Source organism: Cytobacillus oceanisediminis (assembly GCF_003182355.1).
Taxonomy (GTDB): Bacteria; Bacillota; Bacilli; order Bacillales; family Cytobacillaceae; genus Cytobacillus; species Cytobacillus oceanisediminis_A.
Window position 1 is genome coordinate 230,686 of record NZ_QGTW01000002.1, and the last position, 57,671, is coordinate 288,356.

Here is a 57,671-nt window from a genome sequence, read left to right on the forward strand (position 1 = left end):
ATTTTTAACAGTCGTTTCATATTTTTTTGAGATTCGGTAAAGATTGTCTCCTTTTTGCACAGTGTAGATCCCAGCTGCGGCTTTTGCGTCTTTCACATTAACTTGAAAACCACCTGCTGCAATTGCTGTTGCTAAGGTAACACCAGCAATTTTAGATCTTCTGGCTTTTGCTTGCCTTTTCTTACCTTCTAAAATTCTTTCTTTTCGTGACCGTGAAACATTTTTCTCCATATTCCCCACTCCATCATATGTAAAATAACTTGGATAAAAATGGTCATATAACCATATATATGAATGTTAATCCCAGAATCATGGTAAGGGATAACTAGGGCTATAACAATAGGTATGAAAGCTTATAAGACAATGGGTTAAGAATGATTGTTTACACCTATTTTATAAAAAGATGAATATTAAAATGATCCTGCTTATTCTCAGATTATTGAATTTATCTGTTAAAAAAGATGTGTTTTTGGAAGATATTGATTTAAAATTCCCAAAATCGATATTTGTCGAATCATCGGGAATTATACCCAGATGTGAGTATTGATCTGGGAATTTTGCAGGTAGCATCTCATTGGTCTTTAGGCGTTTGCTTTCTTTTATCTCAAAGATTTTTTAAAAAAACTTTCCTGTTTTTAGACTTCAGATGTCCTATTTTCAAAAAATTTACACAAAACCTTGTCCCTATTGAGCTTTTTGTGCATATTACATCAACCAAGCTAATAAACTGTTACAAACCTTACAAAGAGAATGTATGAGGTGAGGGATCGTTTTACTGAAACCAATGTATAAGTTGAGGACATGTTTAATTATCGCAAGCTGAGGGCTTTTGCTTTCAGCCGCATGTAAGCAGATCAAATCCTATCCAGTGTCTGCTTTAAGCAGGGACCATGCGGAATACAGTAAAGAACCAGGCAAAAAGCGAGTCTCATTTCACACTTCTCACATCCAAATCGGGGAGGGCGAGTGGTGTGCACGATTACATCAAAGAGAGAACTATCAAGATTGGAAAGTATATCGTGGAGACGAAAAAAACGGTTCGCGTAATCGCGAAGGAGTTTGGCGTATCCAAAAGTACAGTCCATAAAGACCTAACGGAAAGACTACCTGAAATCAATCCTGAACTGGCAAACGAAGTAAAGGAAATACTGGATTATCATAAATCAATCCGCCATCTGCGCGGTGGTGAAGCCACAAAAATGAAGTATAAAAAAGAAGAAATGGAAGAAGAGCCAGTTAAATGAGAAAAGCGTAAGGCGCCCGCTTAGGCGTCTCCGGCGAAAACTGTGTTTTAGCCGTGCTTTGCAAATGCTTTGGCAGCTTCCTTTAAAGCTGTGCAGTCCCGAACTTGAAGCTTTATGAATAACCTCACATGCGGCTCCTGGGGGCTTGAGATCATAAGTTGTTCTTTTGGCCGGAAATATGGCCTTCCCTTATGCTTTTAGCCCCTTCTTAAGTCGCCTTCATTTTACTTCTCCTTTTGCGACAAAATTCCTCAAAAAGTCACGCAGTTTTTTACAAAATGTTACTGTATTCACAAGGAATGTGTTAAAATATAAAATTAGGATAGAACCTGGTTCGTAAAGACTAGGACTACCAAAGAACGCCAGGCAAGAATCAATTCTTTTTAGAAAAAAGAACTGATTTTTTTGTGTGGCTTAAACTGCTGTTGCGAAAAATAACTACTTAAACATTTAACTAAAAATTAAAAAAAGCGAAGTTCGCTTTAAGAAAGCCGAAATAGAGAGAGCCTTCAAAGCTGCGGACATAAGCTGGCCATTTGTGCAAGGAGGAACGAAAAGAAATGTTTGCTAGGGATATAGGGATTGATTTAGGAACGGCGAACGTGCTGATCCACGTAAAAGGCCGAGGAATTGTGCTGAATGAACCGTCTGTTGTGGCAATTGATAAAAATACGAATAAAGTGTTGGCTGTGGGCGAAGAAGCACGCCGTATGGTCGGTCGTACGCCAGGAAATATCGTGGCCATCCGTCCTCTGAAAGACGGAGTTATTGCTGACTTTGATGTAACGGAAGCAATGCTGAAGCATTTTATCAACAAATTAAATGTAAAAGGATTTTTATCCAAGCCGCGCATTTTGATTTGCTGTCCGACAAATGTCACCGGTGTTGAACAAAAGGCGATTAGAGAAGCTGCTGAAAAAAGCGGCGGCAAAAAGATTTATCTTGAAGAAGAGCCAAAAGTTGCTGCGATTGGAGCAGGGATGGACATTTTCCAGCCCAGCGGAAATATGGTCGTGGATATTGGCGGCGGCACAACAGATGTTGCGGTTTTATCAATGGGCGACATTGTTACATCTTCATCCATAAAAATGGCCGGAGATAAGTTTGATAACGAAATTCTTCAATATATTAAAAAGGAGTACAAGCTCCTAATCGGGGAAAGAACGGCTGAAAATATTAAAATTACAATCGGTACTGTTTTCCCTGGGTCTAAAAGCGAAGAAATGGAAATCCGCGGCCGTGACATGGTTTCAGGTCTTCCAAGAACGATCACAGTTCGTTCAGAAGAAATCCAAGGAGCTTTAAGCGAGTCAGTAGAAGTGATCGTGCAAGCTGCGAGAAGTGTTCTTGAACGTACACCGCCAGAATTATCTGCTGACATCATTGACAGGGGCGTTATCTTAACAGGCGGCGGCGCACTGCTTCACGGCATTGATCAGCTGCTGGCAGAAGAGCTGAAAGTGCCAGTCCTGATTGCTGAAAATCCGATGGACTGTGTTGCAATTGGAACAGGTATGATGCTTGATAATATTGATAAGCTTCCTAAAAGAAAGCTAGGCTAAAAAGAATGAACCTGCCTTTATTGGCGGGTTTTTTCATTTTCAAGTAAAGTTTTAAACATTCCAGCCGATTTAAAAGAAAGGTACAACTTTTTTCAAGTTCTGACTTTTTTCTTCAAATTTTAATGTTTATTGTCGGAAATTTTCTTATAATAGAAGTATCGTGATTAAGTGTACGGATTTGTTTTAAAAATTGTTTTTTTCATTTAGAGGTGAACTCGATGTTTAGAGGTTTTTATACGGCGGCTTCCGGGATGCTTGCCCAGCAGCGCAGGACGGAAGTGCTGACAAATAATATGGCTAATGCCAATACCCCAGGGTTTAAGGCTGATCAAACGAGTATGAGGGCTTTTCCAGAAATGCTGCTGCAGCGTTTTGACCAGCAGTCTGTTCCCGCTGAAAAAGGATTGAATCTTCCTTTTAACAAAAGAATCGGCAGCCTTAACACGGGTGTTTATATGCAGGAGAGCCTTCCATCCTTTATGCAGGGAGATTTAAAGGATACTGGTTTAAATACGGATCTGGCTCTATTGGATATCAATATGCCGGTAAATCCGGAAAGCAGCCTAAGAGGTTCGGTGTTTTATACAGCATCAGGCCCTGATGGCCAGCCGCGCTATACAAGAAACGGAAACTTTACAATCGATGGCGGAGGCTTTTTAACTACCGCCAGCGGATTATATATTTTGGATGATGTGGGCGAGCGGATTCAGCTTTCTAGTGACAGGTTTACAGTGAATGAGGATGGAATGATAACGGGTGAAGCTGGTGAAGCAGCAAGACTGGGAATTGCTTTTGCTGAAAATCCTGAAAGTTTAAGGAAAGAAGGCGACGGACTGTTTGCAGCAACAGAGGATAGTGTTCTTGAAAATGCCTATAATGCAGATGGTGTACAATTCAAGCTGCAGCAGGGATACCTGGAGCGCTCCAATGTGGATGCATCCAGAACAATGACAGATATGCTGACTGCTTACCGCTCTTTTGAAGCCAATCAAAAGGTCCTTCAGGCTTATGACCGCAGTATGGATAAAGCCGCAAATGAAATCGGCCGTATCGGGTAAGGTCCTGCGGCAAACCCACTAAGGGGGAGAAACATGAACAGAACGATGATCACGGCGACCAATACGCTCGCCCAGCTGCAGAAGCAGATGGATATCGTCAGCCACAATATGGCAAACATCGATACAACTGGCTATAAGCGAAAAGAAGCCAATTTTACTGATTTGCTTTTCCAGCAATATAATAACCAAAAGAATCAGGATTTCGAAGCTGGAAGGTTAACACCAGCAGGCATCCGGCAGGGTGTTGGGGCAAAGCTTGCGCAATCCCAAATCGTCATGAAACAGGGAGCCCTAAAAGCAACAGAGCGTCCGCTTGATATCGCTTTTACAATGGAAGGCCAGTACTTCCGGGTTCTGGAGCAGACTGATGAGGGTACGGCTGTCCGTTTTACAAGAGACGGTGCTTTTTACTTAACACCGATTTCGGAAAATGAGACAATGCTTGTGACAGGGGACGGCTATCCTGTACTTGATGAAAATAACAATTCAATTATAATAAATGGACAAGCTAAAAATTATAAAGTAACGAATAATGGCCGCTTTATAGCGGAAGCTGCAAATGGTACAGTGCAGGAGTTTAATCTGAGTGTGGTTCAAGTAAACAAGCCACAATTCCTGGAGCAAAAAGGCGGGAATCTGCTTGGGCTTCCGGATGGCATCGAGGGAGAGGAGATTTTTACTGAGCTGAACGGAGCTCTCCGCAGCCAAATTGGAATGGCACAAGGCGCTCTTGAGCAATCCAACGTAGATATGTCCAAAGAGATGACAGATTTAATCAACCTGCAGCGTGCTTATCAATTTCAATCAAGATCCGTGTCAATGGCCGATCAAATGATGGGGCTGGTCAACGGAATACGTTAGGTAAAAGGGGAAAGTAGAATGTCTCTAAACAAGAGTAATCAAGAAGCAATCAAGACGCGCGAACAACTGAAGAATGAACGCAGCAAAGAAGAAGCACCGCGTAAAGGGCGGATTCGCGTTCGCCTTATTCCAATCTGGCTTCGGATTATCATTGTAGCACTTTTAATTTTCCTGAGCGTTATGGTCGGAGCCGCTGTCGGATACGGGGTATTGGGCAACGGAGAAGTGAAAGACATTTTCACAAAATCAACCTGGACACATATCGTGGAACTGGTTGAAAAGGAATAGTGTTGAAGATGGAGGGCCAGAGCCCTTCTTTTTTATTTATCCGTTTTAGTTGCCAGTAGGTTTTAGGTATGTCTCAAATCATAAGAAAATCTTGTGAACATGCTAGATAAATTTGCCGTTAATGCTGTACCAATTAAAAACCTATATACCCCAGCCCTTTGCCAAAGTCGCTTTTTTTAGTAAAATAGGTGTAAGCTATTATTAGTATCTGGTACTAATTATTACATACCTATAAGGGAGCGAAAGTCATTGAAATTAAATGTTGAAGAAATTAAAGAAATTATCCCTCACCGTTATCCTTTTTTGTTTGTGGATTCCATTGAAGAGCTGGAGCCTGGAAAGAGAGCGGTTGGGAAAAAGAATGTGAGTGCGAATGAGGAAGTGTTTAATGGACATTTTCCTAATTACAACGTATTTCCTGGATGTCTTACTTTGGAGGCGTGTGCCCAAACTGGTGCGGTAGCTCTGTTATCTCTTGATGAATACAAAGGAAAGCTGGCGTTTTTCGCAGGTGTTGAAAAATGCCGATGGAAGCGCCAGGTTCGCCCAGGAGATACACTCATCATGGAAGTCGAATTAATCTCTGTCCGCAGAGGCATCGGCAAAGGGAAAGCAGTAGCCAAGGTGGGCGATGAAGTGGCAATGGAAGCCGAGATTTTGTTTGCGATTGAAAGGTAATAACCATTGGAAATCCCGTACATATTGTGCGGGATTTTTTTATGAAAAAGCGGCTGAAAAGAAATGAAAAATCTATGCAAGTTGTTTCGGATTTTGGGAAATATAAAGGAAGACCAGTGCAGCAGGTCAACAAAATACAACTTAGGAAAGGAGCTTTTACGATGAATAAAAAGCTTTTAAAACTTATCGGAGGTTCTGTCCTTTCAGCAATGCTTTTAGCAGGCTGTGCCACAGATAACCAGGAGCCGCCGCCAGAGGACGATACGATCATGGAAGATCAAGGTGAAAATGGCGGAAATGGTGGAAATGGCGGAAATGGCGGCATGAATGGAACAGAAGATGAAAACCAGAATGGTGATCTATTAGAGGATGAAAATACTGAAAATGAAGAAATAATCGAAGAACAAGGCGATCTGCAAGACGAAAACAATAAAGACCAGTAATATAAGGTAAGGGACAGGGGATGGAACCTGTCCTTTTCTATTGCATTGGTTCGTATTCGGTTAAATTACCAAAAATTGTGAAAATATTTTAATTCCCTCTACATACTTGTGCAAAAGTATTTATGTTATATTAAAAATAAGAATTATATGGATATATAGATTAGATTTGACATTTAGGGGGTACTTTTACAAGAATGGCATTTAAAGATCTTTCTCAGGGGATAAAAATCAGCATTACTCGTTCGATAACCACTTCATTTGAATCTTATATGAACGGAATTAACTGGAATGAAGATAAATTTAATATGCAAAACTTTGTAGCCGAATGGCGCAAATACATAATCAACCACGCATCCTGGTATAGCCAGATCAGCGAGGCGACGAAAGCGGATCCTGTTTTTCATGAGGAGTTGGCTGTCAAAATCAATGAAGTCATCAATAAAATTTTATCCGAAAAGCCTTCTAATGCGCAGATAGATGAGATTGTTGAGCTTCAGGAACAGCTTGAAGAAGATTATGATTATTCCTGTAAAATGGAAGCCAAGTATGTTATTGAGGTAATGAAAGATAAGCTAAAAAAAAAGCAGATCAGCTAATGCCTGCTGGGGAAGAGGAGCTTAAGATTGCCTCCATTCTTTATTACCAGGCTTATCAGGAGGATCTTCCATTGCTTAATTACCGCAAGCAGGATGTTGAATATATTATAGAGCAGCTGCATGTGAAGCTTTCTAATGGAACGGACGTATTTGACAGTGTGTTAGTGCATTAATATATATAAATTGAAAACTCCCGTCTTTATTGGACGGGAGTTTCTTTATTTTCCTTCTTAGTAGCGGGAATACGCGGCTTGGTTTGCATCTTGGTTTTAAATTCATCAAGGAGATTATTCCCTTTAAAGCCTCTGCCGAGAAGATCTTGAAGCAGCAGTTCGGCGTAATCGTTTTTCGTTCTTTTTAAGGATCCTTCAAAAAGGATGCTAATGTGGTTTTCAAGTTCGTTGATAGAGGTAATTTTCGTCTGGAATGCGGCCGGGTCATTTTCTTTTTTCGTAATGACAACTTGGATGATCAGCTCGTCGTTGTTGTCAGCACGTTTTTTAAAATATTCAAGATACGACTTATCAATATAGGCTTCAAGCAGCCAGTTGCTCTTTTCGTCTTCTTTATTAATGATTAGTCCATCATCCAATTCAATATCAACTAGACCGTTTTCTTCCACTAACTGCAGAGAAACAAGTTTAAATGTTTTCATCTTTTACCTCCATCTCTTTTAATAAAATAATCCACAGACATTTCCGAATAATGTATATAAAAATTATAACACAGGGTTGGCTGAAAGCGAATTTGACGATTTGTCGAATTTTATTTCCTCAGGTGGTGAAAATCGAATTTTCGAAGGGTTTTTCTGAAAAAAGGGGGCTGAAAATTGAATTTTGGAGGGCATTTTTCCTAAAAATCCGCAAATAAAATCGAATTTTAGCATTTTTACACCGATGGGTCTCTGCGGTTATGATGGGATAGATCAAAGAGAGGAGTTGAAAACATGATAAATCAAGTCACACTGGTCGGCAGGCTGACGAGGGATCCGGAATTGAAACGGACACAGGAAGGAATACCTGTTACAAATGTTACCCTGGCAGTCAATCGCCATTACCGAAACCAGCAAGGTGAAATCGATGCCGATTTTGTGCAATGCACATTATGGAAAAAGACGGCGGAGAACACCTCCCAATATTGCCGCAAGGGTTCCCTGATCGGGATTACCGGCAGAATCCAAACGAGGCATTATGATAATCAGGAAAAAAAGCGGATATACGTAACAGAAGTGGTAGCGGAATCCGTCCGTTTCCTCGATCAGCGGAGGACGGAAGAAGTTCCCGTAACAAAGGAGGAGCTGCCCTTTTGAACAGAGCCTCAGACAGAGAAAAAACACTGGAATCCTTGCTTGAAAGCCTGATAAAAATGCTGGGCAGATCCAACCAAAGAGTGGATGACCTAAGCAAGCGCGTCATTCAGCTCGAATTCTTCATCCGGGAAACGGTCATGCAAAACGGCCATCCCCAGGAACATTCCCCATCACGGCGCTTCACTATCATGAATTAACTTATTCCCGCAAATAAAATGTCCACTATTTTTTCCTTCCTATAGAGAATCAATAAAGTCCCCGAACTTTCCCCGTATTTTCCCGGTGCATTTTGTGCCGGGAGTTTTTTTGGCTTTTTTAGGGTACCAGGTACCACCCGAATTTTGTCGAAAAAAAAAGTCGCCAATCCCCAGCTTTGATAAGGGGGATTGGCGACTGCGAGGTATACTTCATGGTATAGGGACTGAGTTGAGGATATATTTAAAAAGTTGATGATATTTTAACCAAAGGTGAAGATATAGCAATTTCCGGCTATAGTTTTTTGGATTTATGTTGTCTAATGGTAAGTTACTGTCTAAAAATGGTCGATTTCTTTCTATTTTGATCAAAATTCAAGTTGAGATATTGTTTTTTTTCGAAAAGTCTCATCCTCAAATAATTTATCGGCCACTATCCGGATATATCGGTCAGATTTTAAATATATCGGTCACTTTCCGGATATATCGGTCACTTTCCGTGATTTATCGGTCAGGTTTTAAATATATCGGTCACTTTTCCGTTTTTATCGGTCACTTCGCATAAGATCAAGGTTTTAAGCACCCTCAAGGTCCCTGCAGCCTTATGTGAGGTGAACAAGTTCCCGAAGCTCATCCGTAGAGAGCTCGGTAATCCAATTCTCGCTGGTAATAATTTGATCATTAAGCGACTGCTTTTTCTCAAGCATGGCGTCGATTTTTTCTTCCAGCGTGCCGGTAGCAATCATTTTATGAACGTGGACAAAGCGCTTTTGCCCAATTCGATATGCCCGGTCAGTCGCCTGGTTTTCAACAGCCGGGTTCCACCAGCGGTCATAGTGGATGACATGGTTGGCGGCTGTCAGATTCAGGCCGGTCCCGCCCGCTTTAAGAGACAGCAGGAATACGGGGAATTCGTGATTTTGGAATCGCGTAATCATTTGATCGCGTTCGTTTTTAGGCACGCTTCCATTTAAAAATGGCACATCAAAGCCAAACTGCTTTTTTATCAGGCGTGCGATCATATTGCCCATTTCAATATACTGGGTAAAAATCAGGCAGCTTTCGCCTTGTTCGTGAACAGCGCCAACAAGTTCGCTCAGTTTTTCAAGCTTAACAGAGCGCTCCAGCACATGCTTCGGCTTTTCCTCCTTTAAATAAAGGGCAGGGTGATTACACAGCTGTTTCAAGCGGCTCAATAATTGTAAAATTAAGCCCTTCCGTTCAAAGCCGGAAAGCTTTTCGATTTGCGCAAACGTATCCTGGACGAGCTGTTCATACAACGATGCCTGCTCCGCTGTGAGCGGGCAGTATTCCTTTTGCTCGAGCTTATCTGGCAGGTTCAGTGCCACTTCTTCGTCCTTTTTCGTGCGGCGCAGCAGGAAGGGGCGGATATAAGCTTGCAGCTGCTTCACTTTGTCTTTGTCGTCCTCTTTTTCAATCGGAAGGACAAAGCGTTTCTGGAACTGGCCAATGCTGCCGAGGTATCCATGGTTCGTAAAATCAAAAATGGACCAAAGCTCGGTGAGGCGGTTTTCCATTGGTGTACCGGTTAGAGCAATATGATGTTTGCCCTTTAACTTGCGGACTGCCCTTGATTGTTTCGTCTGGGCATTTTTAATATTCTGTGCTTCGTCAATGCTAATGGAGCTCCATTCAATCGTTTCAAAATCATCAAGGTCCATATGGGTCAGCCCGTAGGATGTCAGAACAATATCGGATTCCATAACTTTTTCAGAAAAGCTATCGCCTTTTAAACGATTAGAACCATAATGGAGATACACACTCAAATTAGGTGCAAATCGCTCAATTTCCTTCTGCCAGTTGCCGAGTACCGATGTCGGGCAAATAATAAGGGAAGGACCGCTGTCTTCCTCTTTTTTTACTTTTAAAAGATAGGAAATCAGCTGAATCGTTTTCCCAAGCCCCATATCGTCCGCAAGGATGGCACCAAAACCATACCGGCGCAAAAACAGGAGCCAGCTCATCCCAAGCTTCTGATAGGGGCGAAGATCGCCTTTGAAGCTGGCCGGGACGTCTTCAAGCGGAAGGTTTTTAATATCCCGCAGCTGCTTGACCATCTGCTTCCACTGGCGGTTGAGCTCAATTTGAATCCGGGCGAACGCTTTTGGATTGTCAAGTTCGTCTTCTTGCTGGGTTTCGTCTGCCATCAGCTCCTGCTCAATCAGGTCGCGGACATGCAGTCCTTCCTTTTCAGCTTTTTTCATTAAATCCTGGATATGCCGCACGAAATGGGGATCCAGCTTAATCCATCGGCCGCGAATATAGACGAGGCGCCTTTTTTCCTCCACCATGCCCCGGAATTCTTCCTCAGACAAATCCACGCCGTTCATGGAAAAACGCCAGTCATAATCTAGCATAGACTGGAGTCCGACAAAGGATGGGCGATGGCTTCCTGTTCCTTTGACTTTTGCCTTTACCTTCAGGCTTGCGTTTTTCATTGCCTGCCACCAGGAAGGAAGCAGGATTTCAACGCCCAGCGCCAGCAGGGTTTCACTCGCTTCAGTCAGGAATGTCCATGCTTCATCCTCGGTGAGTTGAGACGTAATGTGACCGCTTTTGCCTTCAAGCCATGGGAAAAGTTCCAGCCAGCGTTTTATCTCTTTTTCAATTGTGTTTTCGTAATCATGCCAGGCATGAGGGTAATTTGAATAATCTTTGTAATCCACAAACACATCCGGATCATTTTTCCCGCGGAGGAAAATGTTCAGATCCCAGCTGGTATCAATATCACCGGGCTCCTCGAGTTTAAGTCCAATCGAAAAAGGAGCTTCGTTTGATTTAACCCCAATCCATTCCTGCCAGCTTTCTTCATCAAAGTAGGCGGCAAGATCACGAGGGGATAGATGCTCACTCTGTAAGGCCTCAAGCTTTTCACCAAATTGAGCTTTTGTCTCACGATTTTGACTCATATAGCCGTCAAGGGAGTGATGAAATAAATCTCCGATGAAATCTCTGACAGGAGCGTCTTCGACGGTTTGCTCCCAAAAATTCGAGCCGAATTCAGTGATGACACTTTCCGGGAGTGCCCAGCGGAACTGGTCATTTTCCCAGGCAGCGAAGTCGGGCATCCATTCTTTTTCTAAAATGGAATCATGAAGAGCATGCGATGCCGCCAGTAAAATTTGGGCGGTATCATCCCAATCCCAGTCGATTAGCCGGTTGAACTGCTCAGCGGCAAAAAGAGTTACAAGCTGCCAGCCGCTGACCGAGATGCCATTGATTCCGTCTATATTTTCGATATCGAGCATTGTTCCGAAAAAGCTTTCCCTATGATGATTAAAAAGAAGCGGCTTCCACTCTTTTGGAGAAAGGAGGCGGCCTTCTTCATTTACAGCAAAAATCAGGTAGCGGTTATTGGTTATCGGTTTGACTTTCACATGGAGAAATCTCGTTTTAAGCATCGATTAGCTTACCCCTTTTGCATTCTTCCTGAAAAGCGCGGAGACGTTTCGTTTTTTCGAGCAGCATTTCAAGGAAAAGCAGCCAGTCTTCCTGGCGTTTCAGCTTGTTGTACAGGGTGCGAAGCTTTTTCATTTTCCGGACGGCCTCGCGGTAATGGTCCCTGTTTTTCAGATTAATATGGTCCTGGATGGCATGATGGTAGAGCGGAAGCAGGATTCCAGGCTCCTTTTTGCTTATTTCCTTAATCCGGTCCTTGCCAAGCGTATCAATATCAAAGCCGATGAACGCCTGCAAATCTGCCCATTTGTCGAACTCTCCTTTTTCAAACAGCAGATACTCATAATCACTATAGCTGTACGGCAGTGTTTCCATTAAGGCTTTTTCAAAAAGATCCAGCCTGTTTGTTTCAATACAGTAAGGAGAGATCGACTTAATCGCCAGCCGGGTGAAATCCATACAGGCATAATAGTCACCGGACATTTTTAAGTAATCCCGTAATTTATGGATGAAAGATTCCACATAAGCCCCCATCCGGTTCCATTCCTTCTGGGCTGAAAAATAGTCTAGCCAGTAGAGCATGTAAGGAGTTAACGTTTCGTTTGGGATGTTTAAAAAACTGAGTGCCTGCTCTTCATTGCGTTCAAGTATGTTAAGGTGGGTAAGGCCTACTGCAGAAGGCAGGCTTGGCGATTCATCCTCTTTGTAAAAGGAGCCCAGTTTCTTAATCTCTGCTTCCCGCCATTCTTTTTTCTTGAAAAAGTGCGTCCATAATAGACGGTATAAATGAGCCCGTTCGTATTCTAATTGAAAAGGACCGGTGATGAGACCGGTTGATTCGTCCTTGAGCTTTTCAATAAATTGATCGAAAGCGAAGGGGAGGGAGTGCACCGACAATTTGTTCATGATCTCAACCGAATCATCCATCAGCGACTGATAAAGATGGCGGTAATAACGGTCGATCATTTCCTCATGATGACCGTATTTCATGCTGAGAGCCATGAGCTTTTTAAAAGAAAAGACATAGCCGACGAGCAGGTAAAGCAGCTTCCATTCCTGCTCAACCGGTGCGCCAGCTTTCATGCGGCGCAGGTAAACATGAAAAAGCTCTGGAAGTACATATGGCCTCGGTTCGCCCTGCTTTTCCATCAGCTCTGTAAAGCTCTCCTCAAACGTGGAGATCCATCTATCATAATCAGCTTGCTGCTTGCCTGAGGATTTAAGAAGATCCTTCGCTCTTTGAAGGCCCCAGTTTTTGGCTGTTTGCTTTTCTTTAATCGGCTTCCGCCATTCTTCAATCCACATAGATACACTTCTGGCTTTGGAAAGAAGCTGCAGAAACACCGCGACCTGATGACGGCAAAAACCTTCAGCAGGACAGGAGCACTCGCTCAAATGAATAAATTCAAGATCAAGCTCAACCTTTGCCGGTGTCACATCCTGAACTGTCGCTGCAACCTTATCACCCTCAAAACGCAGCTGAAATACAAGCCCCTGCCGAAAAAGCATTAGCCCCTTCTGGACAAGCCGTACATCCTCCTCATTCTCCGCCCGCAGCAACCCCTTCAAATCATTCGCTGCAAACTGCAAAGGCTCTAAAAACCGCTCCGGAATCATCTCTTAACCTCCCTGTTGGTACCAGGTACCACCCGAATTTTGTCGAATAATATCAGCGGTAACATCTATAGATGACCGCATTGTGGTGGTTTGGTACCCTGTAAAGTACATTCCTTTATTATAGCATTTAGGAGGGTGAGAAAGAAGGACGGCAGCGAACGGAAAATTTTTGATCGATTTTTTCCAGGGAAACCACATTGGAATCAAGGGTTGTTTTCTGAATATTTCTATTGTTTATGAAATTTATGTAAAATAGTGGTATCATAATTATATTGAATATAAAGCTTTAGAGAAACTAGGTGGAAAAATGGGTGCCGTAACAGCAATGAAAAGTGAAAAGCAGAAGTATACTTTCCGTGAGGCCGGCTTTAAGAGGATTATGTTTGCCTTAACCTGTGCCTCGATTCTGAATTTTGCAAGCTTATACTTTGTGCATCCGATCATGCCGCTGCTGGTCCGTTCCTATAGCATTAGCTCTGCAACTTCAGGTCTTGCGTTATCTGTGGCAGTTATTTCTATGATTATAGGGTTATTATTTTTTGGGTTTTTATCAGACCGTATGGGGCGAACACGTATTATGCATATTACGCTGATATGCACCATCATCCCGCTAATATTGATGCCGCTTGTGCCAAGCTTTGAGATTTTCCTGTTCCTCAGATTTCTCCAGGGATTTTTTATGGCAGGATTGCCGGCAGCGGCCATTGCTTATATCAGTGAAGAAGTTGCACCGGGCAGCATCAATCTTGGCATTACCATGTACATTGCGGCGAATGGCATTGGAGGGATGATAGGAAGAATAATTACGGGCTATATGGCGGATAGAACGAGCTGGCAAACATCTGTTTATTTACTGTTTGGAATCTCCATTTTATTATTTTTGTTATACTTTATAACACTGCCAAAATCGTATTTCTTCCAGGAAAGCGAAATCTCTATTAAAAAAGATCTTGCTGGAATGCTGTCCCATCTGAACAATAAGCTTCTTTTTCCCGCCTTTGCAATGGGAATCCTCCTGCAGTTCTCTTTTACAGGTGTCTGGTCCTATCTCCCGTTTTATCTTGAGAGAGAACCTTTTGGGTTAACAGTGAAGGACATTTCGTTTACGTATCTGGCTTACACGTTAGGAATGATAGGGCCGATTTTAGCGGGCCGAATTTCTGTTTTTATGAAAAAAACGACCCTAGTTTCGTTAGGGACACTTATTTTAATAGGAGGCTCCCTTTTAACCAATATTCATTCACTGCCAGTCGTAGTAGCGGGCCTTTGCTTAACATGCTTCGGCTTCTTCATCGCCCACTCTCTGATGGCCGCAATCGTTAATGAACGTGCTACCCATCATAAAGGGGGCGCGTCCAGCATCTATCTTGTAAGCTACTATCTCGGTGTTGCTACCGGCGGCTCCCTTACTGGCCTCATCTGGCAAAACACCGGCTGGACAGGGGTTACTGCCGTATCGCTGGGGCTGATTCCGGTTGTGCTGTGGCTGACAGGCAGTTATGGGAAGCTTGTTCAATGGGGGCGTAGTGTTTAATAACACAAAAAGGGTGTCGAGAGATAGACACCCTTTTGCTAAGAAAATTAGTAGGGATCCCTTTCCTCCCCAGTCTTAAGGTCAATAACTTTTACAGGATTTCTAGGAGCTTCAATGGTTTTGCTTTCCGGTGCAGGATGGCCGTTTTCTACCCAGTCGACAAGCAAGTCAAAGGACTGATGAGCGTATGGCAGTAAAGGCTGAAGCTCTTTATCCGGATCTGTGCCCGCATGCCAGACCAGGCTGTCCACATGGTTGCCGTTCTCAATGGTATAAAGTCTGTGCAGATCCTGCTTTCCGGCCTTCTGTATCAGCTTTTGATAGCCTTCTGCGTGGATGTCCGGGAAAATAAGTGCATCAAGTGAACCGGTAAAAGAGATCAGAGGGACATCAATATCACCTGTGTTGGCAACTTCCTTAATCTTTTCCTTAATATCCTTTGGCCGGGTAATATACTTGTAATCTTCAAAAATATGATCATAAGAACGGTCTCTCACACCATTAACGAAGTTCAAGTAATTGCTCCAATGTGTTCGCTCTGGAGCTTCCGGATCAAAATGGTCCCGGTAAATATTCAGTGAAACAAACCAGTATACCTGGTCATGATAAGCCCACAGTTTTTCGGACCCTTTGGGCAATCCAGCTTTGTAGAGTTCTTTGATGGCTTTTTGCTGTTCAATGCCGCTTCCGTATAACGCTTCCCCGGCATTATTGACAACAGTTGTCAGCGAACTGATTAAGTTAGGCGTTTTTTCTGTCCATAAAACTCCTTCCCAATCAACTCCTCCATCAAAAAGACGCGGTTCACCTGTTTTTTCCGGATGGTCATTTTCCAGGGCATATCGGACCACATAGCCTCCATTTGAAATTCCCATCGCATATGTAGGCACTCTGTGCTGCTCCGTAGTTAAGTCACTTGCGGGATTAGAGGCATCTGCCGGATCGATTAGCTGATCGGAATGATGATTGATTAAGTACTGCTGTGCCGCTTTTGTGATTTGGCGAAACCGCTGATGCCATTCTGCTACGCTATCATCCTTATCGGCCAGGGCATTTTTAACTTTTGCCAACGGATCAGCCGAATCGGACTCACCCTGGGTTCCTTTATCGATCGCTGCAAAAGCATATCCTTTTTCCAGGACATAATCGCTAAAAAGCAAGTCAGTAGACGTTTCGTTTCTTGTGGCCGGGATGCCGGATACCACAAGTTTGCCATTCCAATCATCCGGAACCCTGATCACAAACTGCGCATCTTCGAAAGCCCCATTTACCTGTGTCCCGGTCACTTCAGCCGGTTTGTACATTTGGTGCCAGCCCGTACCTTCCGCAGCATTTCCCCAATTATATGGGGTAAGGCCAAGATTTCCATAAAGAGTAGCTTGGTTGAATTGTTCCGGATTCTTGGTGGTCAGCCAGCTGTTGTCGATGCCGTAAAAGTAGGTTTCCTTTACAGAATGTGCACCAGGAATAACAGCATGAGATTTCAAGATGGATTGCTCAGCAAAACTGGTGGCAGGAATGAGTGAGAAGCTTAAAGCAGAGGCCAATGAAAACGCTAATAATTTACTTTTCAGATAAATCCCTTCCCTTCTTTTAACTCATACAACCCCATTCTACTTTTCCTAATCTTTGGAAGCATGGGTCTTATTTATCAATTATTAGAATTTTTAGATTTTATAAGTGCCAGGTACCTATACCAGTCACTAGACCACTAAACATCGGTATAGTATTGGAAACCACTATTTTGAAGCAAGATTTTCAATTTCGAGCTTTTTTATCATCCAGCTGCAGTACTGCTGTTTTTGTTTATTTAGGTTCTGTCCAGAAAACAGTTCTGTTATAGGAGTTAGGTTGATAAAGGGAGGGTACTTCTTTCTGGGAAAATAATAATAGGAGAAGCTTGACCAGCGGTAGTTTTGGGGAGCGGCTGCAATATTTGCCTCTACAGGATTCATGTGAATATAGCGGCTGACTTCCAAAAGGCCATAAAGCTCATAAATTGGTTTGCTGAAAAAGCGTTCTTCGAATAAATGACCGCTTACCTCATATTTTTTGTTGTAGTAATCAGCATAGGATTTGTTGATCTTTCTCATAACCTTGGATAGGGATACTTCCTGGGATCTCAGCAAGAGGTGATAGTGGTTTGACATTAAGCAGTAGCTTGCAATTTCGAGGTTTGTAGAACGGTGAGAGTAGTCAAGAATGTTTAAAAACGAAATAAAATCTAAATCCTCTTCAAATAAATTAGCCCTCCAATTTCCACGGCTGACCACATGGTGAAAATGCTCGGGACTCCATATTCTATTAGGGCGCACCATCTATTAATCTCCTTTCATTTTAATATCATAAAGATATTCTCCTTCATTAATAAAAAATCCTTTTATTCGACAAAATTCGGGTGGTACCTGGTACCATAAAATTACATAACTTTTTTCATTTGGGTTTCGTCTAAAGGTTGAGGTTGAGTTAGGGTTTGGAGAGGAGGGTTAGGATGGATAGGCATGGTGTGATTACGGATTTAATGGATCGGTATGGGACGGAGGTTCTTCATTTAGCATATTCATATGTACGGAATCGGCAGACGGCAGAGGATTTGGCGCAGGAGATCTTTATTAAGTGTTATGAAAAGCTGGATATGTTTGAAGGGAACTCTGCAATTGATACATGGCTTTACCGGATTGCAGTTAATCATTGTAAGGATTATTTAAAAAGCTGGCATCATCGGAAAATGATGGTCACAGATTATATCTCTTCCTTTATAACTGCTAAACATTCTGGGGCAGAGTGGCAGTTTTTTGAAAAACAGAATAAGAGTGAACTACTTGAAGAAGTCTTCCAGATGCCAATTAAATATCGCGAAATTATCTTTTTATATTATTTTAAAGAGTATTCACAAAAGGAAATTAGTGAAATTTGCGGGTTGAATTTAAGCACGGTCAAAGCCCGAATGGTTCGAGGAAGGGAACTGCTTAAGAAATTAATGACAGAAAGGGGTGGAGCAGATGGAGAAGGATTTGAAAAAGATAAAAGATCAAATGCATGACGAGGAACTGGCTGGATTTGTGTTTACCAATGAAATGAAGCGAAACGTTATATCTAAAATAGAAATGAAGAACAAGAAGGGAGGGCTCTTAAAATTGAAAAAATGGGTGCCGGTCGTCATTACTGCAGCCTTTTTAGTCGTTTCCTCTGCTGGAATCTATAAGCTGACGGGAATGGATTCACCGCCTCAAAATGCAGGTCCCAGCGTAGAAACACCTCCTGGGGAAAAAGAAGAGAAGAAACCAGAACTAATTCCCCCAGCATACGTTCCTGAGGGATACATCTTTAAACATACACGAACAAAGGATGAAACTTACGAGCATGTCTATGTCAATGAGGAAGATAATGAAGAATACTTCAGTTATCGAATGCAAAAAGACCAACCGGATTTCAGTAGTGCAAGCCCAAGTAATATTCCTCTGGCGCTAAACCTGCAGGGAAGTTTATTTAAAGGAGACGAAATGAATACGGCTCTTGTTTGGGAGGATGAAGGCTATTACCAGATTGTCGAGCAGGAAGGCGATATGGCTGAGGTGGACTTTTTGAAAATTGTTGACTCAATTATTGCTGAAAAGGGCTTTGACTCCTATTTGAAAGAGGATATTGCTGAACTGGAAGGTCAGCTTGCAGAAGAGAATCAGGAGAGCGAAACAACTCAGCAAAAAGATGAGGTGAACAATTCTGCAGTTGAAGATGAAGGTACAGAAATAGAAGAGGAAACTTCGGAACCCTCACTTGCCGAAAACGAAGCTATCGCTCTGCTGAAAAAATTTTACCAAACCGAGGATGAAATTTTAAGCCATTTTGGTGATGAATATAAGCACCCAAGCTATCAAACAAAAGAACAATTTTATCAAGAATTTACAGGCTTTATGACCCGTAATCTTGTAGAAAAACTGTATCACTATAGGTTAGATGAGAGGGACGATGGCTTATACCATCTTCCTATGGACGGATTTATTACTTATAAGGAAGGGAAGCCATATCAGTTTAAAAAGGAAGAAAATGGCCAATACATCCTTACTCAAAACTTTAACAGTGATATGCACGGCAAAGGAACCTTCTATGCAACATTTACCTACCAAAACGGAAAATGGATTATTACAGATCACGGCAACAGATAGGAGTACCAGGTACCTATGCCAGCTTGACTCGTACTCAGTTTGCTTAACTGCTAGTGCGTTCTCTTGATCTTACAGCAGATAAAGCAGCACCATTTAAGGATTTAGGAAAGTTTCCAGAAGATATTAAAGCTGACATTAATGCTGCCTATGCGAATGGATTGATTAAAGGTACAACGGCTGAAACTTTTAAACCAAAGAAAGCAATCCCTCGCGCTGAAATGGTTACAGTGCTGATTCCGTGCATGCAACCTGAAGAACGATACAGATTACAAAGCAAAAGAAACTTCATTTGAAGATATCCAAAAGCTTAATGCTGAAATGAAAAACGCTGTTGCAGCAGCTGAGGGACTTGGATACGTTGTCGGCTTTGGCGACCTATTCAAACCAACAGAAACAGCAACATGTGCACAAAGTGCAAAAGTATTATCTCTATTCCTAAAATAATAGAAATCATAGAATGTGGAAGCTGACTCTACTTTTGGAGTCAGCTTTTTTCGTTTATAAAAGTACCAGGTACCTATACCAGTTGGCACAACTGGTATAGGTACCTGGTACCCTAATCAAAACTGAATCTTTATGCCGAGTTTTTTCTTTATTAGGGTGGGTAAAACACATGGGTAGAATAAAAAATTTAAAAGGGAGGGCAGAGAAAAGCAGAGTAATACAAAACAACATAATAATTAAATTTTCTATACATAAGAGGAGAGATCAATTTGAATATCATAAAATGGTTTACAGCAGTAATCGCAATGGTATTTGTCCTGCATGTCGGCCAAACTGCTGCGGAAGCATCTGTACTTAAAAACGGATCTGCAGGTTCCGAAGTTACATACCTACAATCCATTCTAGAAAAGCTCGGGTATTTTGAAACAGAAAAAACAGGCTACTTTGGACCTGTCACAACAAATGCAGTAGAAAGCTTTCAAAGAGACTTTGGTTTAAAGGTCGATGGGATTGTCGGGGTTAACACCTCGGAAATGCTTAGCAATGTAGATATGATGGCTCATGTGGTTTATGGAGAAGCTCGCGGAGAAAGCTATGAGGGACAAGTTGCCGTGGCTGCTGTCATTTTAAATCGCGTACAATCGGATGAATTCCCTAGCACCATCTCAAATGTTATTTTCCAGAAAAATGCCTATACAGCTGTAAGTGACGGCCAGTACTGGATGCATCCTAACGATATAGCGTACAGGGCAGTGAAAGACGCATACCTTGGATGGGATCCTTCTTCAGGCGCTACATACTATTACAATCCAATTACTGCAACCGATCAGTGGATTTTCACAAGAACTGTTATTAAAGCCATTGGCAGCCACAGTTTTGCATACTAGTTTTCCGGATGAAAAGGGCCTGCTATTAATGCAGGCTCTTTTTTTGAGTTTCCAAGCAGGCCACTGTAAATGGTGAAAAGGTACAGCTAGATACAGCGCCTATTATAATGAATGGAAGGATCATGATGCCCATGAATTTCCACCAAAACCTTGGTCCGGCCTTTAATAGCCCAAATATGCGCATATGGTTCCCGAGTGTCGATATCAGCTCCCAAGGCCGTAAAAGTCCCCCGCATAGGAATGAGGGTATATCCGTTCTTGATAACGGCCGGCTGGTCGTAGTGTTGCATCTCTCCATTAATATGACATTAACATTTATGCCCGCTCCCGCTTATGATACGAAGACAGCTAATAACAATAGTAGGATATTTATTTCTAATCGACTTTTACATAATTTTCCTTTTCCGGAGATTCCTTAGAGGTTATTCTGGCAAAAAGCAATATCAGTGGAGCGTTATAGGCAAACACTAAAATCCAGGGATGAAGAGCATCAAAGAGAAATAGCATAATAGTATAAATAGGCAGTAAGCAGTAGCTCAGAGCCGAAAATAATAAATACAATGGGATATTCAAGCGGTCTTTAACTTTATCGTATAATAAGACCATAATAATCATAGCTAAAATGGTAAAAGCGATCCTCACAATTCCCAGAGAAAGAATAAAGTATCCCCAGATAGGATTGATGGAGTTCTCGTGAACAGTGGTAACAAATGCATAATAAACCCAGTGAATTCCCTGGCCAATAAAGAAACCGGATAACAGGCCAAATATGTATTTCGAGTATTTTGGTTTGCCGATGACAAATCGGTTTATAATAAGAGTCATGATAATAATCATGAGCAAGGACCATTTCATATCGGGCCTAACTCTGATTAAAGCATCTCCAACGTGATATTGCTGCTTTATAAAAAAGAAGAAACCTGATAACATATCGAAAAAACTAAATACGGCTACTACACTAAAAAGCATGCTATAAAACGCATTCCTTGCTCTTTTCCTTCTCATAAAAATCTCCCCTAGTCTCCTTCTATTTTTCTATTATAAATACCAGAATAATAAAAAGGATTCCTTTTCTATAATTACCATTTATTACTAATAGATTTAATATTATAAATCGTATATTATCCTCTTAGCACAATAAAATTTTTATATTTTGAGAGGGGAAAAAACAACTTGAAGGCAGTTAAATTATTGCTTGTTTTGGTCTTTGCACTAATTCCTTTTAACTCAGCTTTTGCTGCTGAGAAGCCGCTTGACGCTTATTTTCCAATGGATATGGATATCGAAGAGCATTGGGCTTACGATGAAATGGAAGATCTGATTAATGCGGATATCGTTGATGGATTTTTAAACAGCGATAACGAAATGTATGTTAAACCGAAAGAGAACATTACACGAGCACAATTCGTGAAAATTATTGTCACAGCATTAGGACTTAAAAGCAATGGTGCGGGAAAAACATTCCCAGATGTAAAAACAGGTGTATGGTATTCTGAGCCAATCCAAATTGCCAGCTCATTAGGCATCATTGAAGGGACACCAGATGGAACATTTGGCCCAAATAAAAACATTACCCGCGCAGAAATGACGAAGGTAATCGTAAATTCTTTTGAAAAGACAATTCAATTCCCATCATCCGGCGGCAAAACATTTACGGATGTTTCTGCAGACTACTGGGCTACTGAATTTATCAGCAAAGCAGCTGCTGCCGAAATCGTAAATGGCTACGGAAATGAATTCAAACCGAAAAACCTTGCAACTAGAGCAGAAGCGATGGTCATGATTCACCGTGCTTTGCACCAGGAGCAATCCAACCTTCCTGCAGATGAAGATATCAAGGCATTTTTAACAGACCATATTACGCGCGAAAACGCGATCGTTGAAGCTGGTAAATTTGAAGAGTTAGCTGCTCTTTACGAAGAAAATGGCACAGGTTATTACAGAGCTGAAGGTGTAGAACTAGGCGGTGCTATGTTCCCTGGTGAAGGTGAAGAGGTCACAATCACAATTGAAGACGAAAACCTGAACCTTGATGTCCTTGGTAAAGCGGATCGTTTTGTAACGGTTGAAGCAACAGGCATGATGATCACAGTTGTATACAAGAGTGACGGATTCAACATGGACTTCACGACTGAAATGGATGGAATCTATGATCTGAAAAAAGATCCGGTTAGCGGAGATTGGAAGATTTACAGCTACTATCCACTATTTGCCGAAGAAGAATTTTAAGAGAAAAAAACAGAGCCAACAGGCTCTGTTTTTTTTATTACAAAATCTCCTTTCCAACGAACTTCGGTTTCTCCCTAAAAAACCCAGTTAGTAGGCATAACCGCCCAAAGCCGGCATATTCATTCTATATAATAAGGAAAATTGGGGTGAAGTTTTTGAAAAAGAGAGCAGCTATCCTTTCTATTATGCTGCTGGGATTTCTATTATTTAATAGTGCTCCAGCGGCGAATGCCTACAGTAAGCATGGTCCAACCTACGTGTTTATTGATGGAAAAGAGCCTCTATTTACAAATGATCCGTTTATTAAATACGGAACGACACTTATTGAATTCAGGCCAGTTTTTGAAATGCTTGGTTTACAAGTTGGATGGGACTCCAAAACCAAAACAGTTACAGGTAAAAAGGCGAACTTAACGATCAAAATGCGAATCAATGATCGAGTGGCATATGTGAACAACAAAAAGGTGATTCTTTCCCAGGCGCCATTAATTCTGAATGGACGGACGATGGTTCCGCTGCGGTTCGTGGCAGAGGCAAGCGGTAAGAAGGTTTATTGGGATGGAACCACGAGAATGATCATCATTAATGATGGAAACTTTACAAAAGCCGATTTTACATTTAACGAAAGTGATATCAGCCCACAATTGGTTGAAGATGCGAAAACCGGAAAGCTTGGTCCATTCCACGCCAGCCAGCATGGAAAACCACTGGCGCAAATCGTAAACAAATATGGTTTTCCTGATGCAAGACATGATGGAACTCCCTATTCAGATGATATACCATTTGTTATCTATGGTGACTATCTCATGTACTACTTGGGGACAAAGGGCCCTGATTATACCAAGCAGCCAACAGTTAGAAGCATACACGCCATTTTGCCCGAAGCTGTTACAAACCAGGATATGATCGATATATTCGGCCGCGATTACAAATTTGATTATGGAATGTACACAAACATGATTTACGATTTAGGAACTTACACGGTATATATTGAAACAGAGGGTGATCGTTCCTACAATCATCCGTACTATCTATCAGTAGGAGAACCTGAGTGGAATTGATCATAAAAAAGCTCTATTAATCCCGGTTAATAGAGCTTTTTTCCTTGAAGTGCTCCCATCTTCTAGAAAATTTCTCTTTAAAAGGTGTAAATTTACTATAAAAATGGTAAAATTAAGGAGCTTGTTCGCGGGTGGGATTATTTACCCATTTCTAGTGAATGAGTCACACCAATGTGAATATCTAGAAGATGTGGGGATGGGGAAAGTGGTAAAGAAGAAGTGGAGAATGTTTGCTGTGCTAGCGGCCCTTTTGTTAATGCTGGATCTAGTTTTGCCTATTGGACAAATAAAGGCAGCTGCCTCCAGTAAGTCAATAGAAATTACGGTTGATGGAAAAAGGCTTTGGCCTGATGTACCGCCTGTGATTAAGGACGGCAGGGTAATGGTGCCGTTTCGGGTTATTTTCGAAGCCCTGGGAACGAATTTTTACTGGGATAATGAAAAGAAGAAAATTACGTCAACCAAGAATGAAACTTCATTCGAGTTATCCATCAATTCCAAGTATGCCTATGTAAACGGGAGCAGGATCACCATGGATGTCGCGCCGATGATTAAGGACGGACGAACACTGGTCCCATTGAGATTTGTAGGGGAAGCCTATGACTCCTATGTTGACTGGGATGGAAAAAACCGAAAAGTAACGATTACGACTGCTGGGGATAAACCGGCTGAACCTGCACCGACACCAGCGCCATCTGTCCAAAATTATTCTTTATTTTTTAACGACCAGAAAGTAGACACCAAAACGCCGCCGATTATTAAAAATAATCGTGTACACGTTGCAATGGAGTCACTTTTAGAGCAAATGGATGGAGAAGTGTTCTGGTCAGATATGGGCAGCAAGATGATTATTAAAGTCGATGACGTGGAATTGATCATTTTTCCAAATGAAAAATTTGCCCAGATTAACGGAGAGTATATCTACACGACCGAAAGTCCTGCATTACATAACGATGTGTTTTATATTCCGCTATCCTATTTGAAAGAAACCTTTGGCGGAACCTCAACCTATAATGCTTCGACCAAAACGGTTTATATAAAAATAAATAAAGCAAAGTTTGTCAGTGACTTTTTAAAGGTTGAGACAGTTAATATCGTTAGGCCAAAGAATATACCATCTGCAACTTTCGCCGGACAAAGAAGGCTGATGGTGAGTGACAATCCTGAAATGCTTGATCCGAGAACAGTTCCTTACGCGGAGGCAACTCTGTGGCAGGATACAGTGGATACGGATAAGCAGTCGATGGACCATCGGGTTTATGGGTGGCATGTCAATAAACTAAATAAGAAAATAAACATTGGGATTACAATAGAAAATCTTTCTTCTACAAACGATTTGGAGATTGTGAATGCAAGAGGAATTGACAGAACTACATCCAATGGCTGGTACCACCATGATGTAGGCTTGCCAATGGCTGAAGCGGTCCTGCTGAATAAGCTAACTTCCACGGGTCAATCTGTGGTAAAAGCAAGCCGGACGGTAACCATTAACCAGTTTGCAGTAGAAGAAGAGTTCCTGATTGGATTCCTTCAGGATTTAACAGTAAAAAAAGCGGCTGGCAGCGGGAATTTGAATTACAAAATTCGTGTAGTCGTAAGCCAGAATGGCGGTGAGCTGACTTCGATTAACTACGATCCTTTGCAAGTGGACAGTGTAAACCTTCATCCACGTGGGGTTTGGGAAAGCTCGAAGCTCCAGGCTGTTTTACCGGTTTATGAAGCAGGCACTTCTGAAGTTGCCTACAGCATCTCAAATGGCATCACAGATAATCTGATGTCCGGGGAAACTTCACTGTTTGGTTCAGGAATCAATGTTGTCAGGAATCCGGGCCATTTCGGTGCAACTTACAAGGTGAAAATTCCTATTGCGAATCTAACCGGGCAGTCGAAGACTGTCCGAGTGAGACTTGGGGCAAGAGGCGGCCGCTATAGCGGTGCAGTTAAAATCAACAACAAGGTTCTGCTGGTGCCAACAATAAAGCCAGGAACTGAAACAGCAAATGTTATTGATTATAAAGTCACGGGTGTTCAAGATGAGCTTGAGCTCGAAATTATGCATGGCGGTGGGGCAGCATTGCCGCTTGCGGTTGACTTGATTACACTGGATTAGGAAAAAGGCTGACGCCCACGCGTCAGCCTTTTTGTTTTGCGTTGGATGAGAAGGCGGGGGCCTGAGTTGTGAACTCTGCAAATAGATTGCTAAATAAATTTATGGAATCTGCAAATAGAACCGGCATTCCGCAAATATGCAAACCTGAGAATATACTTTACTCAATAGTATTTACGGCTCAAAAAAACTCAAAAAATTATTTCTAAAAATAATTTCACCATAATAAAAACCACATGGCCCCAAGCCATGTGGTGTACATTACCTCTTATTTTTCCGATCGCCAGGAAAGTCTGAATATGCCCAATTGCCATCATCATCTTTATATCGGAACATTCCGGAATTTTCACGTTCTTCTTTACGTGCTTTTTCCTTTTTCGGCACTTCAAACAGCGGAGCCATTTTCCCGAAAAATACCCAGTATCCTGGAACAGCTGTGTAAAAGAACCGGACGATCAGCCAGCTTAGGATGAAGACTGCAAAGAAGGTTGTAATCTGCCAGGTATGGAATAGGACTGGCGATCCCCCAGAAATAAAGCTTCTGAAGAAGATGAGAAGCATCGGGTGTACCAAATAGATGCCAAAGGAGGTTGCGCCTATTTCCATGAATAGTGCTTTTGTTTTAAGTGAGATCCTGTCATTGAGGATATGTGCAAGCACAAACAGCATAACCCCTGCAAATAATGCATGAGTTGCCCAAGTGAACTCGGCCATGTTCGCATTGATCCATTCTGGCCAATGTTCAGAGATATCCACATAAACACCTGTCCGCTGAAATAACATATAGCTTGTATATAAGCCAAGCATCGCCAAATACCCAACAGTGAGGAACGAAATGGTTCGGATTCGGTAAGCTTTTTCCTTCATTTTCTCTAAAATCGTATCATAATAAATGCCAAGATAGGCTCCGACGAAATAGAACGACATATAGGATAAGGAGATGCTTCCTTTAAATGGAACCTGGAAGTATTCCCGGTTTGCCCATACCCAAAGCCATTGGATCACGAGCCCTAGCCAAATGGCATTTTTTCTGAGAAAGTCTGATTTCTTAAATAGAAGAATTAAGAATGGAAATAGTACATATAACTGTACACTTATAAAGACGAAGTATAAGTGCGGATAGGCTTTCCCAAGGGAAAGCTTCCATATGAAGTTGTCTGCTGCTTCCTGAATAGTGAAATCATAATATAAATACCAGGTTAAGCCAAAATAAAGGCTGGAGAATACGACATAAGGCAGCAAAATGAACTTAAGCCGTTTTTTGTAAAAGTTTTTCATTAGGTCGAAAGTTAATTTCCGATGATAATAATTGTAAAATAGCACAAAGCTGCTGAGCATAATAAACGTAGGTGTTCCTAATTTGCCTGCGATATTTAAGAAATTATAAATCGGAAATAAGGTTGAATCCGGAGGCAGCTTCGTCACTCCTTGAGATGAGGAGTGGACCACCAAAACGGCAATAATCGCAAAGGCTCTGGCTAATTGCAGTTCATCAAGGCTTTTTTTCTTCATGATATCACCACTTCTAAATTTCGTATGTGTTTTATCATTCCCCAAAAACCCCTTTCACACATCCTGCTTTTAGTTAAAGTTCTTTTAAGCTGGCTGCTGATTTCCGCTCTGCTCTAATCAAAATTTCTAAAATTAACCATCAGCTTGAACTAAAAACAAAGCAAGAATACCAAAGAAAATACCCTAATGAAACTAATTCAAACTATGTAAATTATGGAAAAAGGGTGTGGGGAGCTGATATAAATAGTTTTATAGCCTATTTAAAAATTTGTAAAAAATCTAAAATCAGGTAGAGAAATATGTAGAATTTTGCTAGATTAGTAAATAGAAAACATTAGAGGGAGATTATTAATGAAGCGAATTCTACTAGGTATTGTTACTGTCTTTTTACTTTTGGCTCATGCACCTTCTACTTTTGCCGCGGATGATATTACAGGCCATTATTATGAAACCGACATGCGTGTACTGATTGCAAAGGATATTCTTGGTGGCTATGGACCAGGGGAATACAGGCCCGACCAGCAAGTTACACGTGCTGAATTTGCCGCATTAGTGGTCAGGTCGCTGGAGCTTCAGCCGATGATGGCTGCAGAGTTTTCAGTTGCATCTGCAGCAGAGCCTTTATTCAAGGATGTAAATCCGGAAAATTGGCACTATGCTGCAGTAGACGCAGCCGTTAAAGCAGGGATTGTTGGCGGATATCCTGATGACACGTTTAAGCCAAATGCAAATATTTCCCGTCAGGAAATGGCTGCGATGATTATGCGTGCCATTAATACAAGAGCCATATTTTCAGAGACTGTTAGTTTAAACTTTAAGGATAATGATAAAATTAATCCGATTTTTAAGGATTCCATCCAGAGATTGCTGTATTTGGGGGTAATGTCCGGTAATTCAGACGGCACATTTGGACCGCTTACAAATACAACTAGGGGACAAACCTCAGCTGTATTGAACAGAATGCTGAAAGTCATTAACCCTCCGCAGAACCTTGAATTCAAGGTAGCTTCCATTGGTACGGATGGAACGCCTATTATCCTCAGAGAATTTGAAACGTTTGCTAATGCGAAAAGCAGTGTTCAGGATAACCAGGTTGTACTGCAAGGAAACACCATTGTATATATGAAAACAGGTGTAGCTGCAGCCAATAAATTCACAATTATTTATGATAGTGCTGACTTATCAGGCAATGGACGTACGTATGTAAATACGGGAACAGAATTAAGGTATTTTGATGCTACGGAAACAGCAGTCAAAATCCAGCTGGGCAGCAATGTTGGATATGTCGCTCAGGATAATGTGAACCTGATTCCGAATGCACTTGTCTCCGGCCGCTCTTATTATAAACGGGTTGGCGGGGATCTATACCATAATGTCTATAACCCGGTGACGAACAGCTACACAGGTGACACTCTTCTTGGAAAAGCTCCTTCCTTCATGACAGAGGGTCAAAAATATTACAGCTGGGATGGGTTTAACTATTCCCTTGCAAGCGGGACAAGAGCAGGTGAGGCTTATACGTACTTTAATCACTTGCCCCTTCATGTAAAAACAAGCTACACAGCAGAGGAAATAGACAGATATTTAACGGAAAAGTATCCAGACGCCTATAAATCGAAATTCCCTGTAAGCCCGCTGGCTGGAACAGGGAAGGATTTTAAAGAGATGGAAGCAAAATATCAAGTAAATGCACTTTATTTGATGGCACATGCGATCCATGAAAGTGCATGGGGAACAAGTGCGATTGCACAGGATAAGAAAAACCTTTATGGGATGAAGGCATATGACAGCGATGCATACGGCAGCGCAACGACTTATGAATCATTCAGAGCTTCCATTGAGGATGCAGCCAAGTATGTTACAACAGCCTACCAGGCACCAAAAGGCACGTATTATAATGGAGCGGTGCTTGGAAACAAGAGTGTCGGAATGAATGTAAAATATGCATCCGACCCTTATTGGGGTGAAAGAATTGCCGGCCATATGTATAGGGCCGACAGCTTCCTTGGCAGCAGGGACAATAATGCCCTTAAGCTGGCTAAAAATTCAATCGAATCCCTTAATGTCCGTACAGGCTATGGGACAAGCTTTCCGATTCTTTATGCGCTGAAGATTAAAGGAATTCCGTTTGTTTATACAGGAACTGGACAGAAAGACGGCGCTCTGTGGTACCGAATCATTTCTGATGATATCAACAACCGCGACGGCTATGTTTACGGAAACGGCTCATTGGGCCAATACGTAAAGGAATTACCGCTCGCCAAATAATGGATTTTTACAGGAGAAGTAGCATCTAGGTGTTACTTCTCTTTTATGTTATATTAATAAAGAATATTTTTGGACAAGGAGTAAAAAAATGACCTTGAAATTTGTGGACATTCTAGGTGTTCCTTTTATAAACATCACACGTTCTGAATTTGTAAAGCTTTTGGACCAGCATATTGAGAAAGAGGAGAAAGCTTTTGTGGTTACGGCAAATCCTGAAATTGTCATGAAGGCAATTGAAGAGCCGGAATACAAAAGCCTGCTCGACCGGGCCACATACATAACCGCCGACGGCATTGGCGTAGTAAAAGGTGCAGGCCTGCTGGGCAAGCCGCTTCCTGAGCGGGTGACTGGCTATGATACAATGATCGATCTGCTCGCGCTTGGAAATGAAAAGAACTTTAAAATCTACCTCTTGGGCGCTCAGCAGGAGACGATTGAAAAGGCAGTCGCCAATATCGGGGAAAACTATCCGAATGTTGAAATCGTTGGCTCCCATAATGGCTTTTTCGATTGGGACAGTCAGGAAATTCCGAATGAAATCCAGGAAAAGAAACCGGATCTTGTGTTTGTGGCGTTAGGTGTACCGCGTCAGGAAAAGTGGATCGCTACGAATATCGGCCGATTCGAAAAAGGGGTATTTATTGGCGTTGGCGGTAGCTTTGATGTCATTGCCGGCACAGTTGAACGAGCTCCGGAGGCATGGCAAAAAGCAAATCTTGAATGGCTATACCGATTAATCAAGCAGCCGAGCCGCTTTGGCCGGATGATGGCATTGCCGCGCTTTGCTGTGAAAATTCTAACCCAGAAGGTAAAGAACCAGAAATGAACAATACATTCGTAAAAAGTACACTTATACTCTCTGTCGCCACCCTGCTATCAAAGGTCCTCGGCAGTATATTCCGGATTCCTCTGCAGAATATTGCGGGGGATGAAGTGCTGGGGATTTTCAGTCTAGTCTATCCTGTTTATATGGTGGCGCTGATTTTATCAGTGGCAGGCATACCGATTGCCATTTCGAAGCTGATATCTGAAGCAAATGTAAACCGGGATACAGAGAAGATTCGGAACATCTATGTTTCTGCAGTCATTTTAGCTTTATTATTCGGTTTAGCAAGCTTTACGCTTGTGTTCAGTTTTTCAGCACAGATCGCGGAAGCGCTAGGGGGCCAATCGACAAGGCTTGCGTTAATTGTGGTATCTGGAACCCTGTTGGTTGCTCCGTATATGGCTGTATACAGAGGATATTTCCAGGGCTTTCAGGACATGAAGCCAACGGCCATCTCCCAGGTGCTTGAACAATTTATCCGGGTAGGAATTATTTTAATTTCTGCTTATATTTTAGTGCAGCAAAATCGCTCCGATGAGGTCGTTGCTGGAGGCATCATGGTAGGCTCCATTATTGGTGCCCTTTTATCAACAGTCTATTTAAGATGGCTGTTCCAAAAATCAGCATTAAAACCTGTCGAAAAAAATCCCTATACGTTTGGCGACTTTAAGAAAACAGGGAAGGAAATTCTCTATATTTCCCTGCCGATTGTCATTGGGTCCGTGACAATGGCTTTGCTGAATTTTGTGGATTCATTTACCGTCCCGTCAAGCTTGCAGAGGGCGGGGGTTCCGCAGGAAAATATTAATTATCAATATGGAATATACGGAAGAGGATTGTCGCTTGTACAAATCGCGACAGTTTTCTCTTCGTCGATTATCTTGCCGTTAATCCCTTTGATGACGAAAATGCTCACTGAAGGAAAGAAGGCGGAAGCAAAAGGGGTTATTGAGCGAACGCACTCCTTAACCCATCTTATTTCATGGCCGGCAGCTATTGGCTTGTTTGCACTGACGCTTCCAGTGAACCTTGCATTATTCACGGATCTTGAGGGAAGCTGGGTGCTGGCTGTCATTGGCTTAAGCTCTGTCTTTACCTCCCTGACCATATTGGGCACGGGAGTCCTTCAGGGGATGGATCTCGCCAGGCTGGGGGCGTATATCATTATTGGCGGTGTAGTGTTAAAGGTTATCACGAATATCGCCCTGATATCCGTATTCGGTCTGCCAGGCGCTGCTTATTCAACGCTGATCGTATACCTGGCCATTTTTATTGCCAATTCGATTTATATTTATAGAAAAATCCCATTCAAAGTTTGGGGATGGAAGACGACCTCCATGGTGATCTCCGCCGTTGTAATGGGTGCTGTCATTGGCTTGCCGACATTATACTGGAATATTGGCGAATGGAGCAGATTAACTGCGCTCGTCTATGTAATGGCGGCAATCGGTACAGGAGCAATTATTTATTTTATCCTGTTACTCGCAACAAGAGGCATTACCAAGGCAGAATTATTAAACCTTCCTGTTGTGTCCAAACTGTTTAAAAAAAGAACCGGTGGAGCAGAAACCGGATCAGGAGCACCAGGAACCGAAAAGCAGCGACCTTCGAAAGGGTGGAAAAACTTGAAAAAAGCGCTATGGGGTTTATTAATCCTATCACTGATTCTTGCCACACCAGGAATCGCCCAGAGGTTTCAGGCAGAATGGAAGAACAATGCCTATGAAATGGTGCTTCCATACGGAGATATCGAGACAATGGCCGAGGATGGCTTAACAACAGAAGAGATTCTCACCAGATTAAAGCAATCGGGCTTGCAGGCTGTGAGTATTGAGCCTGAAACGCTTAAGAGCTTAGAAGATAAAGGGTATGTGACAACCATTACTTCCGAAAGAATGAGGGAAGTATCTCTATTTGAAGAAGATGTAGAGGGAATGGCTGAACGGAACCTCCACGATGGCTTATATATTTATTTTCAAAGAGATGCAGGCATTAGAGATGAGTTATCTTCTATTTTTGCCGATGCGGACATCGAGGAAATAACATTCAGAGGCAAGGAATTATTATTTATTCCTGGAAATGTAAAAAAAATAGAGAACATGCCGCTCAGCTTCCTGACTGATAAAGCAGAGGAAGTTAAGGGAGCGGGTCTTTCTCTGGTGTTAAGAATTCAGAATGTGAAGCAGGAGGATAATCCTTTCCTGTTTGACCAGATGCTTGAGCTGGCTGACGAGGAAGCAGACAGAGTCCTATTCTTAGGAACAGAAGTATCAGGGGCCCCTGATGCTCCAAAAATCAAGGAATACGCAGAACGGTTAAAAGAAGCAAATATGTCTGTGTATACCATCGAATTCGCAGATCAAAAAGGCTTTTATACACTAGCCAACAGCCTTGATATGGATGTGATCCGCCTTCATAGCCTCAACTTAAATACAATCGAAAATGAAAGTGTAGGCGTGGAACGTGCGATAAGAGCTGTGAAGGAGAGGAATATCAGGTCCATTTTCCTGAGAGCAGAAGACAAGGACGGGAAAGAGGCACTGGAAAGCCTTGAGAATTTCATTGAGACGGTTCATAATGATATGCCGACTGTTTTCCATGCCGGCAAAGCAGAGGTTTTTGAAGACATTAATGTTCCTGTATGGAGCTACATCTTTGCATTTGCTTCAGCGATTTTATTTATTTCACTAGCAGCACTAGAAGTTTTCAAGAATCGGATTTTATTTATTCTTGCATTCCTCGGCATGCTTGCGCTTAGCCTTGGATATGCGGTATTAGGAAAGACCCTTATCTTACAAGGGATTGCTTTAATTGTTGCGATTGTAACCCCTGTATATGCCCTATTGCCATTACGGGATATAAAATCATTTAAAGATATTCTGATATCATATGGACGGGCTATTTTAATCAGTGCATCCGGCATCATGATTATCGTTGCATTGTTAAATGGCACGGAATATTTGATAAAAGTGGAGGCCTTTAGAGGCGTTAAGCTGATTTATATCTTCCCGATTTTCTTTATGTTTATGTTTGCAATGTGGATACTAATCAAAGGTGAGATTTTGACAAATATCAAAAGGTTCCTTAATATGGCTGTCCAATATTGGCATGTGGCTGCAATTGGAGTCATTGGGATTATCGGCCTTTATTACATTACCCGGACTGGAAACCAGGGTTCCGTTTCTGAGCTGGAGCTTGCATTCCGTTCGTGGCTGGAACAGCTCATGTATGTAAGACCAAGAACGAAGGAATTCTTAATTGGTTTTCCATTTTATATTCTGGCGCTATACGTGATAGGAATTAATAAAAAGTGGGGAGTATTCCTGCTGATCCCGGGTGTCATTGGATTCTTGTCCATCATGAATACCTTTACCCATTTGCACATCCCGCTGTATGTATCGATCTTAAGAACGGCTTATAGTTTAATTATCGGCCTTATTATAGGCTGGGTGCTGGTTCTTATCGCCAAAAAAGTGCATGCCATTTTTAACGAAAGAGTAAAGCCGAGGTGGTTTTCATGAATATAGTGTTATCCGGGTACTACGGTTTTAATAATGTCGGGGATGAGGCCATCCTTTACTCCATCATCCAGGCTCTAAGAGCGAACGATCCGAATGTGGGGATTACGGTTCTTTCAAATGATCCTACGTATACAGAGAAAACGTACGGAGTGAAGGCAGTCAACCGCTGGAAGCTTCCTGAAATCTTTAAGGCGCTAAAAAGTGCAGACGGTTTAATAAGCGGAGGGGGGAGCCTGCTTCAGGATGAAACAGGTCCCAAATCCATTCCTTATTACACAGGCATCATGAAGATCGCCCAGGTTCTGGGGAAGCCGGTCTTTGTGTATGCCCAGGGTATGGGTCCGATTCATAAGCCGTTCAATCAAAAGATTGTTAAAAGTGTACTTAAAAACACCCAGGTCACAGTCCGGGACGTGGCTTCCAAGAAGCTTCTTGAGGACATCGGGTTAAACCATTCGATTAAAATTGTTCCAGATCCGGTAATGGGCCTAACAAGAAAGGATACCTCCAGCCGATGGTGGACAGAGCAAGGCTTCAATGGACCCGTTGTTACGGTATCTGTAAGGGATTGGCCATCTTCCGTAGATTATAAAAAGAAAATGGCCGACGCGCTTGATCTTCTCGCAAAAGACGGCAACACAATTGTGTTTGTACCGATGCACGGGGAACATGATGATAAGACTTCAAAAGAAGTCGCTGGAATGATGAGTGCGAAAAGCTATGTATCGCCATATGACGATTCGATTGAGCAGAAAATTAACATCTTTGGGCAGTCCAACCTGCTTATCGGCATGAGGCTGCATGCGCTGATCTTTTCAGCGATTACAGTGACCCCGTTCGTGGCGCTTTCCTATGATCCGAAAATTGATGCTTTCGCTGAAATAAGCGGACAGCAGGTGGCTGGACATGTAAATGTGGATAACTGGAGTGAGCAGGAGCTTTACGAGGATGCCCAGCGTGTTCTTGTAAATGAAGAAGCGGAAAAGAAGCGTCTTGAAGACAAAATTGGCCCGCTGCAAAAGCAGGCGGCGGAAACGGCTAGTGATGCGATGGAGTATTTTAAAAGGTAATGAAAAAGGACTCTCAGGAGTCCTTTTTATTTTAGGCAGTTTACGCAAACTTTGTGAGGAGAGGTTGATTTCCGCTCCAGGATGCTCGCTTTCCGCGGGGCGGGCGGTGAGCCTCCTCGGCGCACAGCGCCTGTGGGGTCTCACCTGTCCCACTCCTCCCGCAGGAGTCTCGCACCTTACGCTCCAATCAACCAACCTTATTTATCCTGTTTGTTTCTATTCACTAATCTATTCAAAAACAACAATCTTTTAGAAAACAGTCTTATTTTATTATAGAAACTCCTTAAATATCATCCTCTTATTACCAGTATATTTATAAATTTCCATCAATTATAATTAATGGGTAACTATGTAGATAAGTGGGGTTAAAATAATGATAATTCCTAATTTTAAGGGCTTTATAATGGGTTTTATTGCAATTCTGCTATTTTTCTCAGTCTTTGCAAATCAAGAGTTTGCAGCCGCTGAAGAGAATCCTGTTATTGATATTTCCGCCAGTGACACTCACAAAATGGCACTGAAGAAGGATGGAAGTGTAGTGGTGTGGGGATCTGCCTTTACTTCTCTTACTGGTCCTAACCCAATTATGCAAAATGTTAGGTTGATATCTGCCGGATATCAATATTCAGTATTTATTAAACAGGATGAAACTGTTCATACATGGGGAAACAGCAAATATTTCCCCCAAGGCCAGCCGTCTGAAATAAAGGATGCTGCACAAATATCTGCAGGAAGAAGTCATGTGCTTGTTTTAAAGAGTGATGGCACTGTTATTAGCTGGGGGGAAGGACGTGGTACTGAGGTTCCGAATGGGTTAAAAGGAATAGTGTCCATATCAGCCGGCAACAACCACTCTCTTGCACTGGATGATAAGGGAAAGGTGTATGCGTGGGGAGAGGATTATGGCCGTAACGCTATACCGGAAAACTTGGGCCCGGTAAAAGCAATTACAGAAAGTCAAAACTATTGTGCAGCTTTGCAAAAAGATGGAAAGGTCGTGTGGTGGGGCCTGACTCCCAACAATATGAAACCGTCTGCGGCCCTGAACAATATTGTGGATATTAAGGCTTCTCCTATTCATATATTAGCTCTGCGTGCCGACGGTAAAATTGTTTATATAGGCAGTGAAAGTACTTGGCAATCAATGAGCAAGAAGGAAAAAGAATTTTACACTTATTACAGCAATATAAAGGCTATTGAAACCGGAGCAAATGATAATCTGCTATTATTGAATAATGGAAAAGTAGTAAACTTCGGAAACTCTGTTTCACCTCATCAAGTTCCTGGCGATATAAGGCAGCCAGGGTATAATACTGATTTGCTGGGTGCAGAGATCCGGGATAAAAACGGGTTTGTTGGCTATGCTGGTTTTGGAAAAACTCAGCAAGTGCATAATAAAAATATTCCGTATGGGATTAATCATATTGCCCTGGATGTCCGTACGGCCGATCCTTATGTTTCTTCTGTAACAATAAAAACGAATCAGGGGGAATTTAAAGAAAGCGACCTAATTCCTCTCGATACAGAAGGTTCTACATTTATTTCAATAAAAATAACGGCTGAAGATCAAAAAACAGCAAAGACCTATTTTTTACGGGTTGATCAAGCTCTTGAAGTGCAGTCATTATTTAACGAGACGACAGAGACTTTGACAGATTCATCCGAAGGAGTTTCCCTCATATTGTCTGAAGAATCGGTATTGGAGCAGCTGAATGAGTCTAAAGAACTTGATAGACTAAAAGTATGGACTCATCTTAATAATATTGGGAAAAACAAGGATGTTTCCATCCCTGGTTTAGTAATGGAGCAGCTGTACAAGAATAATAAGAAAGCCAAAATAGAAGTACATGATTCAGCTTATTCAGGTATTTTTTCTCTCGATTCTCTTCCTATCGAAACGTTATTAGAGAAACAAGAAATGGGACTGGAAGATTTAACATTTATTTTTCAATTCAGGTCTGAAAGTGCACCTGATTTCTTGGAAAAGCGAGGAATTACAGATTTATCTTCGGTCTATCGAGTGAACATTTTGTTAAAAAACGAAAATAAAGTGGAATCGATTCTGTTAAATGGTTTAGTAGAAAGCCAGTTTTCAAGAAGGGGCATAGGTGGAAATGAAAACTCTTTTTACATTGACCAAGATAAAGAAATGGCAGCCGTTTTTAAAAATAAAGAAATTGGAAAATCATTGCCCTTTGCCGCTGTTGAAGAAGGAAAAATAGGCATTAAACATCAATGGAATGAACCTTTCTTCTTTGCAGAAAATTATGTGAAGTTACAGGATATTAAGGGATTATGGAACGAGTATCAGGTGAACAAATTGAGTGCCAACAGAATTGTCCTTGGTAAGCCTGACGGTACATTTGAACCAAATCAATCCACCACTCGTATTCAATTTGCGGTAATCCTGACAAGAGCTCTAGGCTTGGAGCCTGTTCAAAAGTATAATCAAGAATTTAAGGATGTTTCCGGGAATGAATGGTTTGTCCCTGAACTCATGAGTGCTGTAAATGCAGGTATTGTAAAAGGGTCATCAGGCGGACGGTTTAATCCAAACGAACCGGTTACGCGTGAACAAGCTGCTGCCATGATAAGCAGAGCCATGAAAGAAACAGGATATGAAAAATTGAAGTTGAATGAGAGTAAAGATATCCTTCATTTTTCAGATGCCTCCAAAATAGGAATTTGGGCAAGGGAAGATGTCAAAACATTAGTGCAGGCAGATATTATTTCTGGAAAGACGGATGGAACTTTCGATCCTGGCGGCTACACAACCAGAAGCCAAATGGTTAAAATGCTGTACCAATTTTTAAAATTGGTTGAGTATGAAGAATGGGAACCTTTGTGATTATTTGAATGTTAAAATTACCTAATATGTATTTTGAGGAATGAAAAAAGGACTCAGATGAGTCCTTTTTTAAATTTGTTCTTTTTCACAGCTGATCCCATAGTTTACCCAAAAGATAATAAACTAGCAATACGGGGATTCCGCCGATCACTAAAGCCGCATAGAAAATATCATTAATCATGTTCCAATCCTCATACGTCAGGTTCATTCCTGGCAAGACAAGATAGTAAATGCGATGTAACTTACAAAGAAAAAATACGACTAATATTTGGGAGGTAAAATAACTTGAAAAAAATATTATTAATAGGAATTTGTTTTGTTTTTTTAGTTGCTTGTTCAAGTAACAACGAAAACATTGGTAAATCAATAAATAACGAAAATGAAAAAACACATATTGAAAATGATATGCCTGCAATTACAGGAGAAATTGTTAAAATAGAAAATGGAAGGTTTTTAGTGGAAAGCACAACCGAAAAATTACCAGATGGTAGACCAGATGCAATATGGTTTTCCACAAATGATATTGAATCTTTAAGAGTTGGTCAACTTGTTTCTGTATGGACTAACGAAATAAATGAAAGTTATCCAGCACAAGCGAATGCCGATAAAATTGAGATTAAAGAGTAAGTTTCGAGGACTGAATTTTAATTATTCAGCACTCTAAAAACAAGCGTATTCGTTTTATTTCGAATACGCTTGTTTTTAGAAAAGAAATCAATAATCAAGTTAAACAGAGCCTTTTATTAAGAATCTTTGTATCTTCTTCTACAGTAATCCACATCTGTCCTTCATGTTCTTGCACCTTTTTTGTTAAGCTGACCAAAACTCTGTTAGCTTCCTCGTTCACTTTAGTAACAATACCGCCAATGTCGTAATTTTTACTATCCACCTTTATTGTCTTTGTCATCAGCACTTAATTCCTAGCAGCTCAATAATAGACTGGGTACAAACAATAAAAGCATGGCCAAGTAAAGTAATCTCATTACAGTCACTCCCTTTATACAGTAGACGTAAAGGGTTGGTTTTTGTCTCAAAATATCACGAAATAAAAAAGCACCAGGCCACAAAGCCTGATGCTCTTTATTATTGCTCTATAGGACCATCATGAAGCTCAAGATGGCTCTGCAAATCAGTTTTTAATAATTCCAGTGCTTCCTGATCCAACTGATAGTAATAAGCTCCGCCAAGAGTGGAATCTTGTCCTTCAAGTGTTTTCGACTCAATGGTTAGTGGATCTTTGATCGCAAATTGTGCTAAATATTTCATCTCACCGAATGTAAGGTTGGTTTTCATATTAGAACCAATTGCATCAAACACATCATCGTATTTGGAAAAGGAATCAACAGAAGCTGCTTTACGAATAACTGCTTTAATGATTTCCTGCTGGCGTTTGCCGCGTTCAATATCGTTATCGATCTTTCTGGTACGGGCAAGGGCCAGTGCCTCTTCACCGTTCAAAGTCTGGAGTCCAGGTTCCAGGCTGATAGCGCCTGCTCTATCCTCGGAATCCTGTTCAGAGAAAGCGAATGGTACATCCACATCAATTCCGCCAAGTGCATCGATCACTTCCATGAAGGCCTGGAAATTTATACGGGCATAATAGTCAACTGGGATTTCAAGTAAATTCTCAACCGTTTCAATGGTTGCCTTAGGCCCGCCAAACGCATGCGCATGGTTGATTCTTGTTTCATAGCCTTCCTGTGGGATAAATACATAAGAGTCACGTGGAATACTTAACAACTTTGCCGTATGGTCTTTCTGGTTAACCGTCAGAAGCAGCAGTGCATCTGAGCGTGAATTTTCGCCAAAGCCACGCTTTTCGCTGTCATCCACACCAATAATCAACATCGAGAAATTATCTTTATCGATTTTAACGGCCTCTTCACGATGCGGTGACTTCTCCCGGCCTTCGATTTCTTCAAAAGATGCATTTGCCGTCCTCTTAAACTCCCCATAAAAATGAGTTCCAAGGAACGCAGTAAAAGCAAACAAAATCATAAGCGGCACCAAAATAACTAAAGCAACCCGTCTCTTGCGAAGCTTTCTTCTTTTATTTAAAGAAAAATCCTCTCTACTTCTATTAGTCATTTATGTTTCTCCTCTTTATATGGTAGTGGTATGGGTACCAGGTACCTAGACCAGTTATAGACCAATTTGTAATTTCCTGCATAAAACTTATTTTTACATACCCGCTATGTAAATATCAATAACAAAACATTAACAAAACTATTACTAAATTGGAAGAAATGATAGTCTATTGCTCTATATCATATTTTTTTTCGTAAGTCAAAATAATGAATTTGGAAAAATCGACATTTTTTTCAGTCTATTATGTTATAATATGACAAAATCTACAAAGATTGCAGGGGGAAACTGAGCAACAATGTTTAAGCGTATTTTTTATGGTTTATCGTTTCTAGTCACATTTTGTATTATGGCGATTTCAATGGGAGGGACAGGTTTAGCCGCTTATTTAACGGATATTCCTGAAAAATACTCATCTGAAATCAATTATTTGCTAGATCGGAAGGTTATTACAGGATACCCTGACCAAACGTTCAGGCCTGAGGTTAATGTTACCAGAGAGGAAGCCGCCACGATGATTGGCCGCGCAATGGGCTTAAATGGCCAGCAGCGTACAACCTCCTTCAGTGATGTCCCTCAATCTTCATATGCTTCCGGCTATATACAATCCGCTGTAGAGAAAGGGATTCTTACCGGATATAGTGATGGCACTTTCAGGCCCGAAAATAAGATGACAAGAGGGGAAATGGCTTACCTTCTTAAAAGGGCATTTAACTTATCAAGTACAAGCTATGTATTTTTCTCGGACGTCGCCAAAAGCGGCACACAATACACGGCGATTAACACGGTTGTAACAGCTGGCCTTGCCAATGGCTATCCGGATGGAAGCTACAGGCCGAATAATCCGATTAATCGTGCTGAATTTGCCGTATTAGTAGCGAGAGGTTTGAACCCAACATACCGTGTATCCTCAGCTGATCTCATTCCGATTGGTGAACGGATTGTAACAGCCGATTCGCTAAATGTCCGGGTAGGCCCGGGGACCGAGTACAAAGCAATAGGCAGTCTGCCAATGAATACAAAGATAACAATCTATTATTTTCATGGCGACTGGGTGTATTTTTCTTATGGAAGCTTAAAAGGATTTGTGCATTCAGCATATTTATCCGCTCCAAATACCAAAAAGAAGATTACAATCGATCCTGGCCATGGTGGATCCGATCCAGGGGCAATTGGCAATGGCATCTATGAAAAGGAACTAAATCTTTCTGTTGCCTTAAAAGTAAAAAAGATTCTGGATCAAAAAGGAATTCAAGTAGTGATGACCCGTACTACGGATACATCTGTATCATTACAAGATCGGGTTAAAATTGGAGTCGATTCAGGCTCAGATACATTCGTCAGTATCCATGGGAATAGCAACCTAGACAGTTCTGCCAATGGAACTGAAACTTACTATAGTATTGCTGGAACAAACACAAGATCAGAAAGCAGCAAGCAGCTGTCCAGCTTCATACAAAACAGACTATACAAATCGCTTGGTACAAGAAATCGAGGAGTGAAAACGGCGGAATTTTATGTCATTTATAAAAATCCGCTCCCAGCTGCACTGATCGAGTTAGGTTTTATCTCTAACTCCAGTGACGCACAAAAGCTGTCATCCGATTATTACCGAAACCAGGCAGCTGAAGCCATTGCATACGGAATAGTAGATTACTATAATTGGAAGTACTAAGAGAAACGGACTGCGGTCCGTTTCTTATTTTTAAAGAGAGAGGATTACCAGCCTATGAAAAGAATAATCTATGTATCTCTTTTTCTATTCCTCTTAATGGTTCCTTTTGAAGCGGAAGGTGAAGAGCCGGCGGAACGGGTCATTATCACATTTGATGGAGAGGTAGACGAGGCGGTGCTGGAGGAGTATGGAGTTGAAGTCCATCATATTTTTAACGAGCTTTCAGCTGCATCTATTACCATTACGATTGATGAGAAGGATGAGCTGCTTGAAGAAACAAGTGTATCAAGGATCGACCCTGATCCAGTTGTGAAAACAAGCTCCCAAATTACTGACTGGGGTTATGTAAAAGTCAACGCACCTCTTTCAAAAAAGTGGGGCTGGACAGGAAAGGGCATAAAGGTAGGAGTCATTGACACAGGAATTCGTACGAATCATCCAGACTTAAAGGTTGCTGGAGGAGTATCTTTTGTGGCAGGTGTTTCTTCTTATAATGATGACATGGGACATGGTACGCATGTTGCGGGCATCATATCAGCTAAGGATAACAGCATTGGCGTGGTAGGTGTTGCTCCTGAAGCGAACATCTATGCGATTAAGGCTTTAGACAGCAAAGGAGAAGGCAACCAATCAGATGTTGTGGCAGCAATCGACTGGGCGATTAATCAAAAGATGGATATTATCAATCTAAGCATTACATCACCGCAAGGCTCCTATTTATTAAGCCAAACTCTTCAAAAAGCGTATAATCAGGATATTATTATTATAGCGGCTTCAGGAAATTCCTTAACTCCGCTTACAGGCAGCCAGGATGTGTTATTTCCTGCCCGTTATCCAACGGTAATCGGAGTGGGATCGATTAATAGAAGTAACCAGAAATCATCTTTTTCTTATTATGGCGAATCCCTCGAATTAGTAGCACCGGGTGAGAAAATACTGAGCACTTTTGCTGGTTATGTCGATGGTGTCTACAAGGATTACTCCTATTCGGACGGCACATCCATGGCATCTCCGTTTGTAGCAGGAATTGCTGCATTATATAAACAAGCGTACCCAGAGTTTACAAATGCTCAAATTAGAACGCTTATGCAGCAATCCGCTATCGACTTAGGTGTGAAAGGCAAGGATAGCAGTTACGGCTATGGGCTTGTACAGCCGCCCTTTGAGGTAAACGGAGAACCATTCATTAGTTCCTTCCCGGATGTTAAAAGTAACGCCTGGTATGCAAAAGAAATCGAGTATCTATATGAAAACGACATCATAACCGGTTATCCGGACGGCCGTTTTGTTCCACAAAATCCTGTAACAAGAGCTGAAGCAGTGACGATGCTTGGAAAAGCGATGAAGCTATCAGGCGAGCTTAGCCAAACCAGCTTTACGGATGTGCCAAAAAGCAATTTTGCTTCAGGCTACATCAAAAGTGCAACAGATTCTAAACTCATAGCGGGATTTCCTGACGGTACCTTTAAACCTAATGCCCCAATCACAAGGGCAGATGTAGCAGTCATCCTAAAAAGAGCATATGGCTACCGGACAGACTACTCAAAATTATTTAAGGATGTCCCAAACGAAAAATATTACTTCGAAAGTGTTCATTCCATCCTCACAGCAGGAATCACAAACGGTTACCCAGATGGAACCTTTAGGCCGGCCGAAAGCATCTCAAGAGCAGAGTTCGCTGTATTCTTAGCAAGAGCGCTGGACGAGAGTTATAGAATAATAGAATAAAAGTAAAAAGGAATCAGCATACACTGATTCCTTTTTATTATTGCAAGGCACGATATAGGAATGTAGAGAACTCCGCACGTGAAGTTTGGCTAGATGGGCGGAAGGTTTGATCTGTATATCCGCCAGTAATGTTATTAGCTGAAAGTTTTTGAATCGCATTATATGCCCAATGCTCTGCATCTAAATCAGAGAATGAAGGTGTTTGTCCATTGTTCTGAAGTTTGAACACCCGTACAAATAATGCAGCAATTTCCGCACGGCTTATCGGTTCATCTGGCTTAAATTTATTGCCTTCATAGCCACCGAAGTAATTCTTTTCTGTTGCGGCCATGATATATTTGTATGCCCAATGGGACGATGACACATCACTATAGGAAGAACTTGAACTTCCTGAGTATGTAAGATTAAAAGTTTCACTCAACATTTTAGCTGCTTCCGAACGCTTAATGGTTCTTTCAGGAAGGAATAGTCCCCCATCATATCCATTGATAATGCCTTGTTTACTAAGTGAAGTAATAGGCGTTACTGCCCAATAGGTTTTAGAAACATCATAGTATTCTCCAGGAGCAAGCTTTGCTACTTTAACTTCCTCAAGCACTCGGCGTGCGCCTGCATAGCGGCTGCCCCAATAATATGGATCATTAATGGAATCGATCTTTACTCCTTTGGAGCTTGTTGCTGAAATAAATTGATTACTTCCTATGTATATACCAGCGTGAGAAACACCTGATTTATATGTATCTTTAAAATAAACAATATCCCCAGCCTTAAGATCGGCCTTGCTAACAGCTGTACCTGCCTTAGCCTGATCTGCTGCTGTTCGTGGCAATTTTACGTCAACCTTATTAAAAACATATCCTATATAACCCGAACAATCGAAACCGGATGGCGTTGTGCCCCCGAATTTATATGGGACTCCGATATAATCCTTCGCCAGTCTTACAACCTGTTCACCTGAAGTTTCTTCCATAGCTTGTCCATTAGTTGTAAAACTGGAAAGAGCTAATAGAACCACCGTCAGGCAAAATAGTAATCTTTTTAACATATTTCGCCTCCTAATCCAAATTATCTACAATAATTTTACCATGAGGAGATTTTTTTGAATTTTACATTTACGTAACAAAATAGGTCATATTACTGCAATAATTGTCAAAATACCAAACTATTTAGCTATAAAATTTGAAAAAAAGGTGATTATTTTCTATCAAAACTTGTGTTATTATGTAAAAACATGATAAATTAGTAATACTTTCCTGTTGAATTATTTGTAATATTGGTTAGAATTAGATTTACAGGTAAGTTAATCCAATCAATATAAAATAATCCATAAGAGAAAAATATTGACTATTTTTTGAGGGTCAATTATACTAAACTCTGTATTGTTTGGGTAACTTATTTTTGAATACCTTGTAAAGCTAGTATTAGAGAACTAATAGGTTGAAAAATACATAACTGGAACCGAATGAATAAGTTTGGAATCTGGCAATCTATGAATGTCTTATATGCTGGCAAATAACTAAGATAAATAAAGGGAGGAAATGTGATTTATGGCTTACCAATCTAAAAATCACCGTAAATTTTTAGCAACTTCTTTAACAGCAGCTATGGTTGCTACTGCAGTTGCACCAGCAGCTTCTTTCGCTGCAAGCTTTCCTGATGTACAGGACAACAACTTCTATGCTCCTTACGTTAACCAACTTGCTGATGCAGGTATCATCGAAGGTATGCCTAACGGCGAATTCGGCCTTCGTGAAAAAGTAACTCGTGCACAAGCTGCAAAAATGGTTTCTCTAATCCGTGACCTAGATCTTAATGCAGCTGCAGCTTCTTTCGAAGATGTTAAGCAAGATGCTTGGTATGCAAAGTATATCAACGCTCTATATGCTGAGAAATTAGTTGACGGTGTAACTGAAACTGAGTTTGCTCCTAACGGAACACTTACTCGCGCTCAATTCGCTAAATTAGTTGTTGATGCATACGGCTTAGAACTTCAAGCAGATGCAAAAACACCTTTCACTGATGTTAAAGAAGGTGTTTGGTATACTGACTACATCAAAACTCTTTATGCTAACGACCTAATCAACGGTAAAACACCTACAACTTTCGAGCCAAACGCAACAATCGATCGTGCTGACTTCGCTAAGTTGTTAGTTGATGCTGATCTTGAGTTTGGATTTACTCTTGGAAACCCAGCTGTAACTGGAGTTAGTGCTGTTAGCCCTAACACTTTAAAACTTGAGGGTACAGCTCTTAAAAACATTAAAGCTAGTGACCTTTCTGTTGAAGGTAATAAAGTTACTGCCGTTACACCAAGTGCAGATGGGAAAAGCGCTCTTATTACTTTAGAAGGAAGCATCGCTCCTAACACTGAAGTGACTTTGAAAGCAACCCTTAATGGAACAACTAAAGAATTTACTGTAAAATTTGAATATAAAGTTGAAAAGGCAACTGTTAATGCTGGTCTTTTCGATGACGACACAAAAGGACAAAAAGTTACTTTTAAAATTAACAGTGAGTCAAGTGCTGCAAGTGTAGACTACTTAAAATTAGCTGGTTATACTGTTAAATTTGTTGCTGTAGATAGCGACGGCGCTTCTGCAGATATCTTTAAAGATAACACTACAGGTGAACTTAAAGATAGCTTAACAAAAGGTGACTATGAAGTAGAAGTACAAGTAACAAAAGGCGGTACTTTAGTTAAGTCAGAAAGAGAAACAATTTCTGTTGTTAATTTAGAGCAAGTTGCTACTGCAGTTAAATCTGTTGAACTTACAAATGGAAAAGGATTTGTAATGAACAGCAAGACACTAGTTGCTGGAGAAACTGCTGATGTTACAGAAGTAATTTCTACTATCGCTGGTGATGATGTTGACGCTACTGCAAATGCAACAGTTGAGTCATCTAACCAAGCTGCTGTATCTGTTTCTGGAAAGACTTTAACTGCAAACGCTGCAGGTAAAGCTACAATCACAGTTACTGTAGGTAATTCAAAATCTACATTTGACGTAACTGTTACTAATTCAGTTCGTAAAGTTACTAAGGTTGCTCCATCTACAAGCTCTGTAAAGTTAATCACAGGAAAAACTACTGATGTATCTGTAATAGTAACTGACCAGTACGGTGATCCGTTCAACACAAATGAAAACGGAAAAAATGAGCTTGAGGAAGTTGTACCTTCAGTTCTAGCTGGTTCTTATGACCTTGACACAAATAACGAAGGTAAAGTAACATTAACTTTGACTGCAGGTTCAAACGCTGGAACTGGTACTCTCTATTTTAAAGATGCTAATAACAACGTTCTTGGTTCTTTCAATGTACAAGTAACTAAAGTTGATAATGTTGGTACTTCTAAGTTAGAGCTAAAGACTCTTGCTAATCAGTCTAAGGACAATACTCTAGATGTGAACAACGATAAAGACAATAAAGTAACTTATGCATTAAATAAGTACACTACTGAAGGCGTATACAATGGGTCTATTGATTTAGCCGCTGGAAATTATTCAGTAGAATCTTTAAAAGCTACTGTTGCTACTGCTGCTATTTCAGGTACTGACCTAACAATTACTGCAAAAGGAAAAGGTCAAACAGATGTTGTACTAAAAGATTCAGCTGGAGCAGTTGTTGGTAAAATTACGATTACAGTAGTTGATGAGCAAATCACAATTACTAAAGTTGATTTCAAGGCGACAAGCACTGTTGATTATATCGGCGAAACTATTAATATTAACGATGTGTTCGATATCGTTGCTAGCGATGATGATGAAATCGTTAAAGGTATTACATTATCTAAATCTACTCTTCATAAAGTTAGAATTGAGAGCGATGGAGATCTATACCTAGATACAGATGGAGATGGCCAATTCAACAATGACGATGTTCAATTAGCCACAGTTACAGCTGAAGTAGCAACAGGTGCTACTGGTCTTGCCGTTGGAACTTTTGATCCTGTTACTGGTATCTCAACTACAGCATCAGGCCAAAAAGGAACTATTATTTTCAAAGTTATGGAAGATAGCAGCGATGCTACAACTGCAATTGCCTCAACTTCAGTAACTGTTAATGTAAAATAAGTTTTAATAAAAAGCCTCTTGGGTAACCAAGAGGCTTTATTTATATTAAAATAACCTTGTACTAGACCTAGGGCTATATAGCTTTCAAGATGATATTAAAAACCCTCTCCGGCTAATACTTTTTGTTCGCTAATCAAATAATCGGAATTAGGAGTAGTTTTGATGTCATAAGTTAAACAAAGAGCCTGACCCCACACACATTAAAGGGTTAAAGTGAACTTTGTCATCTTAAGTTTCATTTTCTCTTCTTGAGAGAGCTCTGCTTCTTCTTTTGTCCTTCCACGATTATCTTTAAGCGCCTCATCTCCACCATTTTCGTACTTCCTAACCCATTGATATACCTGTTGATAGGAGACTTCATAAGCCTCAGCTGTTTTCTTAAAATCTTTTCCGTTCCCTAAGCAATCCAGTACAATTTGAATACGTTCAACCCAAGTAGTATTTCTACCTTTAGTCATAGAGTGCACCCTTCCTTTCGACGTATCCTTTAACTCTTTATGACTATTATACTTGTTAATCCACTTCCGAAGGGCAGCTCGACTTGAGATTCCATTGAGAGTATTCCCCCGATAAGTAATCCTGCACAGCTGCCTCTTTTAACTCTTTAGAATATGACTTCCACGTTCTAGAGTTTTCAAATTCATTTACTCCATCTCTCTCAAATATCTCTACCCAGTTCTATAAGGTAACTTTAGGGATATTATATCTTTCAGTCAGTTCTTTAACTGTAAAATCTGCTTTCTTATAGGCTGATACTACTTCATTCTTAAAGTTACTTGAATAAAATTTATTGGACATAAAAAGCTCCCCCAAGACAAAACAGATTTTTATTTTTTAATCTGTCTACTTTAGGGGGAGCATGCCATCCCGGTCAGCTTCTTTCGTTTATTTACTTATAAAATACTCCACCATATAATCCGCCCAAATCTCATGCCCTTTCTCACTTGGCTGGCTATTATCAGCTGAAAGATATTCAGTAAGCTCCTGATTATCCTGATCCGGCCAAGTTGTCCAATGATCCAGATACGTTACATTGTTTTCTTCAGCAAACTCTTTCAGGTTTTGGACCTGTATCGGGTAATATTGCGAGTTGTATAATGGGTGAGCCGGCTGGATGATGAATGTTGTTTCTGGGTTTGCACTTTCGACATCCTCCAGGACATTTTTCGTGTTTGCCAGGGAGTCTTCGATGGCTACTGCGCCGTTATCCTTTAGGATAAATGATTCAAGAATCACCAGGTCAGGTTGTGCATCAATGATGTCTTGTTGTTTGTTGTCGGATGTATAGGAAAGAGAGTTAAGATCGTAGCTGTTAATGGATATTTCGATAACAGATTCACCAAACTCTTGCTGTAATTGTGTTTTCAGGATTTCCGGCCATGAAGCTGGGCCTTCTCCTAATGCTCCGGAACCTACAATTTGGATCTTAAAAGGTTTTCCTTCTGCTAGACGCTTTTCAAGAACTTTTTTACTTTCAACCGGCCAGTTGGCAGCGAGCTGTAAAACTTCCTCAGATGCGCTATCTATTGAAGAGCCTTTAGCCTCTGTCTGCATTTGAGCGGCTTCCGGCATGATGACCGTGGTCTTTTCCTTCCAGTGCAAATTGCCTACTATTAAAATTACTACACAGCCAATGGCTAATATAGTAGTAAGAAATGCTTTCAATTTTTTTTTGCCTCCTATATTAATAGAGTGAAGGGATTCTTCTATTTAAATTATGACAAGAATCAACCTTTATGACAACAGGTTTTGACAATAAACCCGGTAATTCTACAATTTCTTCTATTATATATAGCGGGAAGTCAGTCAGGGAAAATATGGTCGAAATTTAGGTGTATTTTCTCATTTTGCAGTTTATGGAATAAATGGGTTTAATCTATCAGTATAAGGGAATTAAGGTATATGTAGAGGTACGGGGTAGGGGGAACTGTATACATAAAATGAGGTGTCAGAAAAAATTAAATTTGACTTAACTCTTTTAATTAAGTAAAGAAATTGTTATATTTTTAATCGTTATGTCTTTTAAAAATTAGCAGTTCATGAGAAATTTAGGTTGTCTATGTAATTTATGCCAAATATAAATATTGTCTATTAAATCTTGTAACAGTTTTGTTACAATTAGTCAGGAAATACAAAATAGGCCTATATACGGCTAATTATTGACAATTTTGACCAATATCCACGACTTTTTGTGCTATAATACTATCAGCATTTTACCCTTTTTAATCAGGAGGAAACCATGGAGGAAACAATTAGTTTAAAAGAATTATTGGCAACATTGCGGAAGAGGATTCTTTTGATTCTTTCTCTTACATTTGTTGCGGTTCTAACAAGCGGTATTATCAGCTTTTATTTCTTAACTCCCATCTACCAGACTTCGACACAGCTTCTTGTCAACCAAGCCAAAAACGATCAGCCTGTATACAATCCCGGCGAAATCCAAACCAATCTTCAGTTGATTAATACGTATAACGTTATCATAAAAAGTCCAGCGATTCTTGATCTTGTTATTGATAAGCTTGATTTGGATATGACAACAGATCAGCTGAATTCGAAGATTACGGTTGGAAGCCAAAAGGATTCCCAGGTGGTAGCGATCACCGTAGAGCATCCTGATCCGAAATTGGCTGCCGATATTGCGAACACGACAGCAAGTGTGTTTCACAGAGAAATTAAAGAGATCATGAATATTGATAATGTAACTATTTTGGCTAAAGCGGAAGTAAAAGATAACATGTCTCCAATTAAACCCCAGCCAGTATTAAATATCGCGATTGCCTTAGTGGTAGGTTTAATGGCGGGAGTAGGACTGGCGTTATTACTAGAGTACTTTGATAACAGTATCAAAGATGAGCAGGATATAGAGAGACATCTAGACTTGCCGATTCTCGGCGTTATATCCATTATTGAAGATTCGAAGAACCCAAATAGCCGTAATGAAAGAGCAAAGGGCGTAACAAGGGCAGGTGGCGAAAATGCTATTTAAAAAGAAGCCAAAGAAAATAATGAGAGACAATAATAAGCGTAAGCTAGTAACCATCTCTAGCCCGAAGTCGCCTGTTTCGGAACAATATAGAACAGTAAGAACCAATATTCAGTTTTCATCCATTGATCAGGAACTGAAATCCATCATGGTTACGTCTTCAGGTCCTGGTGAAGGGAAATCTACGACTGTTTCCAACCTGGCTGTCGTGTTTGCAAACCAGGGGAAAAAAGTGCTGTTAGTGGATGCTGACTTACGCAAGCCGACCGCACACTATACATTTGACGTTAATAACATCACAGGATTAACAAATGTTCTCACAAAGAGTGCAACCTTAGAAAAAGCAGTATCAGCAACCAGAGAACCAAATTTATTTGTACTTGCAAGCGGTCCTGTGCCGCCAAATCCTGCTGAACTCCTTGGTTCAAAAGCGATGGAAGAATTCCTGGAAGAATCGTATCAAGAATTCGACCTTGTCCTATTTGATACGCCACCAGTGTTAGCTGTTGCGGATGCACAAATTTTAGCAAATCAGTGTGACGGCTCCATCCTGGTAACTCGGAGCGGAGAAACAGAAATCGATCAAGCTATTAAAGCAAGGGAACTATTGCAATCAACAAAGAGCAAGCTTTTAGGAGCTATTTTAAACAACAAAAAGCTTCAAAGTTCCCAATACTACTACTATTACGGTAGAAAGTGACAAATTCAGACAATTTACACTCCTTTACCCAACTAACGTAATAGGTTATAGTTAAATAGTCCTGCAAAACTTGTATTTAATTGGAAAGGGTGTTTGCGATGATTGATATTCATTGTCATATATTGCCTGGCATAGATGATGGAGCTAAGCATATGAGTGAAACCTTAGTGATGGCTGAAAAGGCTGTTCAGGAAGGAATCGACACCATCATCGCAACCCCTCACCATAAAAATGAGAATTACGAAAATGAAAAGGAAGATATTCTTGTTAAGGTTGATGAAGTCAACAAGGCTTTTAGCAAAGAGGGAATCTCTTTAAAAGTTTTAGCCGGCCAGGAAACGCGGATTTTCGGAGAGTTTCTTGAAGAATTTGAAGCTGGGAAAATATTAACCTTGGCAGATTCAAGCTATGTGTTCATAGAGCTCCCGTCCGGTCATGTACCGAGATATACGGAAAAGCTAGTTTATGATATTCAAATGAAGGGTTTGACTCCGATCATTGTCCATCCTGAGCGGAATTCTGAAATGGTGGAACGTCCGGATCTGGTCTATCAGCTTGTAAAATCAGGAGCACTAACCCAAGTAACTGCAGCCAGTCTTTGTGGCCAATTTGGGAAAAAGATTAAGAGTTTCTCGCAGCAATTAATTGAAGCAAACTTAACGCATTTCGTTGCATCTGATGCCCATAACACGAAGAACCGCACATTTAAAATGGCGGAAGCCTTCGATCTGATCGAATCCAGATATGGAGTCGATATGGTTTATCTGTTCACTGAAAATGCAGAGTTATTGGTTGAAGGACAGAATGTTATGAGAGAAATACCTGAACAAATTAAGAAGAAAAAGTTTTTTGGGATTTTCTAAGAAAAAATTAGTTCTTAGTCTGAAATAAAATTTTTAGTCCAACCGGTTCAATTTTTTGAGCGGTTTATATCTTAAAATAACAGTAAGGTAATTAAAAGGTAATTATACAGTTATTCCGTATTAGGCGATGCCTCCTTGCCGTTATCAAAGGAGACACTCGATTATGCTGTGGGAGTCCGTTCTCCTTAGGCCCAAGTGGCCGCTGGCATAATGTGAGGGCGGGTTCGATGCCCGAAATTTTTATTTATTTTGGTTTTTTTAAGCCAAGCCTAATAGATATCTAATGCTAGTACAGGAGTCTTCCTGTTTTACCATTAGGTATTTATTTTTTGTCCGTACGCATCCATTATGTTGAAAAAATAGGAATTTTTGAACTTATATATCTTAAAGGAGGCTATTTGATTGACGTACCAAAAACGGCTGACATTTTTAATTTTATTGGATTCTCTAATTGTGTTATCGGCAATTTATCTCAGTTATTTAATCCTTCATCCAACTTTTCAAATATTTAAATATGAAACGCTGCTAGTCACATCCATTACCCTGCTGCTGAGCCACCATCTATTTGCCTCCATGTACCGTCTCTACAACAAAGCATGGGAGTATGCAAGTGTAGGCGAGCTCATGACAATCGTGAAAGCAGTAACCCTTTCGATCATGGCGACTGGTTTCATCCAGTTATTAATCATAAACAATATCTATGTTAGAGCATTGGGTCTTGCGTGGATGCTTCATGTGTTATTAATTGGCGGTTCACGATTCTCTTGGCGGATTTACCGTGATCGATATATCAAGCCCCAGGTGGAGCAAAAGCGTGCACTCATTATTGGAGCAGGTGCTGCAGGCACCATGCTGGTAAGGCAGCTGCTTAAAAACTCGGACGCAGGCATAAAGCCGGTAGCGTTTATCGATGATGACCCGAGAAAGTATAAATTGCATATACTTGGTCTACCCGTAGTGGGAGATTCTAAACGCATTGCAAAGACAGTTGAAACATTAAACGTGGATAAAATCATTATCGCTATTCCTTCTCTAAGTAAAGAAGAAATGAAGCGTATTTTTGAAGAATGCTCAGGTACAAAAGCCAAGACAGTTATTATGCCAATGATGGAAGATGTCATGCTTGGCAAAGTGTCCGTAAACCAGTTCCGCGATGTCCAGGTAGAAGACCTCCTGGGCCGCGAGCCGGTCGAACTGGATATTGAGAGCATTTCGAAAAAATTGACTGGAAAAACCATTCTCGTTACAGGCGCGGGCGGATCGATCGGATCAGAAATCTGCCGCCAGGTATGCAAGTTCCAGCCGAAGAAAATCCTTCTATTGGGACATGGGGAAAACTCGATTTACCAGATTGATATGGAGCTAAGAAATAAACATAAAGATAAGATTGAAATTAGTCCCGTTATCGCTGATATCCAGGATCGGGCCCGAATATTTGAAGTCCTTGAAACGCATAAGCCAGATGTTGTGTATCATGCAGCAGCCCATAAGCACGTGCCTTTGATGGAGTACAATCCGAAAGAAGCTGTGAAGAACAATGTGCTTGGGACGAAGAATGTAGCAGAAGCGGCTGACACATTTGGCGTTGGGACCTTTGTTTTGGTTTCCTCTGATAAAGCTGTTAATCCAACAAACGTAATGGGATCCACAAAGCGGATTGCGGAAATGGTTATTCAGGAATTGGATAAGCATAGCAAGACAAAGTTTGTCGCCGTACGATTCGGGAATGTGTTAGGGAGCCGCGGCAGTGTTATTCCACTGTTTAAAAAGCAAATACAGGCTGGTGGCCCGGTGACGGTTACCCACCCGGATATGACAAGATATTTTATGACCATACCGGAAGCATCAAGACTTGTGATGCAGGCGGGTACGTTGGCCCGCGGCGGAGAGATATTTGTTCTGGACATGGGCGAGCCGGTAAAGATTGTAGACCTCGCGAAAAACCTGATCCGGTTATCAGGCTATACAATAGAAGAAATCGGCATCAACTTCTCGGGCATCCGGCCAGGAGAGAAAATGTATGAAGAGCTGCTTGGAGAGAAAGAAGTTCATAAAGAAGCGGTGTTTCCGAAAATCTTTATTGGAAAGGCTGTTCTGGAACAGGAATATGAAGTTCATTACTTAATAGAAAAATTTGATCGAATGTCTGCTAGTGAGATTAGTGAATTTGTATTGAACTTGGCCAATAAAAGAAAAAACAATGTTTTATTGATGGCTGAATAAGGGGGAGATTTGTATGAAAAAAGTACGGAAAGCCATTATCCCTGCCGCCGGATTAGGGACAAGATTTCTGCCCGCAACAAAGGCAATGCCAAAGGAAATGCTGCCGATCGTCGATAAACCGACCATTCAATACATCGTGGAAGAGGCTGTCGCTTCGGGAATTGAAGATATTATTATCGTAACAGGTAAAGGAAAAAGAGCAATTGAAGACCATTTCGACAATTCCTTTGAGCTAGAAGAAAACCTGATCAAAAACAAAAGTTTGATCTGCTTGAAAAGGTAAAAGAGCCTTCAAAAGTAGATATTCATTATATAAGGCAGAAAGAACCTAAAGGACTTGGCCATGCTGTTTGGTGTGCAAGGAAATTTATCGGGGATGAGCCCTTTGCGGTGCTCCTGGGTGATGACATCGTACAAAGCGATACTCCATGCTTGCGTCAGCTGATGGATGAGCATGAAAGGACGCTTTCATCGGTGATTGGGGTGCAGACAGTAGCGGAAGAAGAAACACATCGTTACGGAATCATTGATCCTTCGGATCAAATTGGACGCAGATACCTGGTTAATAACTTCGTAGAAAAACCAAAGCAAGGAACTGCTCCTTCCAATCTGGCTATTATGGGTCGTTATATTTTGACTCCAGAGATATTCATGTTCCTGGAACAGCAAGAGCTTGGTGCTGGAGGGGAAGTACAGCTTACAGATGCGATTCAGAAGCTGAACCAGATTCAGCGTGTGTTTGCTTATGACTTTGAAGGTGTCCGCTATGATGTAGGTGAGAAGTTTGGGTTTATAAAAACAACAATTGAAATGGCTCTTAAAGATGATAGCCTGAAAGATGAATTGATTCGTTTTATGGATGAAAGGCTTAGTGAATTAAAAATCATCGAGAGTTAAGGTAGAAGCAATTTAATATGATCATGAAAATTCTAGATATGCCTTTGAATATCGGGTGTATCTAGAGTTTTTGTGTTTTTTGCAAGTAATTGTTCCCTTTTTCAAGGAAGGCACTCGGCTATGATGTGGGTTGGGATGGACCTTAGATTCGATGGTTGTCGGGAGTATGGCGTGAGGTGAGGTTGGATGCCCTGGTTGTTTTTTTAGGCGGGTTTCTTCCTATTATAAGTTTATAGGGTACGGAGGAGATATTTGCGATATATTTTTTTGTTTAAGAGATTATAGTGAATGGAGGAGAGCTTTTCGAGCTTTTCTATAATAAGCTGAATTTTTTTGAGGAATGGTAATCCAGTAAGGAGGAAAGGAAGGTGATTTTGAGTGATAAAAAAGGGTTTACATTTGTAGAAGTAATTGCGGTTATTGCTATTGTAGGTATAGCTGCAGGAATTGCGATGCCTTCTGTAGTTGGTATTATGTTGCTGAGGTGGAGAGACATTATAAAGCTTATTTAGAGTTAGAGTCTATTGAGCACTCAGAAGTGATATTTGTACAACATTTACATTCATATGATGGAGATGTTTGTCCTGGTGGTGGAGATATTAGCTATGTGGATGAGAAAGTTCAATGAAACTTGCATTCTGAGAATATAGATAATGATAGTGATTAAGAAGATGGAGGGGTGCCTTATTTGTAGGAGCAGTAGTTTGGTTCGATTGAATGGTGGTCAGGAACTGACTATCGTTGTTAGATTGAACGTTAGAAACCTTGCGGGATAAGGGTTTGAGGTGGTTTTAGTGAGAGTTATAGATTGATTGAATGGTATATATATAATAAGAAGAAACTTGGTTTAGATTGGTTTTGTAGTGAATATCTATTTCGTATATGATTGGTAGATTGAATAGATATTACGAGGTGTGTATAGGAAGTGGATAACTATTTTAGTGGTTTAGTAGTTGGTTAAAGGGCTTTATCTCTAATTAAATACTAAGCTACTAAAGAAGTAAAAATGGAGTTGATTTTCTTGGGTTCAAATTTACTTATACTCGGTGCAGGTGGTCATGGAAGAGTAGTTAAAGAAACTGCGGTTGCGGTGGGGAAATTTGATGAAATTGATTTCCTAGATGATGAATCTGATATATCAATAGGAATGTGCTATGATTATCAAAAGTTTGTTAGCAACTACACTTATGCTTTTGTTGCACTTGGGAGCAATAAGCTAAGAATGAAGTGGGTAGTAAAGTTGATGGAAGCTGGGTTTAAGATTCCAACTCTGATTGATCCCACAGCTTATATAAGTCCTTCTGCAAGTATTGCAGATGGCTCCATAATTTGTGCTAAAACAGTTATTAATAATAATGTAATAATGGAAAAGGGTTGTATCGTTAGATATGTGCATTAATAGACCACGATAGCATTGTTGGAGAGTACTGTCATATAGATACTGGTGCAATAATTAAAGCAAACAGTAATATTAAGCGACTAAAAAAGTTAGATGCAGGAATAATTTATTCCGATGAAAAACAAATTGATAAAATTGGGGTGTAAGTTAATGTATTTGAAGGTTAAAAGGTTAATAGATATTTTTCTTTCATTAATAGGACTTATTGTGTTATCGCCTATTTTTTTGTTTCTTATTATTGCAATTAAATTAGATTCTAAAGGGCCTGTGCTGTTTAAGCAAAAGCGTGTTGGAATAAATAAGACTCATTTTAATATTTTAAAGTTCCGTACTATGAGAATAGATACGCCAAAAGATACACCTACTCATTTATTAGAAAATCCAGAGCAATACATTACTAAAATGGGTAATTTTTTGAGAAAGACTTCTCTTGATGAGTTACCTCAAATTATCAATATCTTTAAGGGTGAGATGAGTATAATTGGTCCTAGACCAGCTTTATGGAACCAATATAATTTGATTGAAGAGAGGGATAAGTACGGTGCAAATGATGTGCCAGTTGGTCTGACTGGATGGGCACAGATTAATGGTAGAGACGAACTTGAAATCGATGTAAAGGCTAAACTTGATGGCGAGTACGCTGAGAATATTGGATTGTTAATGGATATTAGATGTTTCTTTGGGACAATATTTAGTGTTCTGAGAAGTGATGGTGTTGTTGAAGGTGGAACTGGGGTTAAGACCAAGACGACTTCAGCAACTTCTAATTCAACTTTAACATCAAATGGCGTGAAATCTACATCTAAAGCTGAGGAGACAGTGGCAAAATGAAAAGTATATTAATCACTGGTAAGAACAGTTACATAGGCACTTCTCTTGAGAATTGCCTCATGAGAGAACCTGATAAATATAAAGTAAGTTCTGTTACTTTGAGAGATGAGTCGTGGAAAGAAGATGACTTTAGTAAATATGATGTTATATTTCATGTAGCTGCAGTAGTTCATCAAAAGGAAAAGCCTGATATGAGAGAGTCGTACTTCAAAGTAAACAGAGATTTGCCGATTGAAGTGGCTAAAAAAGCTAAACAATCAGGAGTATCACAATTCATATTTATGAGCACAATGGCTGTTTATGGTGAAGAAGGTAAGCTCGGCGAAGAGATAGTTATCAAACGCAATACACCAGTTAATCCTAAAACGTTCTATGGTGTAAGTAAGGTAGAAGCTGAGGAAGGGCTCAACAAAATTATTAATGATAAGTTCAAGGTTGTTATTATAAGACCGCCAATGGTCTACGGTCCAAATT

At 40.8% G+C, this 57,671-nt stretch carries 49 protein-coding genes and 5 pseudogenes (2 of these 54 only partly in view); 40 read left to right on the forward strand and 14 right to left on the reverse strand.

The window, feature by feature from the left end; all coding sequences use genetic code 11:
* Window positions 1-231, reverse strand: partial view of a LysM peptidoglycan-binding domain-containing protein gene (locus tag DFO73_RS05435; RefSeq protein WP_110063766.1) — the beginning only. It extends 630 nt beyond the left edge of the window; the window shows 231 of its 861 coding nt (coding positions 1-231); its start codon is at window positions 229-231; the stop codon falls past the left edge of the window.
* Window positions 232-971: 740 nt separating this feature from the next.
* Here DFO73_RS05435 and spoIIID point away from each other — a divergent pair.
* From spoIIID to DFO73_RS28475, 9 genes are all read left to right on the forward strand, one after another.
* A complete protein-coding gene (gene spoIIID, locus DFO73_RS05440; protein WP_009332173.1) occupies window positions 972-1,244 on the forward strand; it encodes a sporulation transcriptional regulator SpoIIID in 273 nt (90 codons plus the stop codon).
* A 560-nt stretch (window positions 1,245-1,804) separates the two neighbouring features.
* Window positions 1,805-2,806, forward strand: a complete 1,002-nt coding sequence (locus DFO73_RS05445; protein ID WP_110063767.1) for a rod shape-determining protein — start codon at window positions 1,805-1,807, stop codon at window positions 2,804-2,806.
* 218 nt (window positions 2,807-3,024) lie between these two features.
* Window positions 3,025-3,864, forward strand: a complete 840-nt coding sequence (locus DFO73_RS05450) for a flagellar hook-basal body protein (RefSeq protein WP_110063768.1) — start codon at window positions 3,025-3,027, stop codon at window positions 3,862-3,864.
* A gap of 33 nt (window positions 3,865-3,897) precedes the next feature.
* The gene (locus DFO73_RS05455) at window positions 3,898-4,725 is read left to right on the forward strand and encodes a flagellar hook-basal body protein (protein ID WP_110063769.1); all 828 of its coding nucleotides are present in this window, start codon (window positions 3,898-3,900) and stop codon (window positions 4,723-4,725) included.
* Window positions 4,726-4,743: 18 nt separating this feature from the next.
* The gene (locus tag DFO73_RS05460; protein WP_110063770.1) at window positions 4,744-5,013 is read left to right on the forward strand and encodes a DNA-directed RNA polymerase subunit beta; all 270 of its coding nucleotides are present in this window, start codon (window positions 4,744-4,746) and stop codon (window positions 5,011-5,013) included.
* A gap of 249 nt (window positions 5,014-5,262) precedes the next feature.
* Window positions 5,263-5,691 (forward strand): 3-hydroxyacyl-ACP dehydratase FabZ, encoded by a 429-nt coding sequence (fabZ, locus tag DFO73_RS05465; protein ID WP_110063771.1) that lies wholly within the window; start codon window positions 5,263-5,265, stop codon window positions 5,689-5,691.
* A gap of 161 nt (window positions 5,692-5,852) precedes the next feature.
* Window positions 5,853-6,134: a hypothetical protein gene (locus tag DFO73_RS05470; RefSeq protein ID WP_110064010.1), complete on the forward strand. Its 282-nt coding sequence runs from the start codon at window positions 5,853-5,855 to the stop codon at window positions 6,132-6,134.
* 194 nt (window positions 6,135-6,328) lie between these two features.
* On the forward strand, window positions 6,329-6,730 hold the full coding sequence (locus DFO73_RS05475; protein ID WP_110063772.1) for a hypothetical protein: 402 nt from the start codon (window positions 6,329-6,331) through the stop codon (window positions 6,728-6,730).
* On the forward strand, window positions 6,730-6,903 hold the full coding sequence (locus tag DFO73_RS28475; RefSeq protein WP_181395929.1) for a hypothetical protein: 174 nt from the start codon (window positions 6,730-6,732) through the stop codon (window positions 6,901-6,903). Before DFO73_RS05475 ends, DFO73_RS28475 begins: the two co-directional genes overlap by 1 nt.
* Window positions 6,904-6,929: 26 nt before the next feature.
* Here DFO73_RS28475 and DFO73_RS05480 read toward each other — a convergent pair whose 3' ends face one another.
* Window positions 6,930-7,385 (reverse strand): YwpF-like family protein, encoded by a 456-nt coding sequence (locus DFO73_RS05480; RefSeq protein WP_110063773.1) that lies wholly within the window; start codon window positions 7,383-7,385, stop codon window positions 6,930-6,932.
* Between the two features lie 291 nt (window positions 7,386-7,676).
* On the opposite strand from DFO73_RS05480, the gene ssb reads away from it, so the two are divergent.
* Window positions 7,677-8,039 (forward strand): single-stranded DNA-binding protein, encoded by a 363-nt coding sequence (gene ssb, locus DFO73_RS05485; protein WP_110063774.1) that lies wholly within the window; start codon window positions 7,677-7,679, stop codon window positions 8,037-8,039.
* Window positions 8,036-8,236 (forward strand): hypothetical protein, encoded by a 201-nt coding sequence (locus DFO73_RS05490; protein ID WP_110063775.1) that lies wholly within the window; start codon window positions 8,036-8,038, stop codon window positions 8,234-8,236. The genes ssb and DFO73_RS05490 overlap by 4 nt, the downstream gene beginning before the upstream one ends.
* 599 nt (window positions 8,237-8,835) lie before the next feature.
* On the opposite strand, the gene DFO73_RS05495 is transcribed toward DFO73_RS05490, so the two are convergent.
* Both DFO73_RS05495 and DFO73_RS05500 read right to left on the reverse strand, forming a co-directional pair.
* Window positions 8,836-11,655, reverse strand: a complete 2,820-nt coding sequence (locus tag DFO73_RS05495) for a DEAD/DEAH box helicase (protein ID WP_110063776.1) — start codon at window positions 11,653-11,655, stop codon at window positions 8,836-8,838.
* Window positions 11,648-13,270: an SWIM zinc finger family protein gene (locus tag DFO73_RS05500; RefSeq protein WP_110063777.1), complete on the reverse strand. Its 1,623-nt coding sequence runs from the start codon at window positions 13,268-13,270 to the stop codon at window positions 11,648-11,650. The genes DFO73_RS05495 and DFO73_RS05500 overlap by 8 nt, the downstream gene beginning before the upstream one ends.
* Window positions 13,271-13,577: 307 nt before the next feature.
* On the opposite strand from DFO73_RS05500, the gene DFO73_RS05505 reads away from it, so the two are divergent.
* Complete coding sequence (locus tag DFO73_RS05505) at window positions 13,578-14,804, forward strand: MFS transporter (RefSeq protein ID WP_110063778.1); 1,227 nt, start codon at window positions 13,578-13,580, stop codon at window positions 14,802-14,804.
* A gap of 47 nt (window positions 14,805-14,851) precedes the next feature.
* Here the strand turns inward: DFO73_RS05505 and DFO73_RS05510 are convergent, their stop codons facing one another.
* Entirely contained in the window at window positions 14,852-16,378 is a 1,527-nt protein-coding gene (locus DFO73_RS05510; protein ID WP_110063779.1) for an alpha/beta hydrolase domain-containing protein, read from the reverse strand.
* 165 nt (window positions 16,379-16,543) lie between these two features.
* Window positions 16,544-17,122 (reverse strand): transposase, encoded by a 579-nt coding sequence (locus tag DFO73_RS05515; protein WP_110063780.1) that lies wholly within the window; start codon window positions 17,120-17,122, stop codon window positions 16,544-16,546.
* Window positions 17,123-17,295: 173 nt separating this feature from the next.
* Between DFO73_RS05515 and DFO73_RS05520 the strand changes: the two genes are divergently transcribed.
* The 6 genes and pseudogenes from DFO73_RS05520 to DFO73_RS29765 all read left to right on the forward strand — a co-directional run.
* The gene (locus DFO73_RS05520; RefSeq protein WP_110063781.1) at window positions 17,296-17,847 is read left to right on the forward strand and encodes a sigma-70 family RNA polymerase sigma factor; all 552 of its coding nucleotides are present in this window, start codon (window positions 17,296-17,298) and stop codon (window positions 17,845-17,847) included.
* Window positions 17,807-18,970, forward strand: a complete 1,164-nt coding sequence (locus DFO73_RS05525) for a DUF4367 domain-containing protein (protein ID WP_110063782.1) — start codon at window positions 17,807-17,809, stop codon at window positions 18,968-18,970. Before DFO73_RS05520 ends, DFO73_RS05525 begins: the two co-directional genes overlap by 41 nt.
* 53 nt (window positions 18,971-19,023) lie before the next feature.
* Window positions 19,024-19,263 carry an S-layer homology domain-containing protein gene (locus DFO73_RS05530; RefSeq protein WP_181395930.1) on the forward strand — a complete coding sequence of 80 codons (240 nt, stop codon included), beginning with the start codon at window positions 19,024-19,026 and terminating at the stop codon, window positions 19,261-19,263.
* A gap of 25 nt (window positions 19,264-19,288) precedes the next feature.
* On the forward strand, window positions 19,289-19,414 hold the full coding sequence (locus DFO73_RS29185; RefSeq protein ID WP_258309262.1) for a hypothetical protein: 126 nt from the start codon (window positions 19,289-19,291) through the stop codon (window positions 19,412-19,414).
* 269 nt (window positions 19,415-19,683) lie between these two features.
* Window positions 19,684-20,301, forward strand: coding sequence for a cell wall hydrolase (locus DFO73_RS05535; protein WP_110063784.1), 618 nt, complete (start codon window positions 19,684-19,686; stop codon window positions 20,299-20,301).
* 62 nt (window positions 20,302-20,363) lie between these two features.
* Window positions 20,364-20,432 (forward strand): annotated as a pseudogene (locus DFO73_RS29765) (hypothetical protein); the annotation flags it as partial.
* Between the two features lie 12 nt (window positions 20,433-20,444).
* Here DFO73_RS29765 and DFO73_RS29770 read toward each other — a convergent pair.
* Window positions 20,445-20,591 (reverse strand): annotated as a pseudogene (locus DFO73_RS29770) (stalk domain-containing protein); the annotation flags it as partial.
* Window positions 20,592-20,676: 85 nt separating this feature from the next.
* Complete coding sequence (locus tag DFO73_RS05545) at window positions 20,677-21,306, reverse strand: hypothetical protein (RefSeq protein ID WP_110063786.1); 630 nt, start codon at window positions 21,304-21,306, stop codon at window positions 20,677-20,679.
* Window positions 21,307-21,474: 168 nt separating this feature from the next.
* Between DFO73_RS05545 and DFO73_RS05550 the strand changes: the two genes are divergently transcribed.
* The 3 genes from DFO73_RS05550 (at window position 21,475) to DFO73_RS05560 (ending at window position 25,701) form a co-directional block, all read left to right on the forward strand.
* Complete coding sequence (locus DFO73_RS05550) at window positions 21,475-22,530, forward strand: S-layer homology domain-containing protein (protein ID WP_110063787.1); 1,056 nt, start codon at window positions 21,475-21,477, stop codon at window positions 22,528-22,530.
* Between the two features lie 155 nt (window positions 22,531-22,685).
* Window positions 22,686-23,591: a copper amine oxidase N-terminal domain-containing protein gene (locus DFO73_RS05555; RefSeq protein WP_110063788.1), complete on the forward strand. Its 906-nt coding sequence runs from the start codon at window positions 22,686-22,688 to the stop codon at window positions 23,589-23,591.
* 196 nt (window positions 23,592-23,787) lie between these two features.
* Window positions 23,788-25,701: a copper amine oxidase N-terminal domain-containing protein gene (locus tag DFO73_RS05560; protein ID WP_181395931.1), complete on the forward strand. Its 1,914-nt coding sequence runs from the start codon at window positions 23,788-23,790 to the stop codon at window positions 25,699-25,701.
* A 258-nt stretch (window positions 25,702-25,959) separates the two neighbouring features.
* Here DFO73_RS05560 and DFO73_RS05565 read toward each other — a convergent pair whose 3' ends face one another.
* Window positions 25,960-27,210 carry an acyltransferase gene (locus tag DFO73_RS05565; RefSeq protein ID WP_110063790.1) on the reverse strand — a complete coding sequence of 417 codons (1,251 nt, stop codon included), beginning with the start codon at window positions 27,208-27,210 and terminating at the stop codon, window positions 25,960-25,962.
* A gap of 351 nt (window positions 27,211-27,561) precedes the next feature.
* On the opposite strand from DFO73_RS05565, the gene DFO73_RS05570 reads away from it, so the two are divergent.
* The 7 genes and pseudogenes from DFO73_RS05570 (at window position 27,562) to DFO73_RS05595 (ending at window position 38,370) form a co-directional block, all read left to right on the forward strand.
* The gene (locus DFO73_RS05570; protein WP_110063791.1) at window positions 27,562-29,478 is read left to right on the forward strand and encodes an S-layer homology domain-containing protein; all 1,917 of its coding nucleotides are present in this window, start codon (window positions 27,562-27,564) and stop codon (window positions 29,476-29,478) included.
* Between the two features lie 88 nt (window positions 29,479-29,566).
* Window positions 29,567-30,304, forward strand: a complete 738-nt coding sequence (locus tag DFO73_RS05575; RefSeq protein ID WP_110063792.1) for a WecB/TagA/CpsF family glycosyltransferase — start codon at window positions 29,567-29,569, stop codon at window positions 30,302-30,304.
* Window positions 30,301-31,848: pseudogene (locus tag DFO73_RS29775) on the forward strand (putative polysaccharide biosynthesis protein); the annotation flags it as partial. The gene DFO73_RS05575 and the pseudogene DFO73_RS29775, both read left to right, overlap by 4 nt.
* Window positions 31,849-32,031: 183 nt before the next feature.
* A pseudogene (locus DFO73_RS29780) lies at window positions 32,032-33,825 on the forward strand (DUF5693 family protein); the annotation flags it as partial.
* Window positions 33,822-34,895 carry a polysaccharide pyruvyl transferase CsaB gene (csaB, locus tag DFO73_RS05585; protein WP_110063794.1) on the forward strand — a complete coding sequence of 358 codons (1,074 nt, stop codon included), beginning with the start codon at window positions 33,822-33,824 and terminating at the stop codon, window positions 34,893-34,895. The pseudogene DFO73_RS29780 and the gene csaB, both read left to right, overlap by 4 nt.
* 373 nt (window positions 34,896-35,268) lie before the next feature.
* Window positions 35,269-37,743, forward strand: coding sequence for an S-layer homology domain-containing protein (locus tag DFO73_RS05590; protein WP_110063795.1), 2,475 nt, complete (start codon window positions 35,269-35,271; stop codon window positions 37,741-37,743).
* Between the two features lie 285 nt (window positions 37,744-38,028).
* Window positions 38,029-38,370, forward strand: coding sequence for a DUF3221 domain-containing protein (locus DFO73_RS05595; protein WP_110063796.1), 342 nt, complete (start codon window positions 38,029-38,031; stop codon window positions 38,368-38,370).
* A gap of 94 nt (window positions 38,371-38,464) precedes the next feature.
* On the opposite strand, the gene DFO73_RS05600 is transcribed toward DFO73_RS05595, so the two are convergent.
* Both DFO73_RS05600 and DFO73_RS05605 read right to left on the reverse strand, forming a co-directional pair.
* Entirely contained in the window at window positions 38,465-38,650 is a 186-nt protein-coding gene (locus tag DFO73_RS05600) for a hypothetical protein (protein ID WP_110063797.1), read from the reverse strand.
* A gap of 176 nt (window positions 38,651-38,826) precedes the next feature.
* Window positions 38,827-39,831 (reverse strand): LCP family protein, encoded by a 1,005-nt coding sequence (locus DFO73_RS05605; RefSeq protein ID WP_110063798.1) that lies wholly within the window; start codon window positions 39,829-39,831, stop codon window positions 38,827-38,829.
* 295 nt (window positions 39,832-40,126) lie between these two features.
* On the opposite strand from DFO73_RS05605, the gene DFO73_RS05610 reads away from it, so the two are divergent.
* Both DFO73_RS05610 and DFO73_RS05615 read left to right on the forward strand, forming a co-directional pair.
* Entirely contained in the window at window positions 40,127-41,503 is a 1,377-nt protein-coding gene (locus DFO73_RS05610) for an N-acetylmuramoyl-L-alanine amidase (protein WP_110063799.1), read from the forward strand.
* Window positions 41,504-41,557: 54 nt separating this feature from the next.
* Window positions 41,558-43,231, forward strand: coding sequence for a S8 family peptidase (locus DFO73_RS05615; RefSeq protein ID WP_110063800.1), 1,674 nt, complete (start codon window positions 41,558-41,560; stop codon window positions 43,229-43,231).
* A 37-nt stretch (window positions 43,232-43,268) separates the two neighbouring features.
* On the opposite strand, the gene DFO73_RS05620 is transcribed toward DFO73_RS05615, so the two are convergent.
* Window positions 43,269-44,276, reverse strand: coding sequence for a C40 family peptidase (locus tag DFO73_RS05620; protein ID WP_110063801.1), 1,008 nt, complete (start codon window positions 44,274-44,276; stop codon window positions 43,269-43,271).
* Window positions 44,277-44,778: 502 nt separating this feature from the next.
* Between DFO73_RS05620 and DFO73_RS05625 the strand changes: the two genes are divergently transcribed.
* Entirely contained in the window at window positions 44,779-47,301 is a 2,523-nt protein-coding gene (locus DFO73_RS05625; RefSeq protein WP_110063802.1) for an S-layer homology domain-containing protein, read from the forward strand.
* A 200-nt stretch (window positions 47,302-47,501) separates the two neighbouring features.
* On the opposite strand, the gene DFO73_RS05630 is transcribed toward DFO73_RS05625, so the two are convergent.
* Both DFO73_RS05630 and DFO73_RS05635 read right to left on the reverse strand, forming a co-directional pair.
* Window positions 47,502-47,759 carry a helix-turn-helix domain-containing protein gene (locus tag DFO73_RS05630; protein WP_110063803.1) on the reverse strand — a complete coding sequence of 86 codons (258 nt, stop codon included), beginning with the start codon at window positions 47,757-47,759 and terminating at the stop codon, window positions 47,502-47,504.
* 427 nt (window positions 47,760-48,186) lie between these two features.
* The gene (locus tag DFO73_RS05635) at window positions 48,187-48,966 is read right to left on the reverse strand and encodes an SGNH/GDSL hydrolase family protein (RefSeq protein ID WP_110063804.1); all 780 of its coding nucleotides are present in this window, start codon (window positions 48,964-48,966) and stop codon (window positions 48,187-48,189) included.
* A 574-nt stretch (window positions 48,967-49,540) separates the two neighbouring features.
* On the opposite strand from DFO73_RS05635, the gene DFO73_RS05640 reads away from it, so the two are divergent.
* From DFO73_RS05640 to DFO73_RS05680, 9 genes and pseudogenes are all read left to right on the forward strand, one after another.
* On the forward strand, window positions 49,541-50,287 hold the full coding sequence (locus tag DFO73_RS05640) for a YveK family protein (RefSeq protein WP_110063805.1): 747 nt from the start codon (window positions 49,541-49,543) through the stop codon (window positions 50,285-50,287).
* On the forward strand, window positions 50,277-50,984 hold the full coding sequence (locus tag DFO73_RS05645) for a CpsD/CapB family tyrosine-protein kinase (protein ID WP_110063806.1): 708 nt from the start codon (window positions 50,277-50,279) through the stop codon (window positions 50,982-50,984). The genes DFO73_RS05640 and DFO73_RS05645 overlap by 11 nt, the downstream gene beginning before the upstream one ends.
* Window positions 50,985-51,082: 98 nt before the next feature.
* The gene (locus DFO73_RS05650; RefSeq protein ID WP_110063807.1) at window positions 51,083-51,847 is read left to right on the forward strand and encodes a tyrosine-protein phosphatase; all 765 of its coding nucleotides are present in this window, start codon (window positions 51,083-51,085) and stop codon (window positions 51,845-51,847) included.
* A 402-nt stretch (window positions 51,848-52,249) separates the two neighbouring features.
* Window positions 52,250-54,070 (forward strand): polysaccharide biosynthesis protein, encoded by a 1,821-nt coding sequence (locus tag DFO73_RS05655; protein WP_110063808.1) that lies wholly within the window; start codon window positions 52,250-52,252, stop codon window positions 54,068-54,070.
* Window positions 54,071-54,083: 13 nt separating this feature from the next.
* Window positions 54,084-54,967: pseudogene (gene galU, locus DFO73_RS05660) on the forward strand (UTP--glucose-1-phosphate uridylyltransferase GalU).
* Between the two features lie 368 nt (window positions 54,968-55,335).
* Window positions 55,336-55,479 (forward strand): prepilin-type N-terminal cleavage/methylation domain-containing protein, encoded by a 144-nt coding sequence (locus DFO73_RS05665; RefSeq protein WP_110063809.1) that lies wholly within the window; start codon window positions 55,336-55,338, stop codon window positions 55,477-55,479.
* 509 nt (window positions 55,480-55,988) lie between these two features.
* Window positions 55,989-56,366 (forward strand): PglD-related sugar-binding protein, encoded by a 378-nt coding sequence (locus DFO73_RS05670; protein ID WP_110063810.1) that lies wholly within the window; start codon window positions 55,989-55,991, stop codon window positions 56,364-56,366.
* A 150-nt stretch (window positions 56,367-56,516) separates the two neighbouring features.
* Window positions 56,517-57,197 (forward strand): sugar transferase, encoded by a 681-nt coding sequence (locus DFO73_RS05675; RefSeq protein ID WP_110063811.1) that lies wholly within the window; start codon window positions 56,517-56,519, stop codon window positions 57,195-57,197.
* Window positions 57,194-57,671: the 5' portion of an NAD-dependent epimerase/dehydratase family protein gene (locus DFO73_RS05680; protein ID WP_110063812.1), read on the forward strand. Its footprint extends 317 nt past the window's final position; only the first 478 of its 795 coding nucleotides appear in the window; its start codon is at window positions 57,194-57,196; its stop codon lies beyond the right edge, outside the window. The genes DFO73_RS05675 and DFO73_RS05680 overlap by 4 nt, the downstream gene beginning before the upstream one ends.

What these genes read in the sequence shown, in the direction of transcription:
- DFO73_RS05675 (WP_110063811.1), top strand. Translation starts at nt 56,517, where the DNA reads ATGTATTTGAAGGTTAAAAGGTTAATAGATATTTTTCTTTCATTAATA.
- DFO73_RS05600 (WP_110063797.1), bottom strand. Translation starts at nt 38,650, where the DNA reads ATGACAAAGACAATAAAGGTGGATAGTAAAAATTACGACATTGGCGGT.
- DFO73_RS05450 (WP_110063768.1), top strand. Translation starts at nt 3,025, where the DNA reads ATGTTTAGAGGTTTTTATACGGCGGCTTCCGGGATGCTTGCCCAGCAG.
- DFO73_RS05615 (WP_110063800.1), top strand. Translation starts at nt 41,558, where the DNA reads ATGAAAAGAATAATCTATGTATCTCTTTTTCTATTCCTCTTAATGGTT.
- DFO73_RS05630 (WP_110063803.1), bottom strand. Translation starts at nt 47,759, where the DNA reads ATGACTAAAGGTAGAAATACTACTTGGGTTGAACGTATTCAAATTGTA.
- DFO73_RS05605 (WP_110063798.1), bottom strand. Translation starts at nt 39,831, where the DNA reads ATGACTAATAGAAGTAGAGAGGATTTTTCTTTAAATAAAAGAAGAAAG.
- DFO73_RS05650 (WP_110063807.1), top strand. Translation starts at nt 51,083, where the DNA reads ATGATTGATATTCATTGTCATATATTGCCTGGCATAGATGATGGAGCT.
- DFO73_RS29185 (WP_258309262.1), top strand. Translation starts at nt 19,289, where the DNA reads ATGAAAAACGCTGTTGCAGCAGCTGAGGGACTTGGATACGTTGTCGGC.
- DFO73_RS05470 (WP_110064010.1), top strand. Translation starts at nt 5,853, where the DNA reads ATGAATAAAAAGCTTTTAAAACTTATCGGAGGTTCTGTCCTTTCAGCA.
- DFO73_RS05480 (WP_110063773.1), bottom strand. Translation starts at nt 7,385, where the DNA reads ATGAAAACATTTAAACTTGTTTCTCTGCAGTTAGTGGAAGAAAACGGT.
- DFO73_RS05460 (WP_110063770.1), top strand. Translation starts at nt 4,744, where the DNA reads ATGTCTCTAAACAAGAGTAATCAAGAAGCAATCAAGACGCGCGAACAA.
- DFO73_RS05640 (WP_110063805.1), top strand. Translation starts at nt 49,541, where the DNA reads ATGGAGGAAACAATTAGTTTAAAAGAATTATTGGCAACATTGCGGAAG.
- DFO73_RS05495 (WP_110063776.1), bottom strand. Translation starts at nt 11,655, where the DNA reads ATGCTTAAAACGAGATTTCTCCATGTGAAAGTCAAACCGATAACCAAT.
- DFO73_RS05445 (WP_110063767.1), top strand. Translation starts at nt 1,805, where the DNA reads ATGTTTGCTAGGGATATAGGGATTGATTTAGGAACGGCGAACGTGCTG.
- DFO73_RS05515 (WP_110063780.1), bottom strand. Translation starts at nt 17,122, where the DNA reads ATGGTGCGCCCTAATAGAATATGGAGTCCCGAGCATTTTCACCATGTG.
- DFO73_RS05500 (WP_110063777.1), bottom strand. Translation starts at nt 13,270, where the DNA reads ATGATTCCGGAGCGGTTTTTAGAGCCTTTGCAGTTTGCAGCGAATGAT.
- DFO73_RS05645 (WP_110063806.1), top strand. Translation starts at nt 50,277, where the DNA reads ATGCTATTTAAAAAGAAGCCAAAGAAAATAATGAGAGACAATAATAAG.
- DFO73_RS05610 (WP_110063799.1), top strand. Translation starts at nt 40,127, where the DNA reads ATGTTTAAGCGTATTTTTTATGGTTTATCGTTTCTAGTCACATTTTGT.
- DFO73_RS05575 (WP_110063792.1), top strand. Translation starts at nt 29,567, where the DNA reads ATGACCTTGAAATTTGTGGACATTCTAGGTGTTCCTTTTATAAACATC.
- DFO73_RS28475 (WP_181395929.1), top strand. Translation starts at nt 6,730, where the DNA reads ATGCCTGCTGGGGAAGAGGAGCTTAAGATTGCCTCCATTCTTTATTAC.
- DFO73_RS05625 (WP_110063802.1), top strand. Translation starts at nt 44,779, where the DNA reads ATGGCTTACCAATCTAAAAATCACCGTAAATTTTTAGCAACTTCTTTA.
- DFO73_RS05545 (WP_110063786.1), bottom strand. Translation starts at nt 21,306, where the DNA reads ATGAGAAGGAAAAGAGCAAGGAATGCGTTTTATAGCATGCTTTTTAGT.
- DFO73_RS05620 (WP_110063801.1), bottom strand. Translation starts at nt 44,276, where the DNA reads ATGTTAAAAAGATTACTATTTTGCCTGACGGTGGTTCTATTAGCTCTT.
- DFO73_RS05505 (WP_110063778.1), top strand. Translation starts at nt 13,578, where the DNA reads ATGGGTGCCGTAACAGCAATGAAAAGTGAAAAGCAGAAGTATACTTTC.
- DFO73_RS05590 (WP_110063795.1), top strand. Translation starts at nt 35,269, where the DNA reads ATGATAATTCCTAATTTTAAGGGCTTTATAATGGGTTTTATTGCAATT.
- DFO73_RS05455 (WP_110063769.1), top strand. Translation starts at nt 3,898, where the DNA reads ATGAACAGAACGATGATCACGGCGACCAATACGCTCGCCCAGCTGCAG.
- DFO73_RS05525 (WP_110063782.1), top strand. Translation starts at nt 17,807, where the DNA reads ATGGAGAAGGATTTGAAAAAGATAAAAGATCAAATGCATGACGAGGAA.
- DFO73_RS05570 (WP_110063791.1), top strand. Translation starts at nt 27,562, where the DNA reads ATGAAGCGAATTCTACTAGGTATTGTTACTGTCTTTTTACTTTTGGCT.
- DFO73_RS05475 (WP_110063772.1), top strand. Translation starts at nt 6,329, where the DNA reads ATGGCATTTAAAGATCTTTCTCAGGGGATAAAAATCAGCATTACTCGT.
- DFO73_RS05520 (WP_110063781.1), top strand. Translation starts at nt 17,296, where the DNA reads ATGGATAGGCATGGTGTGATTACGGATTTAATGGATCGGTATGGGACG.
- DFO73_RS05565 (WP_110063790.1), bottom strand. Translation starts at nt 27,210, where the DNA reads ATGAAGAAAAAAAGCCTTGATGAACTGCAATTAGCCAGAGCCTTTGCG.
- DFO73_RS05560 (WP_181395931.1), top strand. Translation starts at nt 23,788, where the DNA reads ATGGGGAAAGTGGTAAAGAAGAAGTGGAGAATGTTTGCTGTGCTAGCG.
- ssb (WP_110063774.1), top strand. Translation starts at nt 7,677, where the DNA reads ATGATAAATCAAGTCACACTGGTCGGCAGGCTGACGAGGGATCCGGAA.
- csaB (WP_110063794.1), top strand. Translation starts at nt 33,822, where the DNA reads ATGAATATAGTGTTATCCGGGTACTACGGTTTTAATAATGTCGGGGAT.